This window comes from Methanobacteriaceae archaeon (assembly GCA_029219465.1).
Taxonomy (GTDB): Archaea; Methanobacteriota; Methanobacteria; order Methanobacteriales; family Methanobacteriaceae; genus Methanocatella.
This window is the reverse complement of record JAQXTL010000017.1, coordinates 1-49,542: the sequence shown is the minus strand read 5'-3', so window position 1 is coordinate 49,542 and position 49,542 is coordinate 1. Positions and strand designations below refer to the sequence as shown.

Here is a 49,542-nt window from a genome sequence, read left to right as displayed (position 1 = left end):
ACTACAGACAAACCAATCCAGAAATAATAAAGAAATTATACAAAACTAAAGAAGGAATTCTGACATTTTTAGACTTCCAAATGCAAAATTGGACTCAAAATCACATAAAAATTAAATAAGCCTATAAAATTTTACAGACTCTTTTTTTTAAAAAAATAGATAAAAATAGATAAAAATAGTAACATTAGCTACTATTTTAATAACCAATCATTTTTACGAGTTCAAGTATGGAATCACGTAATACATGAATTATATAAGAAATCCATACGTTTTTTGTTTTTAAAAATGCATAATATTCAAATATCGCACCAAAACCCTGTATAAATAATATTTGTATTATTCTACCGCTGTAAGCATTATAATGGACTAAACCGAATATTGCCATAGATAATATAAGGCCTACAAATAATGAAATGCTACGGTTATTGGTATATTTGTACAATACAAACATAATGAGCAATAAAAGAAGTATTTTAAAGAATTCTTCACCCATTAATTGAATACACATTATTATTAATGTCATTAGGGATGCTGGATCATTAGTACTTGCATGAGCAGCCATATTTCCAACAAGATTTTGCAAAATAAATCCTATAGCTATTGTGTAGATATAAATCCCAATTAAACATAAAATTATTATTTTTATATCTCTAAGCTTTGGTTTTTTAAAGAATATGTTATAATTACCTTTGCAGATGTATAATGCAGGTATAACTGATGTTAAAAAAATAGCTACTGGGAGATATTCACCAGGTATGCGTATTACAGTTAGATATCCTATTGTTAATAGAATAGATGAAAGTACAAGTCCCCATTCAACTGTCGACAGCTTTGGTGTGCCGTTATAAAATGGAATGTCAATTCCATCATCCATAAATTCAAATTTTTCCTTTAATGAAACCATATAAATCACTAATTTGTTCACTTAATAATATTTTTATCTAAATATTTAAATTTAGAATATTTGATGGTGATTTTATAATGGTTTTATTTGAATAATATATAAAAAAAGAGTTTTTGGATGCTGATGCATCCATTTTTATAGTTCGTTTCCATCTTTATCAAAGACTTTGTCTACTTTTTTAATGTCACTGTTTTCTCCAATTGGTTCTCCTTGAATGTAAGTTATGTAAAACTCGTTTTCAACAGGCACGGAGAAAAAGTCGTCAGCACCATATTCAGAACTTATTTTCTGTCCTAAAATATTGGATTTGGTAGCAACATTGTCACTAAAGTATTTTGAAACTTTATGATTTACTGCTAGATGGAATAGTGGATTTAATTTTCCTATGTTATTTTCACTACTGGTTGTTACATAGTAAACTGATCCGTTTTTTAATTCTATATTGAAAGTATATCCTGTTTTGTGCTGTATGCTATCATGAGGATAATGATTAAATTTATCTCCTGGGCCAACATGTACTTTTTCGTTAGCTGCTGAAACAGCACTTATCATTGATATTGCAATGAGTAGGGCTGTTATAAGAATTAATGTATTTTTAAGCCTCATTTTTTCACCCCTATTTATTCTTATTAAATTTTTATTATGCTTCATTAATATTTATTTTGGTATTTCAAAATAAATGCAATGTTTGTTCATAATTGTATTATTCTTGTTTTAATAAAGCCAATTTATTTAAAAGACATTGAACAAATCTAATAATGTATTATTGGAGGATAAATAATGAATAAAAGTGATTTGAAAAGAAATTATTATATGCTCAAGGGACCACTTGCCAAAAAAGGTTATGACTGGTGGTGGCATTCTTTAACTGCATATGATAAAGAAACAGGTGAAGAAAGACCATTTTTTATTGAATACTTTGTATGTAACCCTGCATTGGCTGAAGAAGAACCTACTCTTGGCCAATTGCCTGAAAACCAAAAAGCTGGTAAAAAACCATCTTACTGTATGATTAAAGCAGGTACATGGGGTAAAAATCCTAAACAGATTCATAATTTTTATTCAATGAAATATTTCAACTGCCCTGATGATGAATTAAATGTTCAAGTTGGGGATTGTAGTCTTACAGAAACTCATATGAAAGGGTTTGCAAGAGTTAGCGAAGAAGATGCTAAAAATCACCCTGAATATATGAGTGATGCTGGAGATATGATGTGGGATTTAGACATCGATAAACAAATTACTTTTAATGTAGGTTATGGTGCAAATAGCCTATTTAGAAAATTAAACTCTTTTGAAATGTTCTGGCATGCTGAAGGAATTAAAACACAATATAGTGGAACTATCTGGCTTGACGGCAGAGAATATGAAGTAATTCCTGAAAAATCCTATGGTTATGCAGATAAAAACTGGGGTGGAGACTTTACTTCACCATGGCTTTGGATTTCATCATGTAACTTAACAAGTCTTATTACTGGTAAAAAACTTAACAATTCCGCATTTGAAGCAGGTGGAGGAAAACCAAAAGCATTTGGAATATCTATTCCTCGTAAATTGTTAATTGGATTTTACTATGAAGGTAAAATGTATGAATACAACTTTGCAAGATTCTGGAACCTTGTAAAAATCGATTTTGATTTTGAAGAAGGTGATGAAGTACATACATGGAGAATCAATGCAAGTAATAAAAACTCCAAAATGGAACTCGTACTTTACTGTAAACGTGATGAAATGATGTTATTCAATTATGAGGCTCCTAATGGTAAAAAATTACACAACCGTTTATGGAATGGTGGAAACGGTTGGGGTGAAATCAAATTATATAAAAAAGATGGAACTCTCATTGATCATGTTAAAATGGAAAATGCTGGCTGTGAATACGGAGAGTATGATAAATGATATTCACAGATATTCTTGCATTAATTGTAGTATATATTTATGTTGCAGTCATTTTTGTTGTAGCTGAAATGGTTTTAAAAACAAGACCTGAAGTTTCACGTAAATTTTTGCATATTATGGTAGGTAATATGATATTTGCAATGCCATTTTTTGCAGATCCGTGGAATATGGTTTGGTTTTTAACATTGCCAATTACAATTGCACTATTCTTCTTAACTGAATATTCTCCAATTAAAATTAAAAATAGTGTTACTGAATCCGGTCATGCATTAGGATTATTCTTCTATGCGGGGATTTGGACAATTTTAATTGCAATATTTGCATCTATTGCTCCTGCAGGAAATCCTAAATTCTTCATTTGGATTGTAGCATTAGCTATTGTGCCTATGGTATATGGTGATGGATTTGCAGCATTAATTGGTCAGAAATTTGGTAAAGTCAAATACTCAATATTTGGTGGAACCAAATCTCTTGAAGGATCACTTACCATGTTTGTGGTCACATCTGTTATGAGTGTATTTGTATGGATGGTTTTTGCTTCAATTGGATGTACAATGCCTGAATTCAATATAGTTTATATATTGGCAATTTCAGCAGTTACAACTGCATGTGAAGCATTCAGTTATGGTGGAATTGATAACTTAACTGTTCCTGCAATGACTTCTATTTTATATTTATTAGTAGCTCTTCTATAGCTACTTAATTTCTTATTTTTAATTACTATTTTTTGCATTTCAGTTCCAATATTATGCATCTTGGACATATTGCCAATTAGTCATTTATATATTACTTTACTAACTTTTATTATCGAATGGTGATAATATGCATGTAAGAGAAAAGGCAGAAAAAAGAGTGGATGCAAAAATCAGGTTTCAAGAAAATTTATTTAAGTTTATAGTTTCAAATACTATATTGGCAATTGTTTGTTTCGTATTCTTGGGAGATTTCTGGTTACTCAAATTTGCAATGTTATTTGGTGGAATTGCTCTTTTAAAAGATCTTTTTGATGCATATCCAATTAGTTACAATCGTGAAAGAATTGTTGAAAATGAACTTTCAAAAAGAGGTGATTAGATGAGTGACAGTTTAAGGGTAATTGCTGAGAGAAGAGCAGATGCAAAAATAGAATTTTATAAAAGCTTTACAATATATCTGATTGTAAATGCTGCACTGGCTGTTGTTAACTATATTTTCACTCTGGAATTCTGGTGGGTTGTATTTCCAGTATTCTTTTGGGGAATTGGAATTGCAGTCGAATTCTTAAAGGCATTTGTGTTCAGCAGCAGATTTGACAGTAAAGAATACAGGGAACGAAAAATTCAAGAAGAGATGGAAAAACTAAGGAAATAAAATATGAAGGTAAATTTATTTGTTTCACGAGATATTGAAGAGCCGTATGCTGACATTCACACCAATGAATTGACAGATAATATCACAAAAGCAATGTTAATTCTTGAAAGTGATGATTCAAATGAAATGCTGGCAGTTAAAAGGGGATCTGACATAGCATTATTGGAATTTAGTGAGATTTTCATGTTTAGAGTTGAGGATAAACAGGTCAATGTATATACAGAAAATCAGGAGTATATCATTAAAAAGCCATTGTATCAAGTTGAAGAAACTTTAACAAGTGATTTTGTCCGTATTTCAAAAACCACTATCGTTAATCTAAAAAAGATAAAAAGAGTGGCTCCTTCACTTAAGGGAATGATGTTTATAGAACTTAAAAACGGCTTGAAGGATAATATCTCAAGAAAATATTTGCCTGAATTTAAAAGGGCTTTGGATTTATAGGTGATTTCATGAAACTGGATTTAGTTAGAAGATTAGCATTCGGAGCATTTGTCGGATGTTTTGTTGTAATGTGTGTCATGGTAATGATATCTCTTCAAGTAGGGCCTGAAACTATTCGATTCAGCGGTATTGATATTATAAATGCATTTCTCGGAACAATTGTTGTTGGTTGGGCATTCTCCTTAAGTGGTTTGATTTATGAAAATGAGAATGTTGCATTCCCTCTTCAGGTTATCTTTCAGATGGTTATTGGTATGGGAGTATTGTTTGCAGTTGCAGTATACTTAAAATGGATGCCAATTAATCTTGGAATCGGTCCAATAATAACATGGATTGCAATAGCTTGCATTTTTGCAGCTGTTTTCTGGGCTAGTTTTTATATATATTATTATTTGGTTGCACGTGATTTGAATAATAAATTGAACAGTAAATAGTTTTTTTCTATTTACTTTCATATCCGCATTCACTACATGTTTTGCTTTGGAATTTAATAACACCACCGCATTCTGGACATAACCATTTATCACGGTCCTGACTCATCATACGGCCAATTCCGGTAGTTTTAATTCTTTTGGCACTTTCAAGGGTGTTCAAATCATGTCTTTTAATATATTTTTTTGAATGCTTTTTCATGAGTGGGCATGGAAACTCACTGCAGCGTCCGCAATAGCTGAAATTCTTAGAATCAAAGCAGGTTTTAATTTTACACTTTAAGCTAGCTTTACTTTTTCCGTCATTGCTGATTAAACAGCCTCCACATGGATTTTGATATTTTTCACAGCTAATACAATTAATTCCGCATGGGGCAAGTAATTTTGAATCTATAGTTTCCGGCATTTTCATAATGTCACACTCAATAATAAGAAAGGTATATATTTATATAATTCTATATTTAACTTTATAGTTATCGAAATGATGTGATAAAATTGTCATTAATCATTCATCCTGAATTTGAAAAATTAAAAAATAAGTTATCTGATTTGATATTTGAATATCAGGAGCTTACTTTACATATATGTCCTAATATAGAAAGGGAATATCTTTTAAACTTCGGATTGCTCGAGCATGATCTCTAAAAGAGATGTTGAGTTGTCTATTCTTAAAAGAAAACTTGGATTGCTCTATATTCAAATTAACAGTCAGGACGAGGTCAATCTTGACTTGATTGATGAAGCGTTAAAAGAAGAGTTTTTAGAATATGAGCACAATATCAAACTTCAAATGGAAGAATTGGATGAACTGATTGGTGATAAAAAGTTCCATAAGCTCTCAAAAAAGAATGCCAAAAGGCTTAAGTCACTTTATAAAGAATGTGTTTTAAAGTTACATCCTGATTTACATCCTGATCAATCTGATTATAGAAAAAAACTGTTTATACAAATCACTGAAGCATTTCAGATGGGTAATCTAGATGCACTTGAATCATTATACTATTTTATTCCAAATAAGAATATTGGTCCTGAATTAGACTTAAAATCTGAAGTTGAAAGATTAAATGAATTGATTGTGTATAATGAAATAGAAATAGCTAAAGTTAAGAAGAGATATCCATACAATAAAAAGGATATGCTTTCCGGTGAATGCAATATAAACAGGTATAAGTTAATGCTTAAAAATCTAATTATTCAATTTGATGAGGATATCTTAAGTTATAAAAATAGAATTTCTGATTTATATGGCAAATATTCAAAAAATTGATTCTGAAGTGTCTGATTTCATTGGATTTCTGCATAATGCTCCTGAAGTAAAACCCCTTTTTGGAGGACATTTATTTAATTACAGTTAATGTGGCTGGATTAGTTTATATTGATGATATTGATGAAATATTTTCTATTATTAAAGAGGGAGATCATTTGGATTTGTTCCGTGAAAAGGACAATAGATATGATGAACATGCCATTCTGGTCAAATATGATGGTAAAAAAATAGGTTATGTTCCAAGAGCAGATTATTGAATATGTTTATGTGGGTGATGAATTTAAAGTAGTTAAATTCAAAATATTTTTAAAAGAATGATTTTTACTTATTTTTACGATACATTTATAAATACATAAAACAAATATTTTATTACTGTTATTTCTAACAGTAAATAAATTACTTTTTTAGGGACAAGTTCCCATGGATGTGGCCCTAGTGGCTGAACAAAAAGGTGTTATTTATGTATAAATATATTAGAGACGCATGGAAAAACCCAGATGAGTCTTACGTACGTGAACTCATGTGGCAAAGAGCTCCTAAATGGAAAAGACAAAGTGCTGTTCAAAGAATTGATAGACCTACTAGACTCGACAGAGCTAGAAGTTTAGGTTACAGAGCTAAAAAAGGTTTCGTTTTAGTAAGAACCAGAGTAAGACGTGGGGGTAGAAGAAAAACCCGTCGTTTCAACGGTCGTAAACCTAAAAGAATGGGTGTAAACAAAATTACCCAAGCAAAATCTATTCAAAGAATTGCTGAAGAACGTGTAGCTAAAAAATACCCTAACTTAGAAGTATTAAACTCCTACTGGGTATGGGCTGACGGAAAATACAAATATTTCGAAGTTATTTTAGTAGATCCACAAAGTCCTTCTATCATTAACGATAAAAAAATCAATTGGATTTGTTCCAAAAAACACACTAACAGAGCTCTCAGAGGTTTAACTAGTGCTGGAAACAAAGGACGTGGAATTAAATCTAAAGGAAAAGGCTCAGAACAAGCTAGAAGAAGAGACTTATAGTCTTTCTTCTTTCCTTTTTATTTTTTGATAAAATGATTCATAATATTAAATTCAGAGCTTTCGTTTATAAAAATGAAAGTGTTGATGAAATTTCTCAGGCTATTTTAAATTTACTTCCTGAAGCTGAAATCGAAGCAGAAGAAGCTGAAGGATTACTTGAAGACAAAATTCTTATTTTAACTGGTGTAGTTTCTAAAAAAAGATACACTAAGGACTTTTTCAATAAACTTTTACAATCTACTGATTTAGAAAAGTTAAATAATGATTTAGAGCAAAAAATGGATGAAAAAGGAAACTGGTTTTTAAGATTTGATAAAAACGATGCTTTAGATGAAAAATTAACTGTTCTAGATAAAGGTGATTCAATTCACTTAAAAGTAAAGATTGCCGCATTTCCTGCTAAAAAACAAATTGCAGTTGATAAAGTGCGTGAAGCTATTGATTCTTTTAAAAATTAATTATTGGAAGTAAAATAAATTATTTTACATTCCATTTAACTTAATATCTGCAGTGCCATTCTTATTATATAAAATACAATAAAACAAATCATTCCGGCATTTAAAAACACTGGTTTTATAATTTTTAAATCTATACTATTTTTTTGTTTACGTTTCTTTTGTATATATTCAACCAAAGTGTAAATTCCGACAAATAAAGCAATTAAAATTAAGATAAAGTAAAATACAAGAATTGCTAAATCAGTAGTATTAAATGCATTTGATAAATTGACTGCACTGTTGTTTACAATCATGCTTAAAACAGATCCAAGCATATTGAGAATTATATGCAGTCCAATTGAATATTTGATTTGTCCTGTTTTTATGTAGACATATGCAAAAAATCCACCAACTAATACAGTATAGCAAAACTGGTTTAAGTTTCCATGAATTAATCCAAAAATTATTGCAGATACAAGTATTGAAGCTAGTGGTCCATATTTAATTGTTCTATCAATTAATATCTTTCTAAAAATTATTTCTTCAAAGATTGGGCCTATTAAACTTATTAATATTAAATTCAACCATAAATCAGTTGAATTAATTAAATTTTGAATAGGGTTTGCTATATCATTTTGAATTGTAAAACTAAGCAGATTGGTTATTATGGTTCCTGTAATATTTCCAATCCACATCAATGTAAATGTAATACATAAATATTTTAAAAATGTCTTAAAACCCAAGTTATTCTTTTTAATTTCTGTTGAATCCAATTTTCTCATTAAAAACAACAAAATTGGAAGTGGGAGAACATAATTGCAAATTGCAGTTATTATGGTTGCTATGTTGATATTATTCAATATCTCTGGGCGAATAACTGCTATAATATTTGATAATATTATAAGAAACAATATTGAAGCAATTGAGTAAGCTAGATAATTAAATCCTATTTTTGAGAAAAATTTTTTATTCGCATTCATTATTAGCACCAATATATTTTTTCTAATACTTATTATTGATTAGACTTTCAAGTTTTTAAAGTTTTTATAATAGGTGGTTCATATTTATTAGTGTATTAAATTATTATTATAGTGATGTTAAATGTTTGATAATTATAAAAATAAATTTGTTCCATTATTGTTACCAGTGATTTTAATATTCATCTGGTATCTTATAACTAATTGTTTTGGATTGTTTTCATCATATATATTACCTGGCCCACTTGATGTGGTAAATTCTGCTTGGGTTGTGATTGAAAACGGTAAATTATTTGCAAATACTATTGATACATTGTTTAAGGTATTCTTCGGTTTAATTTTAGCATCTATTGTTGCAATTCCTCTTGGAATTTTACTTGGATGGTATAAAACTCTTGAAGATATTTGTACTTTTGTAATAAGTATTTTAAGACCAATTCCGCCTGTTGCATGGATTCCATTTTCCATTTTATGGTTTGGAATAGGTACTTTACCTGCGGTATTTATTATTTTTATGGGTTGTGTATTCCCAATTTTAGTATATACAATTGATGGTGTTAAAAGAACTGACAGTGTTTTAGTTGAATCTGCTCAAACACTTGGTGCTAATGACTGGAATGTTTTAAAAAGAGTTGTTTTGCCTTCAGCTATTCCATATATCGTTTCTGGTTTAAAAGTAGGTATTGGTATTGCTTTAATGTGTACTATTTCTGCAGAAATGATTGGATCAAGTAGTGGTTTAGGTTATATGATTTTAACAGCAACAAATCTTTTTGATACTGGTACTACAGTTGTGGGTATGATTGTAATCGGTTTTATTGGACTTGTATTTGACTTTGTATTTGGCAAAATTCAAAATAGGATATTCTGGTAGGTGTTTTTCATGGCGATTCAAGTTAAAAATATTAATAAGTCATTTGATTCAAAAAAGACTGAAAAATTGTCCGTTTTAGAAAATATTAATTTAAATATTGAAGATGGTGAATTTGTATGTCTTTTAGGACCTTCAGGTTGTGGAAAAACAACTCTTTTAAGATTAATTGCAGGTCTTGATACTCCTACTTCCGGTGAGATTGTTGCAAATGGTGAGGTCGTTGAAAAACCATCTGGTGACAGAGCAGTTATTTTCCAACAATACTCTCTTTTCCCTTGGATGACTGTACTTCAGAATGTAACTTTCGGTTTGGAGATGACAAAGGCAGGTTCCAAGGAAGAAAATATTGCTGCTGCTGAAAGATATTTGGAAAATGTTGGTTTAATTGACTTTAAAGATAGCTATCCGCATGAACTTTCAGGTGGTATGAAACAAAGGGTTGCAATTATTAGATCTTTGCTTAACCATTCACCTATTTTGTTAATGGATGAGCCGTTTTCTGCATTGGATATGCAAAATAGACATAGTCTTCAAGAACAGCTCATAGGAGTTTGGAAAAGATTTGAAAATACAATTGTTTTTGTAACTCACGATGTTGATGAAGCAGTTTACCTTGCAGATAAAATTGTTATTTTAGATAAAAATCCGGGTAAAATTGCAGATATTATTGAAGTGGACTTACAAAGACCAAGAAAAAGAGAATCACAAGAATTCATTGCTATTCAAGAATCAATTGTTAGCCAATTGAATATGGAAGAATAGCTATAATTTCCTATTTTTTTATTTTTTTATAATTTAGCTATTAATGTTCCATGATTTCCGTTTTTTATTCCTTCATAGACATAATCAAGTGCCTTTATGATGGATGTGTTTAAATCATTGTTTTTTGCAAGAAATGCAACAATAGCTGAAGATAAATTACAACCTGTTCCGTGCAAATTATCTGTTTTTATAAGTTCCTGTTTTATTGTGGAAACATTACCGTTAATGCTAATGGTATTAATGCCATCTAAATGACCTCCGGTAATTATATTGTCACAAACAATCTTTTTGGAAGCTTTAATAGCATCTTCTTTTGTTTTTATTTCCAAACCGGTTAATTTTTCAGCTTCAGAAATATTTGGTGTAGTTAAAATGGAATTTGGAAGAAGGTATTTATTAAATGCATCTGCAATATCCTCTTTTGTTAAATCTCCACCAGAAGTAGCAACCATTACAGGATCAACTACTGCTTTTAGATTGTATTGTTTAATCTTTTTAGAAACAAGTTTAATAATTTCTGGGGAATATAACATTCCTGTTTTAATAAATTCCACTTCATATGAATCAAATACACTGTCAATTTGCTCTTCAATGTATTCTAAACTAACTGGTGATGATGAGAAGAATTTGTAAGGATTTTGTGCGGTAAGTGCTGTAACAACTCCAGTTCCATAAACTCCAATAGCCTGAAATGTTTTTAAATCAGCATAAATACCTGCACCGGCTGATGGATCAACACCAGCAATTGACATTACTATCATATTTTATCCTCTTGTTACTTTTAAGCGTTCACTGCCACGATAAGGCTCTACTTTAACTTTAAGTTCTTTTAAGTATTTTCTTGTGTGAGTTTTTTCTCCATGAATCATGATTTCTCCTAAATCTTCAGCAGTATTTACATCTAATGCCATAAATAGTGAATCATGTACTTGTGGATTTAATTTTTTTCTCTCAGCAGCGTTAACATGCTCTTTATAACTTAGCCCTTCAAATCTGGTGTGTATTGCCATAGGTTTCATTATAATCATATTTGTTCCACCACCTTTTGATGGAACAATAATGAAATCTAGACTTTTAGATGCATCAATTAACATTGCAAGATTGGTTTTTCCAATTAATGGGACATCTGAAGGAACAATAATGACTTTCCTGGTTTTTCCTTTACATTGTTTCATTGCCTGTTTTAATGCTTTGTTTAAATTGGAATTTTCATCTTCCAATATTGTGTTTAAGTTAAGTTTTTTGGCATATTCTAAAACGTCTTCGTCCCTACTGATAATGAATATCTTATCTACATGCTTTTTTAAAGTATCAGTTACATCCTGAAGCATTACTTTTAAGAGTTTTTCTCTTTCTTCTTCAGTTAAAAATGGGGAAAGTCTTGTTTTAGCATTTTTAAACTTACTAACTGGGATTATTGCGTAGATATTATCCATTTTAATCACTTAATATGTTTTAGCCATTAATGCAACGTATTTTGCATCTCCTTTTCCGGAAATACATTTACCTTCAGATACTTCTTCTTGGATACCTAAGATGTCATATCCAGTTTGTTCTTCGATTTCTTTACCAATAGCTTCGTCTCCACACCAGTAGAATTTAATGACATTTCCGCTTTCAACAAGTTCAGGAATTTCATCTAAGCTTTCAGTGAATTTAACATGTTCTTCTTGGAAGTTCCATGCTGATTTGGATAAGTTTTCTTCGGTTTTATTTAATAAATCAATAACATTGTCAGCTAATGAGTCATCAAGAGCAATTTCGATTTTTTCACCTTCGTCTCTTCTCATTGCAACAGTAATATTGTTTTCTAAATCTCTAGGTCCAAGTTCAAGTTTAACTGGAGTTCCTTTTAACTCCCAGTCATTGAATTTTTTACCAGGTCTTATGTCTCTGTCATCAATGTTTACTCTAAGTCCAGCAGCTTCTAATTGTGCTTTTATTTCATCACATTTTGCTAAAACTTCTTCTTTTCCTTTTTTGAATAAAATTGGAATGATTGTGACTTGGTTTGGTGATACTTTAGGTGGTAAGCGTAAACCAGTTTCATCTCCATGAATTCCAATTACAGAAGCGATTACTCTGTCGGATACACCTGCACAGGTTTGGTATACAAGTTTGTGTTCTCCGTCTTTGTCTTCAAAGGTTATATCAAATGTTTTTGCAAAGGTTTGACCTAAATTGTGGATAGTTCCTACTTGTAAGGTTTTACCGTTAGGCATAATTACATCGAAAGCCATTGTGTAGTCTGCACCAGGGAATTTGTCCCATTCTGGTCTTTTTGAAATTAAGTATGGGATTCCTAAGTCATCAAAGAATTCTTTATAAATAGCAATGAAGTCTTGGATTTGTTCATCAGACTCTTCTTTGGTTGCATGAGCGGTATGTGCTTCTTTAAATGTTGTAATTTCTCTAACACGAATTAAAGGTCTTGTATGTTTTGTTTCGTATCTGAATGTATTTACAATTTGGTAATATTTAATTGGAAGATCCATGTGGGTTCTAATCCATAAAGCATACATTGGATAGATTGCTGTTTCACTGGTAGGTCTTAAAGCTAATTGTTCGTTTAAATCTTTTTGACCTCCTTTGGTTACCCAGTAAACTTCGTCTTCGAATCCTTTTACGTGAATTCCTTCTTTTGCAAGTTCAGTTTCGGGAACAAGCATTGGGAAGAGTACTTCTTCATGGTCTTTGTCCAATAATTTTTTAATAATATTCATTGAGTGTTTTCTAATTTGAAAACCGTATGGCATCCAAATTGCCATTCCTTTAATAGGATATCTTGAATCAGTAATATTTGCATTTTCTAAAATATCATGAAACCATTCATCAAAATTTTCCACTGTATCACCTAAAATTTTTTTATAATATTAAATTATCTCTTTTTAATAAGTATTAAGTTTATTTAATTTTTTTTATAAAATTGCAGTTTTTGTATTTTCAACAGTTAGTTATAAGTTAGAAATTATTCATGATAAGAGGTGCATTTCAAGTGTAACTTTTGGATAATAAGAAACTTATTTATAATTATTTTATAAATATATGATATTGTATAATTTATTTTTAGGAGATATTATGACTAATAGGAAAATACAAATGCCTCGTGAAGTTTACATTGATCCGGGTATCATAAAAGATACTGCCAAGATTTGTAAATCTCTACATTTAGGGGATGATTTTTTAATAGTAACTGGTTCTAATACATTTAATATTGGTGCAAAACCTGTTATTGAAAGTTTGGAAAAAGATAATTTATCTTATGATGTAATTAAGGTTGATAATGCTTCTGAAGAATCTATTTTAGAAGTTGAAGAATTAATCACTCCAAATACTACTGTTTTAGGAGTAGGTGGGGGAAAAGTTATTGATGTAGCTAAATTGTCTTCATTTAACAAAGGCGTTTATTTTGTATCTATGCCTACAACTGCTTCACATGATGGTATTGTATCTCCTTTAGCCTCTATTAAAAATTCAAATACATCAATATCTGCAACAGCACATTCTCCAATAGCTGTTATTGCAGATTCTGAAATCATTGCACAATCTCCATTTAGATTACTTGCAGCAGGTTGTGCAGATTTAATTGCAAACTTTACAGCTATTAAAGATTGGGAATTGGCTCATCGTTTGAAAAACGAGGCTTTCAGTGAATCTGCAGCAGCATTATCAATAATGTCTGCTCATTTGATTACTGATAATATATCTAATATCAAACCTAATCTTGAACCAAGTGCTCGTATTGTTATGAAATCTCTCTTTAGTGGTGGAATGGCAATCAGTATTGCAGGTTCATCACGTCCGGCTAGTGGATCTGAACATCTCTTTTCCCATGCATTGGATAAAATTCTTGATAAACCAGCATTACATGGAGAACAATGTGGTATTGGTACAATAATGATGATGTATTTGCATGGTGGAGACTGGAAAGTCATTAAAAGCGCATTGGAGTCAGTTCAAGCTCCTACAACTGCTGCTGAAGTTGGTATCTCCGAAGATGAAATTATTGATGCTTTAGTAATGGCAAATAAACTTAGGCCTGAAAGATATACCATTTTAGGTGACAATGGAATTTCCCGTGAAGCAGCATATGAGCTTGCTTATAAAACTGAGGTGATTTAGATGATTACATTGATAGGTAAAGATTTGGCTAAAAAAGGTCAGGAATTTGTTTTTTTGGGTCCAGCTGAAGAATGTGAAAACTGTAGATTTAAATCATCTTGTGTTGGAAACTTAGAAGTAAACAGAAAGTATGTTGTTGTTGGTGTTAAAGAAAACGAACAAAAATGTCCAATTCATTCTGGAGGAGTCGTAATTCCTGTTGAAATTGATAGGGCTAAAATTGATTTGTTAACTCCTTCTAAAAATATTTTTGAAGGTTCAACATTCACATTCAATGCTCCTGATTGTGATGAAAAATGTGAATTCCATGATTTATGTTTCCCTGACGGATTGCAGGACGATGACAAATGCATAGTCTTGAATAATAATGGTAAACATAAAGGTGAATGTAAAAAAGGTTTTAAACTCAATAAACTTACTTTAGGATTTGTGATATAGATGAAAAATGCTAGTAGTAATAGTTCTAGTAAAAAGAATGCAGGTTACAAAGCTGCTGAATATGTGGAAGACGGAATGGTTTTAGGATTAGGTACAGGTTCAACAACTCATTTTTTCATTGAAAAAGTGGGTATGAGAATCAAAGAGGAAGGAATAAGTGTAAAAGGTATTCCAACTTCATTCCAATCATTACTTATTGCAAAACAATGGAACATTCCAATTACTGCATTGGAAGAAAATGACATTGATTTATCTGTTGATGGAGCAGATGAAGTTGATGGTGAATTCAATTTAATTAAAGGTGGGGGAGCAGCTCACACCAAAGAAAAAATTGTTGATTATGCTGCAAAACAGTTTATTGTAATTGTAGATGAATCAAAAGTCGTTGAAGAATTAGGAAATTTCCCAGTTCCTGTTGAAGTATTACCTGATGCATCCCGTATGGTAATTAAAGAATTAGAAGATATGGGTGCTAAATGTGACATCAGAATGGCACAAAGAAAAGATGGTCCTGTAATCACTGATAATGGAAATTTCGTTATTGATGCTAAATTTGAAAAAATAGACTCACCAAAACACTTGGAAATTGATATTAACTCTATTCCTGGTGTAGTTGAAAATGGTATCTTCACACAAATGGTAGATAAAGTAATTATCGGTACTGATGAGGGTACTAAGGAATTATAGGTGAGATAATGCCAATTCCTGGTGCAATACCATTTGATTTAAAAGAAATGGGTTATAAAATAGCTTTTGTATTTGGGGCTTTAATTATAATTTATGGTGTATTATGGCTTCTTGCTGTATTAAAAATAATTCCACCAATTTTATTTGCAATATTTCCTCAAATCGTATTGATTATAATTGGAATAGCTATTATCTATTTTGCATACGACCGCAAAAAGAAATACTACTAGAGATTTATACAAATCTCTTTTCTTTTATTTATTAACAAGTTTAAACAAACTATTTTTAATGACAATTCAATCTAATTTTTTAAAAATAAATACAAACAAACACTTTGAAATCATTGATATTACTTCTCAGATTAATGAATTAATTGATATTGATAATGGAATTATTTCTATTTTTTCAAAACATTCCACATCAGCTATTGTTGTTAATGAAAATGAATCTGGATTATTAAGAGATATGCAATTATGCCTGGAAAATCTGGTTTTGGATAAATTCAGCTATGAGCATGATAAGATTGATAATAATGCAAGATCTCATTTAAAATCATTTTTGCTTTCATCATCTGAAACATTACCTGTAAAAAATGGAAAACTTGATTTAGGTACATGGCAATCAGTATTTTTCATAGAATTAGATGGACCAAGAACTAATAGAACAATAACTTTGACAATGGTTGGTGAATAATTGAAAAAATGGACAATAATTTTAATAGCTATTATAATTATTCTGTTTATTTTGGTATTGGTTTTTAATAATTATGATGCTTCTCCAAGTTTGAGTAATTACTCACAAATGGAAATTCAAATGAGAAAATTGCGGTATTAAAAAAAGAAGTAAGAATTTATTTGTTAATAAATTCTATTTCAAATGCGATTACAGGATAGTCGAGAGTGAAGTTTGTAATAACTTCTGGGGATATTTCACCAAAGAATCCTTCAACTCTACCTTTTTGAGCCTCACCAACTACGTCAGCAGCTCTTCCTTCAATGAATGTTTTATTTTCACTGTCTTTAATTTTCATAGTGTATCCTAAGTTGGATAAAACACTACTTACAATTGATTTAATTTCAGTAAAGTTAGCTGAGGAGTGACAAACAACTGCAGCTAATTTTTTAGAAGAAACAGTTTTGTTTTCTTTAGTTTCATCTAAGTATAAAACATCTCCGATTTCAAATATTTTTTGAGGTAAATCTTCATGTTTGTTATCTTCTAAGAATTCCATTAAAGAGTTAATTAAACTGGTTCTAATCATAGTTCTGTCAATTGTAATAGGTCTTGCAACTTGAACATGAGGTTTTTCTTCCTGGTTCATTTTTTCATAATGAGCTTCTTCGTTGGTTAACATTAAACTCATTACTTCCTGGAAGCCCATTGCAATCATTACTTCACGAATTGTACTTTCTGCTTTAAACCAGTTGTTTTCGTAAGCTACAGTATTAATATCTGGAAGTTTAGCTACTACATCGTTAATGTGGTATTGTACTGCAATATTTTCAACAATATCTACTTCATGTAAAATATCTACTCTGTATGAAGGAATTATTGCTTTTACTTCGTTTTCACTGATAATTTCAGCATCAAAACGTGTTTTTAATAATAATTCTTTAATATCTTCAGCAGTTAAATTAATTCCACCAATTAATTCATTAGCAGTATCTACATGAACATTCATTTCCTGTGGAGTTAAATCAGGAGTTACAATGGTTTTATCTTCGTATTTAACTTCCATGGATTTAATTTGTCCACCTACTTCTGCAAAGGATGAACAAATAATGTTTAATGATTGATTTACTGCTTTTTCATCAGTACCAGTTACATCAACAATGATATTGTGAGTATCTTCTTTGATTTTGGTTAATTCTCCATTGATAATTGGAGGCATGGATAATACATTGTCGTCTTTATCAAGAATTAATGGATATTTGTCAAAATCTTCGATTAAGTGAGCGTAATCTTTTCCTTTGTCATGTTCGGTTAAGATTTCATCAGGAGTCATTTCGCTATCTTTTTCGAGTGGAACAAATGCATTAGCATCTTTTGGAGTAGCAATGTATTTGAACGGACCGTTTACAACGTCAGCATTGTGAATACCAATAGCTACTTTTTTTCTGTCTCTTCCAATAACCCAGTGGAGGTTTTCCTGGAAGTCCATAATGTATTTTAATTTGTCTCCTGAAAAATCAACATTATCTATTTTAGCAAAACCAATGTAAGGTCTAATAGCTGCTACTTCCTCATCTACAGTAACATATTCGCCAGATTCTTCAACTTTATAGTCTGGAAAACCTACTTCTTGTCCGATAAATCCTTTAAATGATCTAGCTACTCCTTCAACAGATAAATTGTCAGGTCTGTTAGGGAAGAATTCTACTTTAATTTCTTCATCATCAAAGTCCTCAATATCACTAGACATCATTGGTAAAGTATCGATTAATTCGTCTTTTTCCATATATATTCCTAAATCTTTTAAATCTTGATATTTGAATGTAATAACTGGCATTTAATAACTCCATTAGTTCTATAATCCATAGATTATTATAAAGAATATAGATTCAACAACAAAGTGAAGAGCTCTATGTTCTATTTCACCCATTTTCGGCATAAATACGGTATGGGATACATCTATTGCAAAATGAATTAGGGCTGCTAAAATTCCAATAATTGGATTTAAGAAAACAACTGATACAATTATAAAATGAAATGCCCCTTCCATAGCTTCATGAACTAACCAAGTCTGCCATGAAGAATGGGTGGATTGCTGAATAAATACGCCTAATAAGATATAAAAGTTATTTAAAACTTTCCACATTAGTGTAGTGTGTAATATATCACTTATAGCTAAAGCAATGGCAACATAAAACCATATCATTTGCATTTTAATCACAGTCCTTTTAATTGATAATATTAATATTTTATTTTTATTATATAATATAGTTAACTATTAAAGCTATTTTTACTTCATTTATGAAAGTTTTTTAAATAATAAAAAATATAATTAGTAATATTATAATCCAATAATTTTTATTAGGAGATAATGTATGTCAAACGAAGAAATCCCTAAAGACTATGATTTTAAAAGAGAAAAATTTTGGGAGAAAAAATGGGAAGATGAAGACATCTACAAATATATTGGAGATGGATCTCGTCCTAGATACATAATTGATACTCCCCCACCATACCCAACAGGACTTATTCACTTAGGTCACGTTTTAAACTGGGTTTACATTGATATGAACGCAAGATACAGAAGATTGAAAGGTCATGATGTATTGTTCCCACAAGGATGGGACTGTCACGGTCTTCCAACTGAAGTAAAAGTTGAAGAAACTCATGGAATTAAGAAAAACGATGTTTCTAGAGCTAAATTTAGGGAATATTGTGTTGATTTAACTACTAAAAATATTGCTAGTATGAAATCACAAATGAAATCAATGGGTTTTTCACAAGACTGGAACCGTGAATTCATTACAATGACTCCTGAATATATGAGAAGAACTCAATATTCATTCTTAAAAATGTATAACGAAGGATTAATTTACCAAGGTATTCACCCTGTAAACTGGTGTCCTCGTTGTGAAACTGCTATTGCGTTTGCAGAAGTAGAATACAGTGATAATACTACATTTTTAAACTATGTTAACTTCCCACCTGCTGTAGAAGATTCTTATGATGATATTGTTTCTTCACAGGCATCTGGTAAACAGGCTGACCCTAAAACTGAAGGTATTTTAATTGCAACTACCAGACCAGAATTAATGTCTGCTTGTGTAGCAGTTGTAATTCACCCTGAAGATGAAAGATACACTCATCTTTTAGGTAAATATGTGGAAGTTCCTTTATCTCACCAAAAAGTAAAAATAATTGCTGATGAAGAAGTAGATCCTGAATTTGGTACAGGTGCAGTAATGATTTGTACTTTCGGGGATAAAACTGACGTAAGTTGGGTAAATAAATACGATTTAGAAATCATCGATGCAATTGATGAATCTGGTAAATTAACCGATGCAGCAGGAAGATATGCTGGAATGGATTTACAAAGTTGTAAAAAACAAACCATTTCTGATTTGGATGCTGAAGGTTACTTAGTAAAACAAGAACAAGTTGACCAAAATGTAGGTCAATGTTGGAGATGTAAAACTCCTATTGAAATTCTTGTTAAAAAACAATGGTTTGTAGCTGTAAGAGATTTAATCCAAAAAACTAAAGATGCTGCAGATGAAATGAACTGGATGCCAGAACACATGAAATCCCGTATGGTAAACTGGGCAGATTCCATGGAATGGGACTGGTGTATTTCAAGACAAAGAATTTTTGCAACTCCAATTCCTGTATGGTACTGTAAAGATTGTGGAAAAGTTATTTTACCTGATGTTGAAGACTTACCAATCGATCCAACTCAAGATAAACCAAAACACGCATGTGAATGTGGATGTGAAGAGTTTATTGGAGAAGAAGATGTTCTTGATACCTGGATGGATTCATCTATTTCACCATTATCTATTGCAGGATGGCCTGATGAAGACTATGTCAACCATTTCCCAGCAGATATTCGTCCACAAGGACACGATATTATCCGTACATGGACATTTTACACAACCCTTAGATGTCTTGCTTTAACTGATCAAAAACCATTCTCTGATGTTGTAATTAATGGTATGGTATTTGGTGAAGACGGATACAAAATGAGTAAATCCAGAGGAAATGTAATTGGTCCTGAAGAAGTTATTGAACAATATGGTGCAGATGCACTCAGAACTTGGGCTGCAAACAGTGTACCTGGTTCTGATGTAATATTCGACTGGAAAGACATTAAACACGGATACAGATTTATTAGAAAATTCTGGAACGCATTCAGATTTATCAGTATGCAAATCTTCGATGAAGAAGTATCCTACGAAGAAGTCAAAGATAACTTGGACCCACTCGATATGTGGATTTTATCCAAACTCAACAACTTAAATATCACTGTTGATAATGCTTTTGCTCAATACAACTTCGCAGACACTATCGGATCAATTGAAAAATTCTTCTGGCACGATTTCTGTGATGAATATATTGAAGCTGTAAAATACAGATTATACAGTGATGTATCAGATGAATCAAGAAAAGCAGCTAAATACACTTTAAGATGCGTAATTGAAACATCCTTGAAATTACTCTCTCCAATTGTACCATTCTTCGTAGAAGAAGTTTACCAATACTTCGATGATCAATCTATCCATACTACTTCCTGGCCTGAAGTAAACGAAGAGTTAATCAGTGAAGAAATGGAAGTTAAAGGTGAAACTACAATTGAATTAATTGACGAAGTAAGAAGATTCAAATCAGCATCAAAAATCCCATTAAATGCAGAACTTAGTGAAGTAAACGTATACACTTCTGATGAAGACTTAGTTGATGTATTTAACTTATTTGATGATGATATCAGAGGTACTTTAAAAATCAATGATTTAAACATCAGTTCAGGAAAACCTGAAGTACATGAAAAAATCATTGAAGTTGAACCAGACATGTCTCAAATTGGACCAAAATACAAAGGAGATGCTGGTAAAATTATTGGATATTTAAAATCCACTGATATTGAAGAAATTGCTAGTGTTTTAGAAGAATCTCAAGAACTTACTATCGGAGATATTGTAGTTCCTGAAGATATGTTAAATATCAAAAAAGAGATTGTTGGAGCATCTGGTAAAAAAGTAGATATCTTACAGTCTGAAAACTTAGACATGATTGTTGAAGTAATTAGATAAATTATTTCTTCAATTTTCTTTTTCTTTTTTTTAAAAAATTAAAATTTAGTGATGGTTTTTAATTTAAATTTTAATCTTTAATTGGGAATCTTAATTTAAAGCATGCTCCATTGTCATTATATGCTTCAAATTCACCATTTAATTGTTTTGCAAGAGATGTGATTACAACCCATCCTAATCCTGTTGTTTTATATGGATCAAATCCTTCAGGATAACCTGACCCATCATCTTTAAAGAAACATTCACAGATATTTCCATCTTTTTTGATGTATGAATTGAATTCACTTCTTGTAATTTTATTTGAATGCGCATATTTTAAAGTGTTTGTTACCAATTCATTTAATATTAATAAAACAGGCATCATTTTATCATTAGGTAGTTTAAATTCCTCATGTTCTTCAAAATTAAATGAAATTTCTGAAGAAAGTTCTTTATAAATATTGTACAAATCTTCAGTCATTTTCCTGAATGATTCAACAGCATTTACATCATACTTATTTTCTGTATCACTTAGTTTTTCATGTAAAACAACTAATGAGTTAATTCTTCCTAAAAGGTTATCTAAGATATGTTCAGGCTTTGTGTGGAATTTTTTCTCAAGTGAAATAAATCTAAGCAGCAAATTCAAATTATTTTTAATTCTGTGATTGGATTCGTTAATTAAAATTTCCATATTTTTATTTGCAGCTATAATTTTGTTTTCTCTTTCAATTTCACTGGTAACATCACGAATTCCTGCAACCCATAACTCTCTATCTTCAATAATAAGTTGTTGATAGTTTACACGGATTTTTTGAAGGTCATGACCAGGTGCTTTATAATCCCAAATACTGTCTATCTTATCGATTTCACCGGAATATAGTTTATGCAATGCTTCAAGATATTTTTCACTATCAACAATATTATTCCTAAATTCCTGAAGTTCAATAGGAGTATTTCCTCTATCTTCAATATGAACAATCTGTTTTGCAGAATCAGTAGCAATCATTAAGTCACTGTTACGGTCCCAAATAAACGCACCGGTACCAAGATGAGTGTTGATTTTTTGAAGTACGCCTGTTAAAAATTTAATTTCAGATTCATGCTCATGATATGGAGTTATATCTCTACAAAGTGCACTTTGTTGAATAAAACATCCATCTTCATCATAAACATTTCTAACATTAACCTCCAGATATTTAGTTTTACCTGTTCCAGTGGTAATTTTCACTGATTCATTGTTTATTATTTCATTTTTATCCATATTGGATATTTTTTCATTAATATGTGCTCTTGTTTTTTCATCAGTAGCATTTAAGATAATATTATTATTTTCATCTTCTGGAGAAGGTTCTTTTTCCAATAAATCATATATACCTTGAGGCCAGTGATATTTTCCTTCTTTATCAAGGTAAGGAATTGATACGATATTTGATTTTTCAACATCAATCAATGTATTTTGAAGAAGACTTAACTCTTTTCTTTTTGATGAAAGTTTTAATTCACTTTCATATTGTCTAGTGATGTCCTGTATTCCTCCAACGTAATATGTTTCGCCTTCATATTCCTTTTTGAAGTAGGTGATATGTATTTTTTGAATTTCATCATAAATCGGTGATTTATAGTCATAAATACCATCAATCCTATCAATTTCATCATTATGGAGTTTTTCACGTAACAATCTGAATTCCGGGTTAATAATGTTATTTATAATATCATAGAGGAGTAATTTAGGATGTTTGTTACTTAAATGGAATTTTTTTGCAGCATTTTCAGAAATATGGTAATAATCATTTTCATAATTGACAATAAAACCACTGATGTTGAAATTAGTATTTATGGATGTGTTTAAATCATTAAGGATATGATATCTTTTTTGAGTTTTAATTTCATCAGTAATATCATAAATGATTGCAACCTGTTTTTCAAGCTCATAATGTTTGTCAAATATCCTTTTACCATCTAAAGTTATTGTTTTAAGGTTATTTTTAGCAGTTAATATTCTAAGATTGGTTTTATAAGCTTTATCTGGTTGTTCTCTTATATGTTTTTTAAATTCCTCAAGTTTTGGCCGGTCTTCTGGAATAACAATTCCAAAGAGGATATTATGGGTCTTATCATATGAACTAGGTTCTCTTTCAATGATTGGGTATATTCCATTACTCCAACTGTAAACACCATCTTTGAATTTGGTTCCTATAGCATATTTTTGGGTTTTTTGAATGTATGCTGATGTGTTTTTAAAACTGCTCAACTCTTTCATTCTAATTTCACCGGTAATGTCTTCTGCGGTAAGTGATAAATAGTCTTCAATAGGGTTGATATTAAACTTAAGGCAAAACATTAACCGATTTCCCTCATAAAAATTTATATGCATTATGTCTTTTTGTTTTGTTTCAATAACATTTTTAAAAATAGAGCATAAATCATCAGCTATGATTTTAAAAATCATTCTAATGCTTCTTCCAAATAATACATTAGAGTCAACATCATAAAATTCTGCTAATTTAGGACTTATATATTGGAGAATAAAGTCACTATTGTCTTTATTAGGCAATAATATTGCAAGTTTGATGTTTTCATCTTGAGTTAATGGGTTGTTGAATGGTTCTATATCGTAAGGCTCATCATCTATGTTTAAATTAAATGCATCAGTTCCATATAAGAAAAAACTGTTGCTATTTTTATCAAAATTGACAGACATCTAATCATCTCTTAAATTTGAATGATACCCCTACAATTGTGGTAGCGATATATTATATACTTCTTATTAATATTTTTGTTATTATATTATATAAATCAACTAAGACATTTGTCAGGTTACGAATTGTTCGTAATTCTTTTAGTATAGGTAACTATTTAATAAATTTAATTTAAAAATATTATCAATGATTCTTAAGGTAAAAAATATTTCAAATATTGGTGGTGAAGTTAAAGCACCACCTTCTAAAAGTTATTCTCACAGAGCAGTTATCCTTGCTTCATTAGCTAAGGGTACTTCAAAACTTTATGATATGTTATACTCTGAGGATACATTAGCATCTATTAGAGTATGTGAAGCATTAGGTGCTAAAATTAATAGAACAGAAGATTATTTGGAAGTTGTAGGTACTAATGGTAATCTTCACAATTCCAGTGATGAGCCAATTGATCTTGCAAATTCAGGAACTACACTTAGATTAATGACTTCTATTTCTGCACTAAGTGACAATGAAGTTATTTTAACTGGAGATGAATCTCTTCAAACAAGACCGATGGGTCTTTTGATGGATGCTTTAAAACCCTTAGGAATAGAAACAGAATCATTAAATGATAATGAAAAAGCACCAATATTGATTAAGCCAGGTTATCTTGGTGGTGAAACTAATATTATGGGTAATGTTAGCTCACAGTTTATTTCATCAATTTTAATATCTGCTCCTTTGTCTGATTGTGGTGTTACTTTATATGTTTTACCGGAATTTAAATCAAAACCTTATGTGTACATGACATGGGATATTATGAGAAAATTCGGTTTTAAATCAATTAAATCATATTATTTAAAACATGATTCATGTAATCAGGAACATCAAAGTTGCAGAATAGATGAGTTTAAAATGCCTAAACAGGAATATGTTGCATGTGATTATACTGTTGAAGGTGATTATTCATCTGCATCTTATTTACTTGCATTAATAGCTATTAATGGTGGTAAAGCTAGAATTAAAAACTTATTTAGAACATCAAAACAGGGAGATAAATTCATTTTGGATATTCTTCAGCAAATGGGTGCAACTATCGTTCGTGGTGAAGATTATGTTGAAATTTCATCTGACGGAAACCTAAATGCTATTGATGTTAACCTTTCTAATGCACCTGATTTATTGATTACTGTTGCTGTTTTAGCTGCAATGGCTGAAGGAACTACAAATATTACTGGTGTTGCTCATGCAAGAGTAAAAGAAACTGATAGAATTGATACTACTTGCAGAGAATTGGAAAAACTTGGATGTAAACTTGTAGAACATGAAGATGGAATGAGCATTACCGGAGGAATCTCTTCTGGAGTTGTTGACTCTCACGGAGATCACAGACTTGCAATGGCATTTTCCCTAGTTGGTCTTAAACATGATATTGAGATTACAAACGGTGAAGTCTTTGATGTATCATTTCCGAATTTCATTGAAACAATGGCAGAGCTTGGTTTTGAATTAGAGTTGGTATAATGGATAAAGAGGAACGTGTAATTAAATTGGTTGAATATCTGGATGATACTTTTGATATGAGAGTATTTCATGACCATGATCCATACAGGGTACTAATTAGAACTATTTTATCTCAAAGAACTCGTGATGAGAATACTGATCAGGCTACTGATAATTTATTTGAAAAATATAAAGATATCTATGAGGTTGCAGAAGCACCTATTGATGATGTAAAAGAATTAATCAGGCCTGCAGGATTTTATAATGTTAAAGCAGCAAGAATCCAGGAAGTTTCACAGATTTTAATTGATCAGTATGGTGGAGAAGTTCCAAATACTGTTGAAGAAATGCTAAAACTTCCAGGAGTTGGTAGAAAAACTGCAAATTGCGTAATGGTTTTTGCTTTTGAACTTCCTGCAATACCTGTTGATACTCATGTTCATAGAATTTCAAATAGATTGGGACTAGTCAATACAAAAGATCCTGAAGATACTGAAGTTGAGCTTTCTAAAATAGCTCCGAAGGATTTGTGGATTAAATTAAATGATTTGATGGTTCAGTTTGGTCAAAACATCTGTAAACCGATTTCTCCGCAATGTGAAGTCTGTCCGTGCACTGATATTTGTGATTATTTTAATGAAAATATCTAATTTTTTTTATTTTTAACCAAAACATTTATATTATATAACAACATTATATAACAATAGTTATATCAAATTTATTAAATCAAGTTTGATATAAATATTATATAACAATAGTTATATTAAATTCATATTTATAAAAATTATTAGGTGATAAAATGGTAGATATTCCAGAATTAAAAAGAGGCGTTTTGGATAGTATCGTTAATGCTATTGGAAACACTCCTATTGTAAGATTAAACAATTTAACTAAAGACTTAGAAGCAGAAGTGGATGTAAAAGTAGAGTCATTCAACCCAACTGGAAGTGTTAAAGACCGTATTGCTGTTGCAATGATTGAAGATGCTGAAGAAAAAGGATTACTCAAAGAAGGCTCAACAATTATTGAACCAACCAGTGGAAATACTGGTATTGGTCTTGGTTTTGCAGCAGCTGCTAAAGGTTACAAGTTAATTTTAACTATGCCTGAAACCATGTCTGTTGAAAGAAGAAAATTATTGTCCATTTTTGGTGCAGAAATTGTATTAACTCCTGGTAGTGAAGGGATGGGTGGAGCTATTGCAAAAGCTAAGGAATTAAATGAACAAACACCAGATTCAATTATTTTAGGACAATTTGATAATGAAGCAAATGTTAGAATCCATTACAAAACAACTGGTCAGGAAATCTTAAGAGATACTGATGGAAATGTTGACTATGTTGTTGCTGGTGTCGGTACTGGTGGAACAGTCACTGGTATTGGTAAAGCATTAAAAGAAGTTCTTCCTGATGTAAAAATCGTTGCAGTAGAACCTGAAGAATCCCAAACTTTAGGAAAAGGTGTTAAAGGACCACACGGAATCCAAGGTATTGGTGCAGGTTTTGTTCCATCAATTTTTGACTCTGATGTAATCGATGAAATTATTCCAGTACCTACTGTAGAAGCTCGTAAAACCTTAGTTGCTCTTGCTCAAAATGAAGGTATTTTCCCAGGAATTTCTTCCGGAGCTGCTACTTGGGCTGCTTTACAATTAGCTAAAAGAGAAGAAAATAAAGGTAAAAGAATAATTGCTATCTTACCAGATAATGGTGAGAGATATCTTTCTATTGAAGAATTATTCGAATAGATAATCTTTATATATCACATGTTATTAAATGTAATAACATTGTAATATATATTGAGGTTTACCAATGTTTGATAATTTAAGGGAAGAAATTAGGGCTATTAAGGAAAAGGATCCGGCAGTAAGATCAACATTAGAAATATTTTTATGTTATCCGGGTTTTTATGCCTTATTGTTTCATAAACTTGGGCACTGGCTTTGGAATCATTCATTCAAGCTTTTAGCACGTATTGTTTCTAACATATCCAGGTTTTTGACCGGTATTGAAATTCACCCTGGTGCGACATTTGGTAAACGTGTTTTCATTGATCATGGTATGGGTGTTGTTGTAGGTGAAACTGCAATTGTTGGTGATGATGTTTTGATTTACCAAGGTGTAGTTCTTGGAGGAACCACAACTGAAAAAACCAAAAGACACCCTACTATTGAAAAAGGAGTTATTATTGGTGCTGGTGCTAAAGTAATGGGTAATATTACTATTGGTGAGTATTCCAAAATTGGTACTGGTGCTGTTGTTTTAAAAGATGTTCCTGCAGAATGTACTTGTGTTGGAGTTCCGGGTCGTATTGTAAGACGTAGAGGAGTACCTCATAAGAAGGTTGATTTAGATCACAATAAACTTCCAGACCCTGTTGCAGATGCAATTAAAACTATTAATAAGCATCTCCAAGAAAATGATAAATATATTAAAATTTTATACGAAAAAAACGGTATTGATTTAGACGATATCAATTCTGAATATGGCTCATTGGATGAGTTATTAGAAAATGAAAAGTGATTTTTATGAAACCGCCTTGTGAAATTGTTGTTTGGTATGTAATACCTGCTATTAGATCTGAATTAGCAAAAGAATTGTTAAATTTGGGGATGAAACAAAAAGATGTTTCTGAACTTATGGATATTACTCAACCTGCTGTATCCCAATATATTACTGATAAAAGAGGTAGTGGAATCAAACTTGATGAAAGGGTTAGAGGTATGATTCATGAATTTGCTCGCAAGTTATCTGAAGGCGAAGCAACTAAGGCAGATTTAATTTCAACAACCTGTAAAATATGCAACAATGTTGAAGTAGATGATGTACTAGAACAACTTAACATTGATAAATCTCACCTTGGTGAAGATTGTCAATCTTGTTTAGGTTCTAAAGTAAATTAGGAAAATCAAGGATAAAATAGTAAAGTATTTATAGTGTAAATGACTAATACTTTATTATCCTTTAATTTTAATGGCAAGTTTACCGAGTGGCTTAGGTGTGTGGCTGCAGACCATAATACGGGGGTTCAAATCCCTCACTTGCCTTTTTTAAATACTATTTTTTTGAGGTTATTTTTATGGACGTCTATTCAACATTAACTCGTAGTAAAGAGGATTTTGTAACTATTAATAAAAATAGGGTTAACTTATTTGTATGTGGTCCTACTGTTTATGATGATGCTCATATTGGACATGGAAGAACATACATTTCTTTTGATACAATTAAAAGATATTTGGAATATAGTGGGTATGCTGTATTTTACATCCAAAATATTACTGATATTGATGATAAAATCATTAATAGATCAAAAGAAAACGGAATTCCTGCTCAAGAGTTAGCTCGTAAGTTTGAAAAAAGATACATTGAAGACATGCATAAATTAAATGTCACTGGTGTTAATTTATTTGCAAGAGCAACTGATCATGTTGATGAAATATTAGACCAAATTCAAAGATTAATCGATAAAGGTTTTGCTTATGAAACCGAAGATGGAGTTTACTTTGAAATTGATAAATTCCCAGAATTTGGTAAATTATCCAACAGAAATGTTGATGAATTAGAATCACACAGAGATATTGCAGAAACCACCAAGAAAAATCCACAGGACTTTGCGCTCTGGAAAAAACGTATCGGTGTAGATGAACCAACCTGGTCATCTCCATGGGGTGACGGAAGACCTGGATGGCATATTGAAGATACTGCAATTACTGAATATTACTTTGGACCTCAGTATGATGTTCACGGTGGAGGTTTAGATTTAATTTTCCCTCACCATGAAGCAGAGATTACTCAAATGGAAGCTGTTTCAGGAAAAGCTCCTATGGTTAAATTCTGGTTACACACCGGATTTTTAAATGTTAACGGAGAAAAAATGTCAAAATCTTTAAACAATTTCATTACTATCCGTGAATTGCTTGAAGATTATGAACCTGATACTTTCAGATTCTTTGTACTTTCAACTCATTACAGAAGTCCTATTGACTTTTCTAAAGACTCACTTCACCAGTCTGAAAAAAGCTTAGACAGAATTAGAAAATACTATGAGCTTTTAGATGTTGAAGTTGGTGATGAAAAATATGAGTGTGATGTTTTAGCACCTCACAAAGAAGAGTTCTTTAATAGTATGGATGATGACTTTAACACTCCAAAAGCTATTGCAGCTATTTTTGGATTAATTAATGATACTAAAAATGATTTGTCCGATTTTTCAGATGAAGATAAAATAGCTATTAAATTATTCTTGGATGATGTGGCTCATATTTTCGGTGTAAGTTTTGTTAGTGAACAAGTAAATGCGGGTTCTGATGATTTACTTAATTTAGTCTCTGAAGTTAGAGCAGATTTAAGAGCTAACAAACAATACGATTTATCTGATAAAATTAGAGATAACCTACAAGCATTAGGTTATGATATTAACGATTAAGAGAATTTTTCTTTCTCTTTTTCATTGATTTTTTTTTTAAAATTTTTCTTTTACAAAACATTTATATATTAATAATAACTATTGTTATATAGGAATATAACACATGATATATTTTAATAAAATCATTGTTATTATCATATTTATCGAACTGAGTATGTATATGTGAAATGGACGCATATTTGTTAATTAATAAAATTTAAAAGGTAGAAATTATGTACTTGGATAATTCAGCAACTACACAAGTTAGTCAAGAAGTTTTTGAGGAAATGAAACCATTTTTCATACAAGAATATGGTAATCCTTCCACTCTTTATAAACTTGGTCGTGAATCTAAAAAAGCATTAGAATTAGCTCGTCAAAGAGTGGCTGATTCTATTAATGCAAAATCTGAAGAAATAATATTTACAAGCGGAGGATCTGAATCTGATAATTTAGCAATTAAAGGTATTGCATCTAAATTATTCAAAAAAGGTAAACATATAATCACAACTGAAATTGAACATCCTGCTGTTAAAAATACTTTAAAGTTTTTAGAATCATTCGGATTTGAAGTTACTTACTTACCAGTTTATGAAAATGGTATTATTAAAGTTGAAGATGTAGAAGATGCAATTACTGACGAAACCATTTTAATCAGTATCATGCATGGTAACAATGAAATTGGAACCATTCAACCTGTAGAGGAAATTGGTAAAATTGCACGTGAAAAAGGAATTAAATTCCACATTGATGCAGTTCAAACCTTTGGTAAAATCGAAGTTGACGTTGAAAAATTAAACGTAGATTTACTTGCATTATCTTCTCACAAAATCAACGGACCTAAAGGTGTTGGTGCATTATACATAAGAAAAGGAACCAGAGTAGAACCTTTAATCCATGGTGGAGGTCAGGAAAGAGGAATCAGAGGTGGTACTGAGAACATTCCTGGAATCGTTGGTTTTGGAAAAGCATGTGAATTAGCAAGTACTCAACTTGAAGCACATAAAGAAAAATTAGCTTCAATTAGAAATGAATTAGCAGAAAAAGTATTAGCTACTATTCCTAAAGCTTACGTTAATGGTGATCAAGAACACAGATTACCTAACTTGGTTAATTTCAGATTCAGTGCTATTGAAGGTGAATCCTTAATTTTATTACTTGATGCACAAGGTTATCAGGCTTCAACAGGTTCAGCATGTTCTTCAAACTCCCTTGAAGCATCTCCAGTTTTAACTGCATTAGGATTAGATCCTGTTGATGTTCACGGTTCACTTAGAATTTCACTTTCCCCTGAAAGTGACAAATTTGATATTGATAACTTTGTAGATGTACTTGCAAATGCAGTTGCAAGATTAAGAGAAATGTCTCCTTTATGGAACCAAGAAATTGATTATGATGGTGTAATGTGTAAAAAAGGAAATGACAGTTGTAAGAGGTGTTAATTATGGATTATTCAGAAAAAGTTATGGACCATTTTGCAAATCCAAGAAACAGTAGAAAAATGGAAGATGCAAACGGTGTTGGAACAGTTGGAAACCCTACCTGTGGGGATTTAATGACTATTTACATTAAAGTTGAAGATAATGTCATCCAAGACATTTCTTTCCAAACCTTTGGATGTGGAGCTGCAATTGCAACCAGTAGTATGATTACAGAAATTGCTGTTGGTAAAACATTAGAAGAAGCATTAGAAATTTCAAGAAATGATGTTGCAGAAGAATTAGATGGTCTTCCACCAGTTAAAATGCATTGTTCAAATTTAGCAGCTGACGGTCTTAAAGCAGCTATTGAAAATTATTATGAAAATCAACAATAATATATATTGGGATATGAAATATATTTAATTAATATAATTTAATGGAGATGTTAAATATGGCAAATTTTATTAAATGTGAAAAATGTGGAAGTATCTTAGGAATGTTTGTTAAAGGTGAAGGTGAAGTTTGCAGCCCAGATCTTACTAAAATCCCTGTAATCACTGAAGGAGAAAAAGCACCTAAACACAAACCTGTTGTTGAAATCGACGGTGACAACATTACTGTAAAAGTTGGAGAAGCTGCTCACCCTATGGATGACGACCACTACATCCAATTTGTTGCTGTAAGTGTTGATAACGAATTATACGCAAAATGCTTCGAACCTGGCGATGTTGCTGAAGCAACTTTCACTATTGGTGCTGACAAAGCTGATGCTGCTGTAGCATACGCATTTTGTAATTTACACGGACTCTGGTCCAGCGAATAGGTTTAAAATTTAATTTTAAACTTACCTTTCTTTTTTTTATTTATTTAATTTCCATTGCTTAGGAAAATTTTAATAATGTCTTGTTATAAATTTAATAAATGTGTCTAGTTATATAAAATTAATAATTTTTATTTTAGTATTGTTGTCTATTTCTGGAGCTATTTTGTTTATTGATAGTTCTATGGATAATATTAATAAAACCATGCCAGATATTAGTAATTCTATCGTTGATGGAGATAATGATTACAATGAAGCTGTTAAATTAGTTAACGACAAATATTTTGATGAATCATTAAATAAGGCTAAATCTGCAGGTGATAATTTTAATGAAAGTCTAAATAAATTAAAAAATATTCGGGACAAATTTTCTTCTGATATAAATGATGTCCAAAAGGAGTATATTGATACTGTTGTCCAGGAATTAGAACTCAAAATTGATGCAGTTGACAACTTAATAAATGCAATTGAATGTTTTAAAGTTTATTCAAATAGTACTGGTACAAGTTATGCTTCACAGGCTAATGAATTGATGTATGAAGCTACAATGTATCAGCATGAACGTGATGAAATAGTTAATAATAATACAGAATTATTTAAACCACAAAAATTTATGCTATAAGGTGGTGTTTTAGAATTGAAAACAAAATGTCCAAAATGTAAAGGAAGAGGCTCTGTAGTTGTAGACTACAAAGAATGTGATGCCTGTGGTGGAACAGGTTATGAAGATGATGCTTTTGATGTTGGTAATCATTTTAAAGGCGTAAACAGTAATGCAAGAGCAAAATTTGACTTAGGTGGTCAAGAAGATGTTCCATGTGAAGTATGTAATGGAAAAGGACAAGTTGAAGTATTTGGTGAATGTCCTCACTGTCATGGAACCGGTCAAATAAATGTCTGCAGAGACTGTGGTAAATCAATAAGTGATCAACATGATTTATGTGCTAGCTGTGAAGAGAAAAGAAAACTAGAAAAAGCTAAACATGATAAATTTGAAGCTCGCAGAAGTGCAACCCGTGATGTATATGTTCTAGATTCCTTATGTCAAATGAGAGATATGGACAAAGACAAGTTATACAAAGGAAAAGTCACCAGAGTTGAAAAATACGGTGCTTTTGTTACTCTAAACAATAATGTTTGGGGATTAATGAGAGGAGATCACTTCGGATGCAATGTTGGTGATGAAGTAATTGTATTTGTCACAGCCATTAAAGCTAGAGAAAGAAAAATTGATTTAGGTTTAGCTCATGTTGAATCATATAATCTTAAAAAATTAACCAAAACTTTCCCTAGAACTCTTATAGGTGAGCTTGAGAAGAAAAAAGGAAAAACTGTTAGAATTGATGGTGAAGTTCAACAAATCCAACTGACTTCCGGTCCAACTATTTTCATAATAAGTGATGAAAGTGGAACTACTGAAATAGCTGCATTTGATAAGGCTGGTGAGAGATCATATCCTGATATCGAACTTGGTGATGCAGTTCAAGTTGTTGGTGAAGTCAACGAACACGGTGGAAAGACTCAAATTGAGTCATCTTCAATGGTAAAACTTGATGAAGAAAATACTGCAAAGTTACTTAAATTAATTGACGATGCATTAAATGAAAAGGCTAAGCCTGAAGATGTTGATTTCTTAGTCAAAAGTGATGTTTTAAACAGACTTAAACCAAAAATGTTTGAAGCAGCTCAAAGAATTAGAAGAGCAATACTTGATGGTAGAACAATTTTACTTAGACACCATAATGATGCAGATGGTATTTGTTCTGGTGTTGCAATGGAAAAAGCTATTGTTCCTTTAATCGAAAAATTAAATCCAAGTAATGATGCTCAATACTACTATTTCAAGAGATCTCCAAGTAAGGCTCCTTTCTATGAGCTTGAAGATGTAGTTAAAGATTTGTCCTTTGCATTGGAAGACCAAGAAAGACATGGTCAGAAATTGCCTTTAATTGTTCTTTTAGATAACGGATCAACAGAAGAGGATATTGTTGCATTGATGCAAGCTAAAATTTATGATATTGAAGTTGTTGTAATAGACCACCACTCTCCAGGTGAATTGCTCACTAAAGATGAAAGAGATGGTGAAATTTATGGAGCTACTGTTGCAGTTGATGAATATGTTGACTGTCATGTAAATCCATATCTAGTTGGTGGAGATTCACAATTAACTGCAGGTGCCCTTGCAACAGAAGTTGCACATTTAATTAATCCGAATGTAACTGAAACAATTAAACATTTACCTGCTATTGCAGCATTAGGAGATAAGGCAGAATGTGGTGAAGTTGTCCAGTACTTGGAACTTGCAAGTCAAAAAGGATTTGAAAAGGAACATTTGGCTAAAATCGCTGAATGTGTCGACTTTGAAGCATACTTCTTAAGATTCATGAACGGTAGAGGAATAATGGACACTATTTTGGCTGTTGACAATATTGATAAGCATGAAAAAATGATTAATGCATTGTATAAAGAATATCAAAAAAGAGTTGATACTCAACTTAAAGCAGCACTTCCAAATATCAAAAGAACCCAACTTGAAAATGGAATCTACTTTAACCTTATTGATGTTGAAAAATATGCACATAAATTTACATTCCCTGCTCCAGGTAAAACATGTGGTTTTGTCCATGATAGTGTAAAACAGGAGTTAGGTGAAGACAAACCTATTGTGACTTTAGGCCACGGTCCTGATTTCGGAGTATTCAGAGCTACTGATGCAGTCAACGAACAGTATGGTTTCAATGTAAATGAAATTGTATCCAAAATGATAGAGTTAGTGCCTCAAGCAGGTATTGATGGTGGAGGTCACGAATGCGCTGGATCCATCAAATACATTGAAGGATTAGGCGAAGAAGTATTATCTAAAGTAGTTAAGGAAATTCAATCATTGTCTAAAAACTAAGATATAACATGACTTTAGAAAATTACTGTAAAAAATGCGGTCATAGGATTCTTCCAAATAATCAGTATTGTCCGGAATGCGGATGTAAAACATTTAACACAGAAAAAGAAGAATCTTATGTTTTTACACCCCCAATACATAATATTGGGTTTTTTAATTTTTCCATTGATTTTTCACCATATATTTTAAGCAAACGTGATGATTTTAAATATGAAATTTGCCACTGCGGATACATAAATGATGTAAGCAACGAATTTTGTTATATGTGTGGAACAAAAAGAGCACAAGGCAAATTAGCTAAAATTTTAAAGAACAAATCCAAACCAAAATTCAATTTGGAGAATGTTCTATGCGACTGCGGTGCAATCAATTCCAAGGAAAATATATTCTGTGAAATGTGTGGAAAGCAGTTGAACAAAAATATTGTATATGAAAATAGCAATTACAGTAATTTTAATTTGGAATTTAATGATTCTATTTTTTGTTTTTGTGGTGAAGAAAATGAAAGCAATGCTCAATTTTGCAGAAATTGTGGTTTACCTTTGAAAAATTATGGTAATCTACCCGATATGGCAGTATTGTGTGTCTGTTCTACTTTAAATGATATTAATGATTCTTTTTGTATTGAATGTGGAGCAAACATAAAAAAGGAAAATTCACAAATTGTTTGTGTTTGCGGGCATAAAAATCCCATTTCCGCTAAATTTTGCCAAGATTGCCAAAGACCATTGAACCCAAAGAGATTAATCATTTCAAAAATTATTTGCTCTTGTGGTGAGGTAAATGATTGGGATACTGAATTTTGTCCAAATTGTGGTAAAAATATCAAAAAGATGTTTTTAATGAAAAATTCTCTTAGAAACACAGTAAAAAGCCTTAAAAATAGATTTAGGTAGTGATTATTTTGAAAAATTGTGATGTTTGTGGAACCTTGAATTTTAAAGAAAATAATTACTGCACTCATTGTGGTAATAAATTTATTTTGGAACATGTTTGTCCTTATTGTGGTTCAGTTAATGAAAATTATACAGTTTATTGCGTTAATTGCAACAGGCAGATAAATCCAATTGAAATTGATGATTTTGACGTGTTATTCACTGAATATAATGAAAATTTACTATTAAATGCTCAAATAACTGATGAAGAGTATAATGAATTATTAAGAGATATATTTTTAAGAGCGGATTTCACTGAAATTCATGGTAGTACTATTAAAGATAAAATTTTAAATCTGGCAAGCATATTTGCTCCTTGTAAAACTAAAGCAAGATGCTATGAAAGAGGATTCATATTTTTAGGTAATTATATTTTCTATGATGATAGGTTGGATGAATCTGTTCAGATTGCAACAATAATTCATGAATTAGCTCATTATCTTTTGTTTTCAATTATTGAAGAATTGCTGTGCTGTATACTTAATGTTAAAACATCTTCAACATTACAAAGTTTCATCTGGTATTTTTTAACACTTCCCGAATTCAAAATCATGAATGAATACTGTGCACATACTGTTGAAGGTAGATTTATCCCATATGGGTATCAGAATTATGGATCTTTTAAGCTATTAATTGAAAATACTCCTTTTGATGACGATTCAATAAGAACTATGGAAAAATTTGGTAATTCATTTGCAAACGAATTAATAGTATATCTTGAAAAGTACATTGATGATGATTTAAGACAGGAAATAAAATTACAATATAAGTTGGATTTGAAAAATCCAAATTATGATTCAATTGTAAATGAAACGGTTGATTGTTTCCCGTTGAATATTAAAAATAGTTTGTTAATAAAAATTTTGCATGATGTTTTAAAAGAATCTTCAAATCCTGAAGTTATTGAAGAGTTAAAAAATATTAAAGAGGGGATTGATTTTAATTAATCTTTATTTTCCTTATCCTCTTTCACTTTAATACTTTCTAAAACATCTTTTCCAGTATCGGTCAATCTGTATAATCTTCCCTTACGAGCTTCCTCGTTTATACATTCGACGATTTCTTTACTTTTTAATTCACTCAGAACCTTTGAAATATGATTAGTCCTAATTCCGCTATCTTTCGCAATGTTGGTTGGTATTTTAACGTCATTGCCAATGGATTTTAATGTTTTTTCTCTATACTTAGAAATTTGAACGTATGAAGTTAATTTCAAAAGTTCATCATTTTCATTCCCCATGTTGAATATTATGTGATTAGTACTATAAAATGTTTTATAACATATTACACACTAATTAAATTATTATACATGTTCCAATCAATTTATTAGTGTATAATATTAAAATATTATATTAAATTATCTTTAGTGTATGATTTATATGAAATGTAAAGAATGTGGGTTTGAAAATAGAAAAGGTGCTAAATTTTGTACAAGTTGCGGTAGTTCACTTGAAGAAGTACCTCCTAAATCTGGAGGTAACTCTAAAGGTATAATAATTGCTTTAATTGTTATTATTGTGCTATTAGTTTGTGCTATTGGATTTTTTGCATTAAATAATAATTCTAATAGTCAAAGTAATGATGTTCCGCAGCAAAGCACTGAATCTCAGGAAATTGGGTCTGCAAGTAGTCAGGTTTCAAGTAGCGATGATGATGCTAAAACTCAAGAGGTATCTTCCCAAACAACTGAATCTAAGTCATGGGAGTCCATAGGTAGTTATTCGGGGTCTGGGTCTGGATCTAAAACAATTACTGTTCCTGAGGGTAAAATTAAAGTAAAACTTTCTGCATATCCTATTAAGAATTATGCAACCAATCATTTAACAGTTTCCGGTTCTAATGGTGAGTCTGGTGGTGTGGATTGGGGTTCAAAAAGTGCTGTTGAAACTAGATCTGATTCATTCACTTATACTTCCGATACCTCTGAGACATTTACTATTGATTATTATGAAACTGTAAGTTGGGAAGTTGAATTCTTAAGATATCAATAAAAAGTGATTTAATTTCACTTTTTTATTTTTTTTAATAAATTATTTAATTGATAAAAATATAAATTATAATATGTTTTTTGATTTAAATATTAAGGGAAGCAGCCTGGAAAACAATATTAAATTGGCTAATGAAGCTTCTTTTTATGGTTGGAATCATATTAATTTTTCATATAATACAAATGACTTTTTAAATGCTGTTGATTTTAAGAATGATTTGGAAAATTCATTGGATGGAATTATCGAATTTAATTATACATTGGAAATAAAATCATCAAACATTAATGATATTCAGAAGTCTGTTAACAAATTCAGGAAGAAAGCTTCCTGCATTTCTGTTGTTGGTGGTGATTTAAAAGTCAACAGGTCAACATTGGAAAATATAAAAGTGGATGTTTTATCAAGACCCTATCTTAGGAGATATGATAGTGGTTTAAATCATGTACTTGCAAAAGAAGCTGTAAAAAACAATGTAGCTATTGAATTATGTTTTAAGGATGTTTTGAAAAGTTATTTGTCACATAGATCAAAAGTTATTTCTAATTTTAAAGATATCTATACTTTATATAGGAAATTTGATTTTCCTTTGGTGTTGTCTTCAAGAGCGGAATCGGTATTTGATATCAGAACCACTCATGATTTTGTTGCTTTTTTCAAGCAGACTGGTTTGACAGATGCAGAAATTAATAAGTCTTTTGAAACTTCATCTAATATCCTAGAATATAATAAAAATAGGGAAGATCTAATTTTAAAAGGTGTTAGGAGGGTTAGAGATGAAGCTTAAAGTATTGCCACCTACACTAAGAAAAAATAATAGGTATCTTACAGTTGATGTTAAAATCAATTCAAAGATTACAAAAGATGAATTGGTTACAATTATTTGGGATGCATGTGTTCGTTTTCAAGGAGAACTTAATACATCTAATTTTAATTTATGGGTTATGAGGTTCTTTGAAATTGAAAAATGTGATGGTTATTATAGATATAAATCAATTATAAGATGTCAAAGAGATTATGTTGATGAGGTAAGGTCATCTTTTGCTCTTACTAATAAATATAATGGGAATAGGATTGCCATTACAACTATTGGATTATCTGGCACTATCAAAGGGTCTGAAAAATACATTTAGTTACTTTTTGTTATTTTAAAATAGAAAACTATATAAATAATTTATTAATATAAATATCAATTGGATTTATGGAAAAAAGAATAAAAATATTTTAATTTTCTACAAAGTGGGAATTTAAAATGAAAATTTGCCTTTTCATGGAGATTTGGTTTTATTTTTTTATGTAGTTGAACTTAAAATTTATAAAATATTTATTAAAATGTGAGGTATTAAAATGCAACCTTTACAAAATGCCGGATATGATAGAGCAATTACTGTATTTAGCCCAGATGGAAGACTTTTCCAAGTAGAATATGCAAGAGAAGCTGTTAAAAGAGGAACTACATCTATTGGTGTAAAAAGTTCTGAAGGTATTGTTTTAGCTGTTGATAAAAGGACTACTTCTAAATTAGTTGAAGCATCATCCATTGAAAAAATATTCAAAATTGATGAACACATTGGTGCAGCTACATCAGGACTTGTTGCTGATGCAAGAGCTTTAATTGAAAGAGCAAGAGTTGAAGCACAAATAAATAAAATAACTTATAGTGAACCTATTCGTGTAACTAGCTTATCTAAAAAATTATGTGATATGTTACAATTATACACTCAAAACGGTGGAGTAAGACCATTTGGTTCTGCTTTAATCATTGGTGGAGTATATGATGGTAAATGCAAATTATTCGAAACTGACCCAAGTGGAGCATTAATTGAATATAAAGCTACTGCTATTGGTTCAGGAAGATCTGCAGCTATGGAAATCTTTGAAGAAAAATATAGTGACGATTTAACTTTAGATGAAGCTATTGAATTAGCATTAGTAGCTATTAATGAATCTACTGATCACGAAACCACTTCAAATAACGTTGAAATTGCAGTTATTAAAGTTGATGATGAAAAATACGTAAAACTTTCTCAAGAAGAAGTACAAAACTACATTGATGAAGTACTTGTTGAAGAAGAGGAAAAAGAAGAGGAAGAAGAATCAGCTGATTGCGAAGAAGAAGCTGAAGAATAATTCTTTTTAATTAATTAAGTTAGGGGATACTTTAATGGTAAACATTGATGAAGCAATTATTGCTAAATATGAATATTGTGGTGAACACTTTGAAATATTAGTTGACCCTGATTTGGCAGCTGATTTTAGAAATCCAGATGGTCCTGATGTTGCTATTGAAGATCTTTTAGCTGTTGAAGAAATTTTCAAAGATTCCAAAAAAGGAGACAAAGCCTCTGATGAGGCTATGAATAAAATATTTGAAACTACTGACCCTATTGAAGTTTCTAAAATTATACTTGAAAAAGGGACCGTACAATTAACTGCTGATCAAAAAAGGAAAATGCAGGAAGATAAAAGGAAATTGGTTATTAATAAAATAGCTAAAGAAGCAGTTAACCCTCAAAATGGTTTACCTCATCCTGTTCAAAGAATTGAAAATGCATGTGATGAAGCTAGAGTCAAATTTGATCCTTTCACTTCTGTAGACCAGCAAGTACAAGTAGCACTAAAAGCTATTAAACCACTTATTCCAATTAAATTTGAAAAAGTTAAAATTGCTGTTAGATTGCCTGGAGCATCTGCGGGAAGTGCTTATTCTGTTATTCATGGATTTGGTGAAATTTTAAACGAAGAATGGCAGCAAGATGGTTCATGGATTGGTATTATTGAAATGTCCGGTGGTCTTCAAGATAAGTTTTCTGCTAAAATGGCTGAAATTTCAGGTGGAGACGCAGAAACCAAAATTATTAAATAACTTATGTTCATGGGATTATTATGATATATGTGGAAAATAAAGATTTAGTTATTCCTGGTCAGTTATTGGCTGACGATGAATACTATTCTGGAAGAGGTACCTTTAAAGAGAATGGTAAAGTTTGTTCTTCTTTAATGGGACTTGTTTCTTTGAGGAATAAAAAACTTAGAGTTATTCCTCTTAAAAGTAAATATGTTCCTAAAAAAGGAGATGTTGTAATAGGTAAAATTGATGATGTTAGGTTCTCAATGTGGAATGTTGACATTAATTCACCTTATTCTGGAATTTTACCTGCTTTTGAAGTGTTTGGTCGTGAAAAAAAAGAACTCAATAAAGTTTTCGATATTGGGGATGTTCTATTTTTAAGAGTTGTCGATGTTGATGAAATCAAAAAGGCAAAACTCGGTTTAAAAGGAAGAGGAATGGGCAAATTTAAAGGCGGAATTATCGTAGATATTGCTCCAACCAAAGTTCCTAGGTTAATTGGTAAAAAAGGTTCTATGATCAACATGATTAAAGATAAAACCAATTGTAAAATTGTCGTTGGTCAAAATGGTCTTGTTTGGGTAAAAGGGGACAAAGACATGGAACAACTTACCAAAAGTATTATTCAGTTAATTGAAGCTGAAGCTCATACTTCTGGTTTAACCAATAAAATTAAAAACAAATTATACTTAGCTATTGATGGAGAATTACCTCCTGAAGAAGTTGAAGCTGAAGAAGAGCAAGAATTTGTTTTGGAAAAACCTAAACTTCAAAACTTCAAAGAAGAATTAGAACAAGAAGAACTTGCTAAACAACAAGCAGAAGAAAAGAAAGAAAAAGGCGACAAACCTAATATTGCTGAAGTTATTGAAGAATTGAAAAGAAAAAATAAAAGTAAAAAAGATGGTGGATTATCATACGGTGATAACTCAAACAGTTCTTTTATATTGAATAATAAATAATTCTTCGCAGATTGAGAGGTTGATATAATGTCAGAATATATTAGAAAGGATGGTAGGAAACCTAATGAATTACGTCCTATTAAAATTGAAGCAGGTGTACTTGAACGTGCAGATGGTTCAGCTTACTTAGAATTTGGTGGAAATAAAATTTTAGTGGCTGTTTATGGTCCTAGAGAATCATATATTAGAAGATTACTTAAACCTAATACTGGAGTAATTAGATGCAGATACAACATGGCTCCGTTCTCAGTAGATGACAGAAAAAGACCAGGACCTGATAGAAGATCATCTGAAATCTCTAAAATTACTGCTGAAGCATTAAAACCAGCATTAATGTTAGAAAATTATCCTCGTTCAATGATTGATATTTATATAGAAGTAATAGAAGCTGAAGGTGGAACTCGTTGTGCTGGAATTACAGCTGCTTCTGTTGCTCTTGTTGATGCAGGAATTCCTATGAAAGATATTGTTGTGGGATGTGCTGCAGGTAAAGTTGATGATGAAATTGTACTTGATTTATCAGAATATGAAGATAAAGAAGGTCAAGCTGATGTCCCAATTGCTATAATGCCAAGAACTGGTGAAATTACTTTATTACAAAGTGATGGGGATTTAACTGAAGAAGAATTCCAAAAAGCTATTGATTTAGCAATGGAAGGTTGTCTTAAAGTTAGTGAACTTCAAAAAGAAGCTTTAATGAAAAAGTATTCTACTGAATAGTGAGGGGATAATATGGATATTGTACCAGAAATTACAAGACAAAGTATTGCTGATCTTGTTAAAAATGATAAAAGGGAAGATGGCAGAGATTTAACTGAATATAGGGATATTACTATTGAAACCAATGTTATCTCTAAAGCAGAAGGTTCTGCTCGTGTAAAACTCGGAGGAACTCAAGTTATTGTTGGTATTAAACCACAAGTTGGTTCTCCATTCCCAGACACTCCTGATTTAGGAGTTTTAATGACTAATTGTGAAATGTTACCAATGGCTGATCCTACTTTTGAACCAGGACCACCTAGTGAAGATTCTATTGAACTTGCACGTGTAGTTGACAGAGGTATTCGTGAAAGTGAATTAATCGATTTAGATAAATTATGTATTGAAGAAGGAAAACACGTCTGGATGTTATTTGCAGACTTACACATTATCGACAACTGCGGAAATCTTTTCGATGCATGTGAATTAGCATTTATGGCTGCTCTTAAATCCACTAAATTGCCTGTTGCAAGCATTGTAGATGATGAAGTTGTTCTTAGTGAAGATGAAACCTTTGATTTACCAATCAACAACGAATTAGCTTTATGTACCTTTGTTAAAATTGCTGATAAAATGGTAATTGATCCTACTTTGGATGAACAAAGAGTTGCTAGTGCTCGTTTAAATGTTGGTGTTACTAAAGATGGTCGCATCTGCTCAATGCAAAAAGGTGGCGACGAGCCATTAACTAAAGATGAAATTTTCTATTGTGTAAATACTGCAATAGGAAAAGTTAAAGAATTACTTGAAAATCTTTAAATGTCCTCTGGACGATTAAGATTTCTGAATTCTTTTTTTTCTATTTTTTTATTATCAATTAAAACAAATTTTGTATCTATTTTTTCTATTAATCCTTTAATATGCAATATATCGTCATTTACTAATTTTTCAATATCAGCAATGATTTCTTTTTTATATATTGAATGAAGTGGTTCTGATGTTTTTAATCTGTTTGTTTCATCATGATATGGAACAATAGCTTGATAATTTACATCAATTTGTGAAAAAATAGTTTCAATATATTTTTCTGAGACATATGGGCTGTCACATGGTAGAACTAATGCATAATTGCTATTAATTTTTCCAAGTCCAGTCATAATTCCAGGTAATGGTCCTTTATTTTTGATTTTGTCTTCTAGAAAAGTGATTTGGTATGAATAATCATTTGAGTTGATAAATTCACTATATCTATCAACTCTAGATTTATCATTTAAAACGATTATTGCTTCATCGATATAGTGGTTTAAAGTAGAAAGTATGTGTTTAATCATAGGTTTATCTTGAATAATCATAGATCCTTTGTCTTGACCCATTCTTCTACTTTGCCCTCCACATAAAATTATACAGGATTTAATATTTTCACTATTTTTAATTTCATTACTCATATTAAATCTCCTTTTTTTTATTCAGTTACGTATACACTTGCAGTTTCATCAAATGGATTGGTACGAATCATTAATGCAATCATGTATGGGTAATGCTTATTAAGATATCTGAGGTAGTAAACCCATTCGTGAACTAAAATTTTGTATACTCTGCTCATATCTCCGTTTAAATGCATAAAGTCAGTTTCATTGACTAATGCTAAGTCTTTTCTGTGTTCTAACTCTTCATCTAAATGAAGAATAGCATTAATTAAGTTGGTAAATTCTTCTTTTTCAAGTAAATTTGGATTATTTATTAAATTAATAATAAATTCTCTTTTGCCAACAAGTAATTCTCTTAAGTTTTCTAAGAATTCTTCTTGGTCTTCTGGAGCAATGTCTGCTGAAAACTCAACTGGAGAATTTTTAATTTCTTCAAGTTTTTTAGCATAATCTTCATCAGTCCAGTTTTTAATGGATTTTAAATTCGCAGTATCTGCTTTGAATTTGTTAGCTTTACTTAACTGAGTAATTAAATCATTACCCACTTCTGAAAAGAAAGTACTCATAAGCATGTCTAATTTTTCAAGCATAGCTTCTTTTTCTTTTTTTTCAATAATTCCTTCAAGTATAAATGCAACAATTAGAATATCTACTGGAATAAATCCTAAATGAGTCCAAACATAAGAAATAATATGGTGTGCATCCTGAAGTACAAGATAGTTTGAACCATATATGATTATTATTAAAATAACCATTAAAATTGAAAATTTAACTTTCCATTTATTATGTTCATTCATTTTATAATCTCCCTTTTATTTATCTTTTTTTAGCTGTAATGATTGCAATCGGGTTTTCGCTAATCATTAAAACCCCGCGATCAAGTACTCTGCCGTTTGAAACATTAACTTCCATGATTTTTGGATTATATCCTAAATCTTTAAGTTTATTTATTGCTTCAACCTTTGTATCTACTAAGATTGCGGTTATGATAATTCTGCCTTTTGAATTTAATTTTTCATCAACGACATCTAAGATATTTTCAAGTTGCCTGCCACTGCCCCCAACAATAGCTATGTCAATATCTGAAATATCTTTTAATGCCTGTGAACCATCATCGTTAATTAATGTAACATTATCTCCAAGTCCAAATTTTTTAAGATTTTTTGAAGTTACTTCAATTGCTTCTGGATTGGTGTCAATGGAGATTACTTCTTTTGCCCTTTGGGAAAATTCGCATGTAATTCCACCTGTTCCACATCCGCAATCAACAACTCTGTCATTGGATGTAACTTCAGATTTATATAATATTATAGCTCTAATAGCTTCTTTAGTAGGTCCTGGAACGTCCCATGATTTAATAAAATCTTTGTCATCTAACATATTCATTCCCACCTTTTAAATAAATCATTATCAATTTTTAATGAATCTAATATCTTTCCAACAACAAAATTAATCTGGTCATCAATTGTTTTTGGATTGGAGTAAAATCCTGGCATTGCAGGTAAAATTGTTGCTCCTTCTTGTGATAATGTTAGCATGTTTTGTATGTGAATGATTCTTAGTGGAGTTTCACGAGGAACTATGACTAGTGGTCTTTTTTCTTTTAAATTAACATCTGCCACTCTTGTTATTGTATTTGAACCGTATCCGTTAGCTATTGAGGATAAGGTTTTCATAGTACACGGAACTATAACCATTCCTTCGGTTTTAAATGAACCACTATTGATTGAAGCAGTTAAGTCATGGAATTCATAATAGTTGTCTGCCATTTTAATTACATCATCCACATCATAATCTGTTTCTGATTCAATAACTACTTTGGCTAAATCACTCATTACTAATGCATTTTCAATATTTAATTCTCTAAGAGCTTCAAGAAGTCTTATTCCATATATGACTCCACTTGCTCCAGTAATTCCAACAACTATCATATTTTTCTCCTAAATTAATTTAATTTGATCATAATGTATTCCATGAAATTTATCTTTGTCAATTTCAGGTAATTCTAAATAGTTTTCTAATTTAAATTTCTCGAATTTTGATTTTTCATCATTATCCACATAAACGCTAATGTCTGGGATATTAAATCTTGCTTTACTTAATGCACCAATAATATTTGATATTTTAGTTAAAGGGTATAATCTTCCATCAACATTAACTTGTGTTTTCATTTCATCAAAACGAGGATATTCGGCAATATTAATATAAACATAATCTTTATCAAGACCATAATCTTCAGCTATTTCTGCCTCAGCTTTTCTTAATGTGTCTTGATTGATTTTATACATCTTTTCAGGGAATTTAAAATTATCAAGACGAATTGTTTTGACTCTTTTCATAATTCGTCTAGTGTCTAGTCTATTCATTATGTCATTTACAAATGGATTGTCACAATGTCTAAAAATACTAATCATGTCATTGTCATCATATTTGTAAATATCATTTTCATCGATTATTTTTTCATCAATGGTTCTTTTTAGAGCTCTTCTAAACATTGAATTAACAACTCTTGTGGTGTGGTGCTGATATACACTTGGATACATGAAATATCTGGAAACAAGAGCTCCTTCAGCTGCTTGAACTCCTTTAATATCTAAAATTAATCCATTTTCTAATTTTAAATTGGATATGATTCTTTCATAATCAATAACTCCATATGCAACACCGGTGTTATGTGAATCTCTTAAAAGATAATCCATTCTATCAACATCAAGCTCTCCGGAAACGATAGGACCGAGATGTCCTCTTCCATTTATGATATCAACTATTTCATTTACATCAAATTTTTCTTCAAGCAAATCTTTCATTGATGTGTTTTTAATAACATATTCTGTTAGTTTTTCATGAGGTACAGATAAAACTCCTTCAGATACGTGGGAAAATGGCCCGTGTCCAATATCGTGAAGTAGTGCAGAGGTTCTTATTAATTCTATTTCATCTTTTTCTAATTCAAGTTCTTCTGCAAGTTTTGATCCTAAGTTCATTGTTCCAATGGAATGCTCAAATCGAGTATGGTTTGCACCAGGATAGATTAAACTAATTAATCCTAACTGTTTAATTCTTCTTAAACGTTGGAATTGTGGCATGTCCATAATGCTAACTTCAAATTTATTTAGGTTAATATCTCCATAGACACTATCTCTGATAAATTTTTTCTTTTCACTCATTTTATCTGCCCCGCTACATATGTTTCAATCAATTCGTAAGTAGTATTTCTTGTATTGTTGTAATCTGTTCCATTAGTTGTGGTATTTGTTGTATTTGTATTGTTAACTGGCTTTGGAATGATGGTTGGAACTTCATCTATGTAGTTTGGTTCAAATGAATCATTTTTAATAGGAATTAATTTGTATGAATCGTGATTGTATGTAATTGTTAGACTAGCAAATGCACTGCTGCTTGCAAATGCAATAAGTGCAATAATTGAAAATACTATTAAATTTGCTTTAACTGAACCTCTCACAATAACACATTCCTATTTTTTGTTTATATTAATATTATTTTTCTTAAAAGCATATATTTAATATTTTTCTTTTAAATATGTAATTTAAACCTAATTAGAACGAATTTGTAGTATTCTAATTCATTATTTTTGATTTTATTAAAAATTTTTAGATGAAATTATTTCTAAATTTGATCTTTTGTTTTTTTAGTTTGCCCAAAAACTTTATATATGATGAAGGTTAATAGTAGTATGTCGGAACATTACTTCCGACACATTATTTCCGACACATTTATTGGTGTAATTCAATTTAGTAAAATTTACAATTTAATAATTAAGAGTTTGATATTATGGATGTATTTAGTGCAGGTGATACTGCGTGGGTTCTTATTTGTACAATTCTCGTACTTTTAATGAGTATTCCAGCAGTAGCATTTTTTTATGGAGGTCTATGTAAAAGGAAAAATGTTTTAAATACAATTTTTTTAACATTTATTGCTTTTTCAATAATTAGTGTTATATGGGTTATTTTCGGTTACCAATTTGCATTTGGAACCGACATTAGTGGTCTGATTGGTTCACCATCTAATTTCTTCTTACAAGGAATTGGGCTTGATGAATTAAGTGGAACTATTCCGACATTACTGTTTGTCATGTTCCAGTGTGCATTTGCTGGATTAACATGTGCAATTATATCTGGAGCATTAGTTGGAAGAATGAAAACAAAAGCTTGGATTGCTTTTACCATTTTATGGGTTTGTATTGTTTACGTCCCAATTGCCCACTGGGTATGGGGTGGAGGATGGTTAATGCAAATGGGTGCACTTGACTTCGCAGGTGGTGCAGTAGTTCACATTAACTCAGGTATTTCCGCATTAGCTGTTGCTCTTGTATTAGGAAGAAGAAAAAACATTTCTATCCCTCACAACTTAGGATACGCTGTCTTAGGTGCAGCATTACTCTGGATTGGATGGATGGGATTCAACGGAGGATCAGGTTTAGCAGCAGATGGACTTGCAGCAAACGCAATTATTGTATCTAACGTTGCAGCAGCAGTAGGATTAATTGTATGGACATTAATCGATACTAAAGTTGTTGGAAAACCAACAGTATTAGGAGCAATTTCCGGAGCAATCGCAGGACTTGTAGGTATTACTCCTGCAGCAGGATTTGTTGATGTATTTGGAGCATTAGTAATTGGTGCTGGAGCTTCAGTTGTATCATACTTCGCAGTATACTACTTAAAACCAAAACTCGGTTATGATGATGCATTAGATGTATGGGGAATTCACGGTATGTCTGGTGTTTGGGGTGCAATCGCAACTGGTATATTTGCAGTCCCAGCAGTAAACGGAGCAGCTGGTTTAATTGCAGGAAATGCAAACCAATTAGTAGTTCAAATAATAAGTGTTGTAGTAACTATTGTCTACGCATTCACAATAAGTTACATCCTTGCTAAAGTATTAGATAAAGCAATGGGTGGTATCAGAGTTGAAGAAAGTGAAGAAACAGTAGGATTAGATACCAGTCTTCACCAAGAATCTGCATATAACTTTAACTAAGGTGGTTTAAATGAAACGTATTGTTGCTATTATAAGACCAGAAAAATTCGAAGATGTAAAAAAAGAGTTAATTGAAGCTGGATGCGAAGGAATGACCGTTTACGAAGTAAAAGGAAGAGGAAGTCAAAAAGGTATTAAAGAATCATACAGGGGTTCAAATTTTTGTATTGACTTGATTCCAAAAACACGTATTGAAATTGTTGTCAACGATGACCGGTTAGACTTCATTGTTGATAAGATCATTAAAGGGGCATACACCGGAAATATTGGAGATGGAAAAATCTTTATCCAACCGGTTGAAAACGTAATTAGAATCAGAACACATGAAGAGGGGGACAAGGCTGTGTAGGGCCTTTCTTCCAAATAAATTGAACTAAAGTATTCTATCTCATTTAGGAAATAATTTTTTTAAATTATTTCCTTTTTTTTATTAAAACTATTTTTTGATGTTAAAATCACTTATTTTTAAAAAAAGGCTTTGTAGAAATCCTTATTTTTCTTGAATTTGTGTTGTTCTGTAAATGTTGTAAATTGTGTTTTTGAGTTTTGTTTCTTTATTGGATAGTTGTAGACTTCTGCTTCTATTGGTTCCATTGAATATTC

59 protein-coding genes and 1 tRNA gene are annotated in these 49,542 nt (G+C 31.0%); 43 read left to right on the top strand and 17 right to left on the bottom strand.

What is annotated here, in order from left to right:
• Window positions 1–196 precede the first annotated feature (196 nt).
• The gene (locus PUD86_08100) at window positions 197–904 is read right to left on the bottom strand and encodes a CPBP family glutamic-type intramembrane protease (GenBank protein ID MDD6777240.1); all 708 of its coding nucleotides are present in this window, start codon (window positions 902–904) and stop codon (window positions 197–199) included.
• A gap of 135 nt (window positions 905–1,039) precedes the next feature.
• Window positions 1,040–1,510 carry a hypothetical protein gene (locus PUD86_08095; protein ID MDD6777239.1) on the bottom strand — a complete coding sequence of 157 codons (471 nt, stop codon included), beginning with the start codon at window positions 1,508–1,510 and terminating at the stop codon, window positions 1,040–1,042.
• Window positions 1,511–1,684: 174 nt separating this feature from the next.
• Between PUD86_08095 and PUD86_08090 the strand changes: the two genes are divergently transcribed.
• The 6 genes from PUD86_08090 to PUD86_08065 all read left to right on the top strand — a co-directional run bounded on the left by PUD86_08090 (window position 1,685) and on the right by PUD86_08065 (window position 5,031).
• On the top strand, window positions 1,685–2,803 hold the full coding sequence (locus tag PUD86_08090) for a tocopherol cyclase family protein (GenBank protein ID MDD6777238.1): 1,119 nt from the start codon (window positions 1,685–1,687) through the stop codon (window positions 2,801–2,803).
• Window positions 2,800–3,498, top strand: a complete 699-nt coding sequence (locus PUD86_08085; protein ID MDD6777237.1) for an SEC59/DGK1/VTE5 family protein — start codon at window positions 2,800–2,802, stop codon at window positions 3,496–3,498. The genes PUD86_08090 and PUD86_08085 overlap by 4 nt, the downstream gene beginning before the upstream one ends.
• A 127-nt stretch (window positions 3,499–3,625) precedes the next feature.
• Entirely contained in the window at window positions 3,626–3,877 is a 252-nt protein-coding gene (locus tag PUD86_08080) for a 2TM domain-containing protein (protein ID MDD6777236.1), read from the top strand.
• Window positions 3,878–4,153, top strand: a complete 276-nt coding sequence (locus tag PUD86_08075; protein ID MDD6777235.1) for a 2TM domain-containing protein — start codon at window positions 3,878–3,880, stop codon at window positions 4,151–4,153.
• 3 nt (window positions 4,154–4,156) lie between these two features.
• The gene (locus tag PUD86_08070; protein MDD6777234.1) at window positions 4,157–4,597 is read left to right on the top strand and encodes a LytTR family DNA-binding domain-containing protein; all 441 of its coding nucleotides are present in this window, start codon (window positions 4,157–4,159) and stop codon (window positions 4,595–4,597) included.
• 8 nt (window positions 4,598–4,605) lie between these two features.
• A complete protein-coding gene (locus PUD86_08065; GenBank protein ID MDD6777233.1) occupies window positions 4,606–5,031 on the top strand; it encodes a DUF3021 domain-containing protein in 426 nt (141 codons plus the stop codon).
• A gap of 7 nt (window positions 5,032–5,038) precedes the next feature.
• On the opposite strand, the gene PUD86_08060 is transcribed toward PUD86_08065, so the two are convergent.
• The gene (locus tag PUD86_08060; GenBank protein MDD6777232.1) at window positions 5,039–5,440 is read right to left on the bottom strand and encodes a DUF3795 domain-containing protein; all 402 of its coding nucleotides are present in this window, start codon (window positions 5,438–5,440) and stop codon (window positions 5,039–5,041) included.
• Between the two features lie 83 nt (window positions 5,441–5,523).
• Here PUD86_08060 and PUD86_08055 point away from each other — a divergent pair, with 83 nt between their 5' ends.
• The 5 genes from PUD86_08055 (at window position 5,524) to PUD86_08035 (ending at window position 7,771) form a co-directional block, all read left to right on the top strand.
• A complete protein-coding gene (locus tag PUD86_08055; GenBank protein ID MDD6777231.1) occupies window positions 5,524–5,673 on the top strand; it encodes a hypothetical protein in 150 nt (49 codons plus the stop codon).
• Window positions 5,663–6,295, top strand: coding sequence for a J domain-containing protein (locus PUD86_08050; GenBank protein ID MDD6777230.1), 633 nt, complete (start codon window positions 5,663–5,665; stop codon window positions 6,293–6,295). The genes PUD86_08055 and PUD86_08050 overlap by 11 nt, the downstream gene beginning before the upstream one ends.
• 89 nt (window positions 6,296–6,384) lie before the next feature.
• On the top strand, window positions 6,385–6,552 hold the full coding sequence (locus PUD86_08045) for an HIRAN domain-containing protein (protein MDD6777229.1): 168 nt from the start codon (window positions 6,385–6,387) through the stop codon (window positions 6,550–6,552).
• Window positions 6,553–6,755: 203 nt separating this feature from the next.
• Window positions 6,756–7,313 carry a 50S ribosomal protein L15e gene (locus PUD86_08040; protein ID MDD6777228.1) on the top strand — a complete coding sequence of 186 codons (558 nt, stop codon included), beginning with the start codon at window positions 6,756–6,758 and terminating at the stop codon, window positions 7,311–7,313.
• Window positions 7,314–7,345: 32 nt separating this feature from the next.
• Window positions 7,346–7,771: an RNA-binding protein gene (locus tag PUD86_08035; GenBank protein MDD6777227.1), complete on the top strand. Its 426-nt coding sequence runs from the start codon at window positions 7,346–7,348 to the stop codon at window positions 7,769–7,771.
• Between the two features lie 35 nt (window positions 7,772–7,806).
• Here the strand turns inward: PUD86_08035 and PUD86_08030 are convergent, their stop codons facing one another.
• A complete protein-coding gene (locus PUD86_08030; GenBank protein ID MDD6777226.1) occupies window positions 7,807–8,730 on the bottom strand; it encodes a type II CAAX endopeptidase family protein in 924 nt (307 codons plus the stop codon).
• 121 nt (window positions 8,731–8,851) lie between these two features.
• On the opposite strand from PUD86_08030, the gene PUD86_08025 reads away from it, so the two are divergent.
• Both PUD86_08025 and PUD86_08020 read left to right on the top strand, forming a co-directional pair.
• Window positions 8,852–9,601, top strand: coding sequence for an ABC transporter permease (locus tag PUD86_08025; GenBank protein ID MDD6777225.1), 750 nt, complete (start codon window positions 8,852–8,854; stop codon window positions 9,599–9,601).
• 9 nt (window positions 9,602–9,610) lie between these two features.
• Entirely contained in the window at window positions 9,611–10,363 is a 753-nt protein-coding gene (locus PUD86_08020; GenBank protein MDD6777224.1) for an ABC transporter ATP-binding protein, read from the top strand.
• Between the two features lie 26 nt (window positions 10,364–10,389).
• On the opposite strand, the gene thiD is transcribed toward PUD86_08020, so the two are convergent.
• Genes thiD through proS form a run of 3 tightly spaced genes read right to left on the bottom strand, consistent with a single transcriptional unit; the run spans window position 10,390 to window position 13,209 of the window.
• A complete protein-coding gene (thiD, locus tag PUD86_08015; protein MDD6777223.1) occupies window positions 10,390–11,124 on the bottom strand; it encodes a bifunctional hydroxymethylpyrimidine kinase/phosphomethylpyrimidine kinase in 735 nt (244 codons plus the stop codon).
• 3 nt (window positions 11,125–11,127) lie between these two features.
• Window positions 11,128–11,799, bottom strand: coding sequence for a 2-phospho-L-lactate guanylyltransferase (gene cofC / locus PUD86_08010; protein MDD6777222.1), 672 nt, complete (start codon window positions 11,797–11,799; stop codon window positions 11,128–11,130).
• Window positions 11,800–11,808: 9 nt separating this feature from the next.
• Window positions 11,809–13,209 (bottom strand): proline--tRNA ligase, encoded by a 1,401-nt coding sequence (gene proS, locus PUD86_08005; protein MDD6777221.1) that lies wholly within the window; start codon window positions 13,207–13,209, stop codon window positions 11,809–11,811.
• Window positions 13,210–13,441: 232 nt separating this feature from the next.
• On the opposite strand from proS, the gene PUD86_08000 reads away from it, so the two are divergent.
• Genes PUD86_08000 through PUD86_07980 form a run of 5 tightly spaced genes read left to right on the top strand, consistent with a single transcriptional unit; the run spans window position 13,442 to window position 16,303 of the window.
• On the top strand, window positions 13,442–14,485 hold the full coding sequence (locus PUD86_08000) for an NAD(P)-dependent glycerol-1-phosphate dehydrogenase (GenBank protein ID MDD6777220.1): 1,044 nt from the start codon (window positions 13,442–13,444) through the stop codon (window positions 14,483–14,485).
• A complete protein-coding gene (locus PUD86_07995; protein MDD6777219.1) occupies window positions 14,486–14,923 on the top strand; it encodes a UPF0179 family protein in 438 nt (145 codons plus the stop codon).
• Window positions 14,924–15,610: a ribose-5-phosphate isomerase RpiA gene (rpiA, locus tag PUD86_07990; protein MDD6777218.1), complete on the top strand. Its 687-nt coding sequence runs from the start codon at window positions 14,924–14,926 to the stop codon at window positions 15,608–15,610.
• Window positions 15,611–15,618: 8 nt separating this feature from the next.
• On the top strand, window positions 15,619–15,840 hold the full coding sequence (locus PUD86_07985) for a hypothetical protein (protein ID MDD6777217.1): 222 nt from the start codon (window positions 15,619–15,621) through the stop codon (window positions 15,838–15,840).
• 58 nt (window positions 15,841–15,898) lie between these two features.
• Window positions 15,899–16,303, top strand: coding sequence for a secondary thiamine-phosphate synthase enzyme YjbQ (locus PUD86_07980; GenBank protein ID MDD6777216.1), 405 nt, complete (start codon window positions 15,899–15,901; stop codon window positions 16,301–16,303).
• 157 nt (window positions 16,304–16,460) lie between these two features.
• Here PUD86_07980 and pheT read toward each other — a convergent pair whose 3' ends face one another.
• Both pheT and PUD86_07970 read right to left on the bottom strand, forming a co-directional pair.
• Window positions 16,461–18,119, bottom strand: a complete 1,659-nt coding sequence (gene pheT, locus PUD86_07975; GenBank protein ID MDD6777215.1) for a phenylalanine--tRNA ligase subunit beta — start codon at window positions 18,117–18,119, stop codon at window positions 16,461–16,463.
• 18 nt (window positions 18,120–18,137) lie between these two features.
• Window positions 18,138–18,494: a hypothetical protein gene (locus PUD86_07970; GenBank protein MDD6777214.1), complete on the bottom strand. Its 357-nt coding sequence runs from the start codon at window positions 18,492–18,494 to the stop codon at window positions 18,138–18,140.
• A 163-nt stretch (window positions 18,495–18,657) separates the two neighbouring features.
• Between PUD86_07970 and PUD86_07965 the strand changes: the two genes are divergently transcribed.
• Window positions 18,658–21,369, top strand: a complete 2,712-nt coding sequence (locus tag PUD86_07965) for a valine--tRNA ligase (protein MDD6777213.1) — start codon at window positions 18,658–18,660, stop codon at window positions 21,367–21,369.
• Between the two features lie 70 nt (window positions 21,370–21,439).
• Here PUD86_07965 and PUD86_07960 read toward each other — a convergent pair whose 3' ends face one another.
• Entirely contained in the window at window positions 21,440–24,052 is a 2,613-nt protein-coding gene (locus PUD86_07960) for a sensor histidine kinase (protein ID MDD6777212.1), read from the bottom strand.
• A 184-nt stretch (window positions 24,053–24,236) separates the two neighbouring features.
• Here PUD86_07960 and aroA point away from each other — a divergent pair, with 184 nt between their 5' ends.
• The 14 genes from aroA (at window position 24,237) to PUD86_07890 (ending at window position 36,958) form a co-directional block, all read left to right on the top strand.
• Window positions 24,237–25,553, top strand: coding sequence for a 3-phosphoshikimate 1-carboxyvinyltransferase (aroA, locus tag PUD86_07955; GenBank protein ID MDD6777211.1), 1,317 nt, complete (start codon window positions 24,237–24,239; stop codon window positions 25,551–25,553).
• The gene (gene nth, locus PUD86_07950; GenBank protein MDD6777210.1) at window positions 25,553–26,182 is read left to right on the top strand and encodes an endonuclease III; all 630 of its coding nucleotides are present in this window, start codon (window positions 25,553–25,555) and stop codon (window positions 26,180–26,182) included. Before aroA ends, nth begins: the two co-directional genes overlap by 1 nt.
• 149 nt (window positions 26,183–26,331) lie before the next feature.
• Window positions 26,332–27,279 carry a cysteine synthase A gene (gene cysK / locus PUD86_07945; protein ID MDD6777209.1) on the top strand — a complete coding sequence of 316 codons (948 nt, stop codon included), beginning with the start codon at window positions 26,332–26,334 and terminating at the stop codon, window positions 27,277–27,279.
• A 64-nt stretch (window positions 27,280–27,343) separates the two neighbouring features.
• Window positions 27,344–28,054 carry a serine O-acetyltransferase gene (gene cysE / locus PUD86_07940; protein ID MDD6777208.1) on the top strand — a complete coding sequence of 237 codons (711 nt, stop codon included), beginning with the start codon at window positions 27,344–27,346 and terminating at the stop codon, window positions 28,052–28,054.
• Window positions 28,055–28,059: 5 nt separating this feature from the next.
• On the top strand, window positions 28,060–28,434 hold the full coding sequence (locus PUD86_07935) for a transcriptional regulator (protein ID MDD6777207.1): 375 nt from the start codon (window positions 28,060–28,062) through the stop codon (window positions 28,432–28,434).
• A gap of 72 nt (window positions 28,435–28,506) precedes the next feature.
• Window positions 28,507–28,578: transfer RNA gene (locus PUD86_07930), tRNA-Cys, on the top strand.
• A gap of 32 nt (window positions 28,579–28,610) precedes the next feature.
• Window positions 28,611–29,957 carry a cysteine--tRNA ligase gene (cysS, locus tag PUD86_07925; GenBank protein ID MDD6777206.1) on the top strand — a complete coding sequence of 449 codons (1,347 nt, stop codon included), beginning with the start codon at window positions 28,611–28,613 and terminating at the stop codon, window positions 29,955–29,957.
• A 212-nt stretch (window positions 29,958–30,169) separates the two neighbouring features.
• Complete coding sequence (nifS, locus tag PUD86_07920) at window positions 30,170–31,378, top strand: cysteine desulfurase NifS (protein MDD6777205.1); 1,209 nt, start codon at window positions 30,170–30,172, stop codon at window positions 31,376–31,378.
• Window positions 31,379–31,380: 2 nt separating this feature from the next.
• Window positions 31,381–31,752, top strand: a complete 372-nt coding sequence (nifU, locus tag PUD86_07915; protein MDD6777204.1) for a Fe-S cluster assembly scaffold protein NifU — start codon at window positions 31,381–31,383, stop codon at window positions 31,750–31,752.
• A 56-nt stretch (window positions 31,753–31,808) separates the two neighbouring features.
• A complete protein-coding gene (locus PUD86_07910) occupies window positions 31,809–32,180 on the top strand; it encodes a desulfoferrodoxin family protein (GenBank protein MDD6777203.1) in 372 nt (123 codons plus the stop codon).
• 163 nt (window positions 32,181–32,343) lie between these two features.
• Window positions 32,344–32,799, top strand: a complete 456-nt coding sequence (locus tag PUD86_07905; protein MDD6777202.1) for a hypothetical protein — start codon at window positions 32,344–32,346, stop codon at window positions 32,797–32,799.
• Between the two features lie 15 nt (window positions 32,800–32,814).
• On the top strand, window positions 32,815–35,076 hold the full coding sequence (locus tag PUD86_07900) for a DHH family phosphoesterase (protein ID MDD6777201.1): 2,262 nt from the start codon (window positions 32,815–32,817) through the stop codon (window positions 35,074–35,076).
• 8 nt (window positions 35,077–35,084) lie between these two features.
• On the top strand, window positions 35,085–35,972 hold the full coding sequence (locus PUD86_07895) for a zinc ribbon domain-containing protein (protein MDD6777200.1): 888 nt from the start codon (window positions 35,085–35,087) through the stop codon (window positions 35,970–35,972).
• 8 nt (window positions 35,973–35,980) lie between these two features.
• A complete protein-coding gene (locus PUD86_07890) occupies window positions 35,981–36,958 on the top strand; it encodes a zinc ribbon domain-containing protein (GenBank protein ID MDD6777199.1) in 978 nt (325 codons plus the stop codon).
• On the opposite strand, the gene PUD86_07885 is transcribed toward PUD86_07890, so the two are convergent.
• Window positions 36,955–37,251 (bottom strand): winged helix-turn-helix domain-containing protein, encoded by a 297-nt coding sequence (locus PUD86_07885; GenBank protein MDD6777198.1) that lies wholly within the window; start codon window positions 37,249–37,251, stop codon window positions 36,955–36,957. The two genes, PUD86_07890 and PUD86_07885, sit on opposite strands and share 4 nt — an antisense overlap.
• A gap of 139 nt (window positions 37,252–37,390) precedes the next feature.
• On the opposite strand from PUD86_07885, the gene PUD86_07880 reads away from it, so the two are divergent.
• The 8 genes from PUD86_07880 to rrp42 all read left to right on the top strand — a co-directional run bounded on the left by PUD86_07880 (window position 37,391) and on the right by rrp42 (window position 43,327).
• Window positions 37,391–38,002 (top strand): zinc ribbon domain-containing protein, encoded by a 612-nt coding sequence (locus PUD86_07880; protein MDD6777197.1) that lies wholly within the window; start codon window positions 37,391–37,393, stop codon window positions 38,000–38,002.
• Window positions 38,003–38,072: 70 nt separating this feature from the next.
• Window positions 38,073–38,783, top strand: a complete 711-nt coding sequence (locus tag PUD86_07875; protein ID MDD6777196.1) for an RNase P subunit p30 family protein — start codon at window positions 38,073–38,075, stop codon at window positions 38,781–38,783.
• Complete coding sequence (locus tag PUD86_07870) at window positions 38,773–39,129, top strand: Rpp14/Pop5 family protein (GenBank protein MDD6777195.1); 357 nt, start codon at window positions 38,773–38,775, stop codon at window positions 39,127–39,129. The genes PUD86_07875 and PUD86_07870 overlap by 11 nt, the downstream gene beginning before the upstream one ends.
• 214 nt (window positions 39,130–39,343) lie before the next feature.
• Window positions 39,344–40,126 (top strand): archaeal proteasome endopeptidase complex subunit alpha, encoded by a 783-nt coding sequence (psmA, locus tag PUD86_07865; protein ID MDD6777194.1) that lies wholly within the window; start codon window positions 39,344–39,346, stop codon window positions 40,124–40,126.
• 34 nt (window positions 40,127–40,160) lie between these two features.
• A complete protein-coding gene (locus tag PUD86_07860) occupies window positions 40,161–40,862 on the top strand; it encodes a ribosome assembly factor SBDS (protein ID MDD6777193.1) in 702 nt (233 codons plus the stop codon).
• A gap of 20 nt (window positions 40,863–40,882) precedes the next feature.
• A complete protein-coding gene (rrp4, locus tag PUD86_07855; GenBank protein MDD6777192.1) occupies window positions 40,883–41,809 on the top strand; it encodes an exosome complex RNA-binding protein Rrp4 in 927 nt (308 codons plus the stop codon).
• A gap of 24 nt (window positions 41,810–41,833) precedes the next feature.
• Window positions 41,834–42,529, top strand: a complete 696-nt coding sequence (rrp41, locus tag PUD86_07850; protein MDD6777191.1) for an exosome complex exonuclease Rrp41 — start codon at window positions 41,834–41,836, stop codon at window positions 42,527–42,529.
• Between the two features lie 12 nt (window positions 42,530–42,541).
• Window positions 42,542–43,327, top strand: coding sequence for an exosome complex protein Rrp42 (rrp42, locus tag PUD86_07845; GenBank protein MDD6777190.1), 786 nt, complete (start codon window positions 42,542–42,544; stop codon window positions 43,325–43,327).
• Here the strand turns inward: rrp42 and PUD86_07840 are convergent.
• Genes PUD86_07840 through PUD86_07815 form a run of 6 tightly spaced genes read right to left on the bottom strand, consistent with a single transcriptional unit; the run spans window position 43,324 to window position 47,398 of the window.
• Window positions 43,324–43,953 carry a molybdenum cofactor guanylyltransferase gene (locus PUD86_07840; protein ID MDD6777189.1) on the bottom strand — a complete coding sequence of 210 codons (630 nt, stop codon included), beginning with the start codon at window positions 43,951–43,953 and terminating at the stop codon, window positions 43,324–43,326. The two genes, rrp42 and PUD86_07840, sit on opposite strands and share 4 nt — an antisense overlap.
• Window positions 43,954–43,970: 17 nt before the next feature.
• Window positions 43,971–44,732 carry a hypothetical protein gene (locus PUD86_07835; GenBank protein MDD6777188.1) on the bottom strand — a complete coding sequence of 254 codons (762 nt, stop codon included), beginning with the start codon at window positions 44,730–44,732 and terminating at the stop codon, window positions 43,971–43,973.
• 19 nt (window positions 44,733–44,751) lie between these two features.
• Window positions 44,752–45,315 (bottom strand): precorrin-6Y C5,15-methyltransferase (decarboxylating) subunit CbiT, encoded by a 564-nt coding sequence (cbiT, locus tag PUD86_07830; GenBank protein ID MDD6777187.1) that lies wholly within the window; start codon window positions 45,313–45,315, stop codon window positions 44,752–44,754.
• 2 nt (window positions 45,316–45,317) lie between these two features.
• Entirely contained in the window at window positions 45,318–45,866 is a 549-nt protein-coding gene (locus PUD86_07825; GenBank protein MDD6777186.1) for a UbiX family flavin prenyltransferase, read from the bottom strand.
• A 9-nt stretch (window positions 45,867–45,875) separates the two neighbouring features.
• Window positions 45,876–47,102, bottom strand: a complete 1,227-nt coding sequence (locus PUD86_07820; protein ID MDD6777185.1) for an HD domain-containing protein — start codon at window positions 47,100–47,102, stop codon at window positions 45,876–45,878.
• Window positions 47,099–47,398, bottom strand: a complete 300-nt coding sequence (locus PUD86_07815; protein ID MDD6777184.1) for a hypothetical protein — start codon at window positions 47,396–47,398, stop codon at window positions 47,099–47,101. Before PUD86_07815 ends, PUD86_07820 begins: the two co-directional genes overlap by 4 nt.
• Window positions 47,399–47,727: 329 nt before the next feature.
• Here PUD86_07815 and PUD86_07810 point away from each other — a divergent pair, with 329 nt between their 5' ends.
• Window positions 47,728–48,939, top strand: coding sequence for an ammonium transporter (locus tag PUD86_07810; GenBank protein ID MDD6777183.1), 1,212 nt, complete (start codon window positions 47,728–47,730; stop codon window positions 48,937–48,939).
• 10 nt (window positions 48,940–48,949) lie between these two features.
• On the top strand, window positions 48,950–49,288 hold the full coding sequence (locus PUD86_07805) for a P-II family nitrogen regulator (protein MDD6777182.1): 339 nt from the start codon (window positions 48,950–48,952) through the stop codon (window positions 49,286–49,288).
• Window positions 49,289–49,542 lie beyond the last annotated feature (254 nt).

Excerpts from the sequence above, each read along its gene's own strand:
- PUD86_08100 (MDD6777240.1), bottom strand. The coding sequence starts at position 904 with ATGGTTTCATTAAAGGAAAAATTTGAATTTATGGATGATGGAATTGAC.
- PUD86_08095 (MDD6777239.1), bottom strand. The coding sequence starts at position 1,510 with ATGAGGCTTAAAAATACATTAATTCTTATAACAGCCCTACTCATTGCA.
- PUD86_08090 (MDD6777238.1), top strand. The coding sequence starts at position 1,685 with ATGAATAAAAGTGATTTGAAAAGAAATTATTATATGCTCAAGGGACCA.
- PUD86_08085 (MDD6777237.1), top strand. The coding sequence starts at position 2,800 with ATGATATTCACAGATATTCTTGCATTAATTGTAGTATATATTTATGTT.
- PUD86_08080 (MDD6777236.1), top strand. The coding sequence starts at position 3,626 with ATGCATGTAAGAGAAAAGGCAGAAAAAAGAGTGGATGCAAAAATCAGG.
- PUD86_08075 (MDD6777235.1), top strand. The coding sequence starts at position 3,878 with ATGAGTGACAGTTTAAGGGTAATTGCTGAGAGAAGAGCAGATGCAAAA.
- PUD86_08070 (MDD6777234.1), top strand. The coding sequence starts at position 4,157 with ATGAAGGTAAATTTATTTGTTTCACGAGATATTGAAGAGCCGTATGCT.
- PUD86_08065 (MDD6777233.1), top strand. The coding sequence starts at position 4,606 with ATGAAACTGGATTTAGTTAGAAGATTAGCATTCGGAGCATTTGTCGGA.
- PUD86_08060 (MDD6777232.1), bottom strand. The coding sequence starts at position 5,440 with ATGAAAATGCCGGAAACTATAGATTCAAAATTACTTGCCCCATGCGGA.
- PUD86_08050 (MDD6777230.1), top strand. The coding sequence starts at position 5,663 with ATGATCTCTAAAAGAGATGTTGAGTTGTCTATTCTTAAAAGAAAACTT.
- PUD86_08040 (MDD6777228.1), top strand. The coding sequence starts at position 6,756 with ATGTATAAATATATTAGAGACGCATGGAAAAACCCAGATGAGTCTTAC.
- PUD86_08035 (MDD6777227.1), top strand. The coding sequence starts at position 7,346 with ATGATTCATAATATTAAATTCAGAGCTTTCGTTTATAAAAATGAAAGT.
- PUD86_08030 (MDD6777226.1), bottom strand. The coding sequence starts at position 8,730 with ATGAATGCGAATAAAAAATTTTTCTCAAAAATAGGATTTAATTATCTA.
- PUD86_08025 (MDD6777225.1), top strand. The coding sequence starts at position 8,852 with ATGTTTGATAATTATAAAAATAAATTTGTTCCATTATTGTTACCAGTG.
- PUD86_08020 (MDD6777224.1), top strand. The coding sequence starts at position 9,611 with ATGGCGATTCAAGTTAAAAATATTAATAAGTCATTTGATTCAAAAAAG.
- thiD (MDD6777223.1), bottom strand. The coding sequence starts at position 11,124 with ATGATAGTAATGTCAATTGCTGGTGTTGATCCATCAGCCGGTGCAGGT.
- cofC (MDD6777222.1), bottom strand. The coding sequence starts at position 11,799 with ATGGATAATATCTACGCAATAATCCCAGTTAGTAAGTTTAAAAATGCT.
- PUD86_08000 (MDD6777220.1), top strand. The coding sequence starts at position 13,442 with ATGACTAATAGGAAAATACAAATGCCTCGTGAAGTTTACATTGATCCG.
- PUD86_07995 (MDD6777219.1), top strand. The coding sequence starts at position 14,486 with ATGATTACATTGATAGGTAAAGATTTGGCTAAAAAAGGTCAGGAATTT.
- rpiA (MDD6777218.1), top strand. The coding sequence starts at position 14,924 with ATGAAAAATGCTAGTAGTAATAGTTCTAGTAAAAAGAATGCAGGTTAC.
- PUD86_07985 (MDD6777217.1), top strand. The coding sequence starts at position 15,619 with ATGCCAATTCCTGGTGCAATACCATTTGATTTAAAAGAAATGGGTTAT.
- PUD86_07980 (MDD6777216.1), top strand. The coding sequence starts at position 15,899 with ATGACAATTCAATCTAATTTTTTAAAAATAAATACAAACAAACACTTT.
- pheT (MDD6777215.1), bottom strand. The coding sequence starts at position 18,119 with ATGCCAGTTATTACATTCAAATATCAAGATTTAAAAGATTTAGGAATA.
- PUD86_07970 (MDD6777214.1), bottom strand. The coding sequence starts at position 18,494 with ATGCAAATGATATGGTTTTATGTTGCCATTGCTTTAGCTATAAGTGAT.
- PUD86_07965 (MDD6777213.1), top strand. The coding sequence starts at position 18,658 with ATGTCAAACGAAGAAATCCCTAAAGACTATGATTTTAAAAGAGAAAAA.
- PUD86_07960 (MDD6777212.1), bottom strand. The coding sequence starts at position 24,052 with ATGTCTGTCAATTTTGATAAAAATAGCAACAGTTTTTTCTTATATGGA.
- aroA (MDD6777211.1), top strand. The coding sequence starts at position 24,237 with ATGATTCTTAAGGTAAAAAATATTTCAAATATTGGTGGTGAAGTTAAA.
- nth (MDD6777210.1), top strand. The coding sequence starts at position 25,553 with ATGGATAAAGAGGAACGTGTAATTAAATTGGTTGAATATCTGGATGAT.
- cysK (MDD6777209.1), top strand. The coding sequence starts at position 26,332 with ATGGTAGATATTCCAGAATTAAAAAGAGGCGTTTTGGATAGTATCGTT.
- cysE (MDD6777208.1), top strand. The coding sequence starts at position 27,344 with ATGTTTGATAATTTAAGGGAAGAAATTAGGGCTATTAAGGAAAAGGAT.
- PUD86_07935 (MDD6777207.1), top strand. The coding sequence starts at position 28,060 with ATGAAACCGCCTTGTGAAATTGTTGTTTGGTATGTAATACCTGCTATT.
- cysS (MDD6777206.1), top strand. The coding sequence starts at position 28,611 with ATGGACGTCTATTCAACATTAACTCGTAGTAAAGAGGATTTTGTAACT.
- nifS (MDD6777205.1), top strand. The coding sequence starts at position 30,170 with ATGTACTTGGATAATTCAGCAACTACACAAGTTAGTCAAGAAGTTTTT.
- nifU (MDD6777204.1), top strand. The coding sequence starts at position 31,381 with ATGGATTATTCAGAAAAAGTTATGGACCATTTTGCAAATCCAAGAAAC.
- PUD86_07910 (MDD6777203.1), top strand. The coding sequence starts at position 31,809 with ATGGCAAATTTTATTAAATGTGAAAAATGTGGAAGTATCTTAGGAATG.
- PUD86_07895 (MDD6777200.1), top strand. The coding sequence starts at position 35,085 with ATGACTTTAGAAAATTACTGTAAAAAATGCGGTCATAGGATTCTTCCA.
- PUD86_07885 (MDD6777198.1), bottom strand. The coding sequence starts at position 37,251 with ATGGGGAATGAAAATGATGAACTTTTGAAATTAACTTCATACGTTCAA.
- PUD86_07880 (MDD6777197.1), top strand. The coding sequence starts at position 37,391 with ATGAAATGTAAAGAATGTGGGTTTGAAAATAGAAAAGGTGCTAAATTT.
- PUD86_07875 (MDD6777196.1), top strand. The coding sequence starts at position 38,073 with ATGTTTTTTGATTTAAATATTAAGGGAAGCAGCCTGGAAAACAATATT.
- PUD86_07870 (MDD6777195.1), top strand. The coding sequence starts at position 38,773 with ATGAAGCTTAAAGTATTGCCACCTACACTAAGAAAAAATAATAGGTAT.
- psmA (MDD6777194.1), top strand. The coding sequence starts at position 39,344 with ATGCAACCTTTACAAAATGCCGGATATGATAGAGCAATTACTGTATTT.
- PUD86_07860 (MDD6777193.1), top strand. The coding sequence starts at position 40,161 with ATGGTAAACATTGATGAAGCAATTATTGCTAAATATGAATATTGTGGT.
- rrp4 (MDD6777192.1), top strand. The coding sequence starts at position 40,883 with ATGATATATGTGGAAAATAAAGATTTAGTTATTCCTGGTCAGTTATTG.
- rrp42 (MDD6777190.1), top strand. The coding sequence starts at position 42,542 with ATGGATATTGTACCAGAAATTACAAGACAAAGTATTGCTGATCTTGTT.
- PUD86_07840 (MDD6777189.1), bottom strand. The coding sequence starts at position 43,953 with ATGAGTAATGAAATTAAAAATAGTGAAAATATTAAATCCTGTATAATT.
- PUD86_07835 (MDD6777188.1), bottom strand. The coding sequence starts at position 44,732 with ATGAATGAACATAATAAATGGAAAGTTAAATTTTCAATTTTAATGGTT.
- cbiT (MDD6777187.1), bottom strand. The coding sequence starts at position 45,315 with ATGTTAGATGACAAAGATTTTATTAAATCATGGGACGTTCCAGGACCT.
- PUD86_07825 (MDD6777186.1), bottom strand. The coding sequence starts at position 45,866 with ATGATAGTTGTTGGAATTACTGGAGCAAGTGGAGTCATATATGGAATA.
- PUD86_07820 (MDD6777185.1), bottom strand. The coding sequence starts at position 47,102 with ATGAGTGAAAAGAAAAAATTTATCAGAGATAGTGTCTATGGAGATATT.
- PUD86_07810 (MDD6777183.1), top strand. The coding sequence starts at position 47,728 with ATGGATGTATTTAGTGCAGGTGATACTGCGTGGGTTCTTATTTGTACA.
- PUD86_07805 (MDD6777182.1), top strand. The coding sequence starts at position 48,950 with ATGAAACGTATTGTTGCTATTATAAGACCAGAAAAATTCGAAGATGTA.